General features: G+C 67.7%; 43 protein-coding genes and 1 pseudogene (1 of these 44 running past the window's edge). 14 read left to right on the top strand and 30 right to left on the bottom strand.

What is annotated here, in order from left to right:
• The 6 genes from CRM73_RS02965 to CRM73_RS02940 all read left to right on the top strand — a co-directional run.
• On the top strand, window positions 1-1,061 hold the 3' portion of the coding sequence (locus CRM73_RS02965; RefSeq protein ID WP_229586796.1) for a glycosyltransferase. The gene continues 76 nt to the left of window position 1, outside the view; the window shows 1,061 of its 1,137 coding nt (coding positions 77-1,137); its start codon lies beyond the left edge, outside the window; it ends in the stop codon at window positions 1,059-1,061.
• Window positions 1,058-1,657, top strand: coding sequence for an acyltransferase (locus tag CRM73_RS02960; RefSeq protein ID WP_229586795.1), 600 nt, complete (start codon window positions 1,058-1,060; stop codon window positions 1,655-1,657). Before CRM73_RS02965 ends, CRM73_RS02960 begins: the two co-directional genes overlap by 4 nt.
• Window positions 1,658-1,854: 197 nt before the next feature.
• Entirely contained in the window at window positions 1,855-3,339 is a 1,485-nt protein-coding gene (locus CRM73_RS02955; protein ID WP_229586794.1) for an O-antigen ligase family protein, read from the top strand.
• 64 nt (window positions 3,340-3,403) lie between these two features.
• The gene (locus CRM73_RS02950) at window positions 3,404-4,411 is read left to right on the top strand and encodes a hypothetical protein (protein WP_229586793.1); all 1,008 of its coding nucleotides are present in this window, start codon (window positions 3,404-3,406) and stop codon (window positions 4,409-4,411) included.
• Entirely contained in the window at window positions 4,408-5,799 is a 1,392-nt protein-coding gene (locus tag CRM73_RS02945) for an oligosaccharide flippase family protein (RefSeq protein ID WP_229586791.1), read from the top strand. The genes CRM73_RS02950 and CRM73_RS02945 overlap by 4 nt, the downstream gene beginning before the upstream one ends.
• Window positions 5,799-6,971, top strand: a complete 1,173-nt coding sequence (locus CRM73_RS02940) for a glycosyltransferase family 4 protein (RefSeq protein WP_229586790.1) — start codon at window positions 5,799-5,801, stop codon at window positions 6,969-6,971. The genes CRM73_RS02945 and CRM73_RS02940 overlap by 1 nt, the downstream gene beginning before the upstream one ends.
• Window positions 6,972-7,572: 601 nt before the next feature.
• On the opposite strand, the pseudogene CRM73_RS02935 reads toward CRM73_RS02940, so the two are convergent.
• The 6 genes and pseudogenes from CRM73_RS02935 to CRM73_RS02910 all read right to left on the bottom strand — a co-directional run bounded on the left by CRM73_RS02935 (window position 7,573) and on the right by CRM73_RS02910 (window position 15,403).
• Window positions 7,573-8,802, bottom strand: a pseudogene (locus CRM73_RS02935) (IS110 family transposase).
• A gap of 755 nt (window positions 8,803-9,557) precedes the next feature.
• Window positions 9,558-11,717: an acyltransferase family protein gene (locus CRM73_RS02930; protein ID WP_370658516.1), complete on the bottom strand. Its 2,160-nt coding sequence runs from the start codon at window positions 11,715-11,717 to the stop codon at window positions 9,558-9,560.
• A gap of 148 nt (window positions 11,718-11,865) precedes the next feature.
• The gene (locus CRM73_RS02925) at window positions 11,866-13,401 is read right to left on the bottom strand and encodes a sugar transferase (RefSeq protein ID WP_229586788.1); all 1,536 of its coding nucleotides are present in this window, start codon (window positions 13,399-13,401) and stop codon (window positions 11,866-11,868) included.
• 302 nt (window positions 13,402-13,703) lie between these two features.
• Complete coding sequence (locus CRM73_RS02920) at window positions 13,704-14,165, bottom strand: hypothetical protein (RefSeq protein ID WP_229586787.1); 462 nt, start codon at window positions 14,163-14,165, stop codon at window positions 13,704-13,706.
• A gap of 357 nt (window positions 14,166-14,522) precedes the next feature.
• Window positions 14,523-14,708: a hypothetical protein gene (locus CRM73_RS02915; RefSeq protein WP_370658515.1), complete on the bottom strand. Its 186-nt coding sequence runs from the start codon at window positions 14,706-14,708 to the stop codon at window positions 14,523-14,525.
• Between the two features lie 221 nt (window positions 14,709-14,929).
• Window positions 14,930-15,403, bottom strand: a complete 474-nt coding sequence (locus tag CRM73_RS02910; protein WP_229586786.1) for a hypothetical protein — start codon at window positions 15,401-15,403, stop codon at window positions 14,930-14,932.
• A 613-nt stretch (window positions 15,404-16,016) separates the two neighbouring features.
• Between CRM73_RS02910 and CRM73_RS02905 the strand changes: the two genes are divergently transcribed.
• The gene (locus CRM73_RS02905) at window positions 16,017-16,385 is read left to right on the top strand and encodes a hypothetical protein (protein WP_229586785.1); all 369 of its coding nucleotides are present in this window, start codon (window positions 16,017-16,019) and stop codon (window positions 16,383-16,385) included.
• A 566-nt stretch (window positions 16,386-16,951) separates the two neighbouring features.
• On the opposite strand, the gene CRM73_RS02900 is transcribed toward CRM73_RS02905, so the two are convergent.
• Together CRM73_RS02900 and CRM73_RS02895 are read right to left on the bottom strand one after the other, a co-directional pair.
• A complete protein-coding gene (locus CRM73_RS02900) occupies window positions 16,952-17,380 on the bottom strand; it encodes a hypothetical protein (RefSeq protein WP_229586783.1) in 429 nt (142 codons plus the stop codon).
• A 165-nt stretch (window positions 17,381-17,545) separates the two neighbouring features.
• Window positions 17,546-19,030, bottom strand: a complete 1,485-nt coding sequence (locus CRM73_RS02895; protein ID WP_229586782.1) for a sugar transferase — start codon at window positions 19,028-19,030, stop codon at window positions 17,546-17,548.
• A 351-nt stretch (window positions 19,031-19,381) separates the two neighbouring features.
• Here CRM73_RS02895 and CRM73_RS02890 point away from each other — a divergent pair, with 351 nt between their 5' ends.
• From CRM73_RS02890 to CRM73_RS02865, 6 genes are all read left to right on the top strand, one after another.
• On the top strand, window positions 19,382-20,170 hold the full coding sequence (locus tag CRM73_RS02890) for a WecB/TagA/CpsF family glycosyltransferase (RefSeq protein WP_229586781.1): 789 nt from the start codon (window positions 19,382-19,384) through the stop codon (window positions 20,168-20,170).
• A gap of 255 nt (window positions 20,171-20,425) precedes the next feature.
• Entirely contained in the window at window positions 20,426-21,037 is a 612-nt protein-coding gene (locus tag CRM73_RS02885) for a 50S ribosomal protein L25/general stress protein Ctc (RefSeq protein ID WP_229586780.1), read from the top strand.
• 106 nt (window positions 21,038-21,143) lie between these two features.
• Window positions 21,144-21,722: an aminoacyl-tRNA hydrolase gene (gene pth, locus CRM73_RS02880; protein WP_229586779.1), complete on the top strand. Its 579-nt coding sequence runs from the start codon at window positions 21,144-21,146 to the stop codon at window positions 21,720-21,722.
• Window positions 21,719-22,426 (top strand): hypothetical protein, encoded by a 708-nt coding sequence (locus CRM73_RS02875; protein ID WP_229586778.1) that lies wholly within the window; start codon window positions 21,719-21,721, stop codon window positions 22,424-22,426. Before pth ends, CRM73_RS02875 begins: the two co-directional genes overlap by 4 nt.
• A 307-nt stretch (window positions 22,427-22,733) precedes the next feature.
• Window positions 22,734-25,298: a kelch motif-containing protein gene (locus tag CRM73_RS02870; protein ID WP_229586777.1), complete on the top strand. Its 2,565-nt coding sequence runs from the start codon at window positions 22,734-22,736 to the stop codon at window positions 25,296-25,298.
• Window positions 25,295-26,068: a hypothetical protein gene (locus CRM73_RS02865; RefSeq protein ID WP_229586776.1), complete on the top strand. Its 774-nt coding sequence runs from the start codon at window positions 25,295-25,297 to the stop codon at window positions 26,066-26,068. The genes CRM73_RS02870 and CRM73_RS02865 overlap by 4 nt, the downstream gene beginning before the upstream one ends.
• Window positions 26,069-26,549: 481 nt before the next feature.
• On the opposite strand, the gene CRM73_RS02860 is transcribed toward CRM73_RS02865, so the two are convergent.
• The 12 genes from CRM73_RS02860 to CRM73_RS02805 all read right to left on the bottom strand — a co-directional run bounded on the left by CRM73_RS02860 (window position 26,550) and on the right by CRM73_RS02805 (window position 44,126).
• Window positions 26,550-28,130, bottom strand: coding sequence for a glycosyltransferase family 39 protein (locus CRM73_RS02860; RefSeq protein WP_229586774.1), 1,581 nt, complete (start codon window positions 28,128-28,130; stop codon window positions 26,550-26,552).
• Window positions 28,130-29,332 (bottom strand): glycosyltransferase family 2 protein, encoded by a 1,203-nt coding sequence (locus CRM73_RS02855; RefSeq protein WP_229586772.1) that lies wholly within the window; start codon window positions 29,330-29,332, stop codon window positions 28,130-28,132. Before CRM73_RS02855 ends, CRM73_RS02860 begins: the two co-directional genes overlap by 1 nt.
• A gap of 63 nt (window positions 29,333-29,395) precedes the next feature.
• A complete protein-coding gene (locus tag CRM73_RS02850; RefSeq protein ID WP_229586771.1) occupies window positions 29,396-31,012 on the bottom strand; it encodes a glycosyltransferase family 39 protein in 1,617 nt (538 codons plus the stop codon).
• Window positions 31,009-32,292 carry a glycosyltransferase family 2 protein gene (locus CRM73_RS02845; protein ID WP_229586770.1) on the bottom strand — a complete coding sequence of 428 codons (1,284 nt, stop codon included), beginning with the start codon at window positions 32,290-32,292 and terminating at the stop codon, window positions 31,009-31,011. Before CRM73_RS02845 ends, CRM73_RS02850 begins: the two co-directional genes overlap by 4 nt.
• Window positions 32,293-32,998: 706 nt before the next feature.
• On the bottom strand, window positions 32,999-34,264 hold the full coding sequence (locus CRM73_RS02840; protein WP_229586769.1) for a glycoside hydrolase family 6 protein: 1,266 nt from the start codon (window positions 34,262-34,264) through the stop codon (window positions 32,999-33,001).
• Window positions 34,265-34,427: 163 nt separating this feature from the next.
• The gene (gene nhaA, locus CRM73_RS02835) at window positions 34,428-35,720 is read right to left on the bottom strand and encodes a Na+/H+ antiporter NhaA (protein WP_229586768.1); all 1,293 of its coding nucleotides are present in this window, start codon (window positions 35,718-35,720) and stop codon (window positions 34,428-34,430) included.
• A gap of 123 nt (window positions 35,721-35,843) precedes the next feature.
• Window positions 35,844-36,341: a DUF2505 domain-containing protein gene (locus tag CRM73_RS02830; protein ID WP_229586767.1), complete on the bottom strand. Its 498-nt coding sequence runs from the start codon at window positions 36,339-36,341 to the stop codon at window positions 35,844-35,846.
• Between the two features lie 89 nt (window positions 36,342-36,430).
• Window positions 36,431-37,939: a hypothetical protein gene (locus CRM73_RS02825; protein WP_229586766.1), complete on the bottom strand. Its 1,509-nt coding sequence runs from the start codon at window positions 37,937-37,939 to the stop codon at window positions 36,431-36,433.
• Between the two features lie 192 nt (window positions 37,940-38,131).
• On the bottom strand, window positions 38,132-39,760 hold the full coding sequence (locus tag CRM73_RS02820; protein WP_229586765.1) for a glycosyltransferase family 39 protein: 1,629 nt from the start codon (window positions 39,758-39,760) through the stop codon (window positions 38,132-38,134).
• Window positions 39,757-41,052, bottom strand: a complete 1,296-nt coding sequence (locus CRM73_RS02815) for a glycosyltransferase (protein ID WP_229586764.1) — start codon at window positions 41,050-41,052, stop codon at window positions 39,757-39,759. Before CRM73_RS02815 ends, CRM73_RS02820 begins: the two co-directional genes overlap by 4 nt.
• A gap of 710 nt (window positions 41,053-41,762) precedes the next feature.
• The gene (locus CRM73_RS02810) at window positions 41,763-43,523 is read right to left on the bottom strand and encodes a glycoside hydrolase family 5 protein (protein WP_229586763.1); all 1,761 of its coding nucleotides are present in this window, start codon (window positions 43,521-43,523) and stop codon (window positions 41,763-41,765) included.
• Between the two features lie 105 nt (window positions 43,524-43,628).
• Window positions 43,629-44,126 (bottom strand): DUF2505 domain-containing protein, encoded by a 498-nt coding sequence (locus CRM73_RS02805; RefSeq protein ID WP_229586762.1) that lies wholly within the window; start codon window positions 44,124-44,126, stop codon window positions 43,629-43,631.
• Between the two features lie 157 nt (window positions 44,127-44,283).
• Here CRM73_RS02805 and mfd point away from each other — a divergent pair, with 157 nt between their 5' ends.
• Window positions 44,284-48,012 carry a transcription-repair coupling factor gene (mfd, locus tag CRM73_RS02800; protein ID WP_229586761.1) on the top strand — a complete coding sequence of 1,243 codons (3,729 nt, stop codon included), beginning with the start codon at window positions 44,284-44,286 and terminating at the stop codon, window positions 48,010-48,012.
• Between the two features lie 122 nt (window positions 48,013-48,134).
• On the opposite strand, the gene CRM73_RS02795 is transcribed toward mfd, so the two are convergent.
• From CRM73_RS02795 to cobA, 10 genes are all read right to left on the bottom strand, one after another.
• Entirely contained in the window at window positions 48,135-48,578 is a 444-nt protein-coding gene (locus tag CRM73_RS02795) for a hypothetical protein (RefSeq protein WP_115162485.1), read from the bottom strand.
• A 177-nt stretch (window positions 48,579-48,755) separates the two neighbouring features.
• A complete protein-coding gene (locus CRM73_RS02790) occupies window positions 48,756-49,196 on the bottom strand; it encodes a hypothetical protein (RefSeq protein ID WP_229586760.1) in 441 nt (146 codons plus the stop codon).
• Window positions 49,197-49,312: 116 nt separating this feature from the next.
• Entirely contained in the window at window positions 49,313-49,966 is a 654-nt protein-coding gene (gene deoC, locus CRM73_RS02785) for a deoxyribose-phosphate aldolase (protein ID WP_229586759.1), read from the bottom strand.
• Between the two features lie 70 nt (window positions 49,967-50,036).
• Window positions 50,037-51,818: a polysaccharide deacetylase family protein gene (locus CRM73_RS02780; RefSeq protein ID WP_229586758.1), complete on the bottom strand. Its 1,782-nt coding sequence runs from the start codon at window positions 51,816-51,818 to the stop codon at window positions 50,037-50,039.
• 76 nt (window positions 51,819-51,894) lie between these two features.
• Entirely contained in the window at window positions 51,895-53,091 is a 1,197-nt protein-coding gene (wecB, locus tag CRM73_RS02775) for a non-hydrolyzing UDP-N-acetylglucosamine 2-epimerase (RefSeq protein ID WP_217987556.1), read from the bottom strand.
• A 45-nt stretch (window positions 53,092-53,136) separates the two neighbouring features.
• Window positions 53,137-53,787, bottom strand: a complete 651-nt coding sequence (locus CRM73_RS02770; protein ID WP_141246830.1) for a family 16 glycoside hydrolase — start codon at window positions 53,785-53,787, stop codon at window positions 53,137-53,139.
• A complete protein-coding gene (locus CRM73_RS02765; RefSeq protein WP_229586756.1) occupies window positions 53,784-55,124 on the bottom strand; it encodes a glycosyltransferase family 2 protein in 1,341 nt (446 codons plus the stop codon). Before CRM73_RS02765 ends, CRM73_RS02770 begins: the two co-directional genes overlap by 4 nt.
• Window positions 55,125-55,134: 10 nt before the next feature.
• Window positions 55,135-55,431 carry a hypothetical protein gene (locus CRM73_RS02760; RefSeq protein ID WP_095651450.1) on the bottom strand — a complete coding sequence of 99 codons (297 nt, stop codon included), beginning with the start codon at window positions 55,429-55,431 and terminating at the stop codon, window positions 55,135-55,137.
• A gap of 647 nt (window positions 55,432-56,078) precedes the next feature.
• Window positions 56,079-56,930, bottom strand: a complete 852-nt coding sequence (locus tag CRM73_RS02755; protein WP_229586755.1) for a uroporphyrinogen-III synthase — start codon at window positions 56,928-56,930, stop codon at window positions 56,079-56,081.
• The coding region (gene cobA, locus CRM73_RS02750; protein WP_229586754.1) for a uroporphyrinogen-III C-methyltransferase at window positions 56,920-57,671 on the bottom strand (752 nt) is incomplete at its 5' end. The genes cobA and CRM73_RS02755, both read right to left, overlap by 11 nt.

Here is a 57,671-nt window from a genome sequence, read left to right as displayed (position 1 = left end):
CCGGCATGTATCTCGCAGTGCTTCCTGGGTACAGGCAGAGTTGCATGGAGATCCTCGTGGATACCTTCGACGGTGATCTTCGACTGTTCGTAAGCGACAGGCACCTGGACCGAACGGTGAAATCGGGCGTACGGGTCTCCGGCCTGCGGACGGTTCGCATGGTGCGGCTCTTCGGCGACAGGGCATTTCTGCAGCTCGGCCACTTGCGCGAGGCGCTGGCTCTGGAGACCCTTGTCGTCGATCTGAACCCTCGAAGCATCACAGCCTGGATGCTGCTTGTGGTCAGACGGGCACTGAAACGGCGAACGCTCGTCTGGGGTCACCTCCATCCCCGTGCTGGCTCCGAGACCCGCACTGCCGCGGTCCGCCAGGCCATGCGACGACTGGCGGCGGGCACCATCAGCTACACGTACACGGACCAAGAGCAGGCCCGCCAGGAGTTGCCGAGTCAGCCCGTATGGGTGGCCACCAACGCGCTGTACCGTGCTGAAGACATCCAACCGTGTGCGGCCCGCGAGCCTAGAGAACGTACGGACATCCTCTACGTCGGGCGTTTCGAACTCGCCAAAAAGGTCGATCTGGTCGTCAGAGCCTTTGCCTTGGCTGTCAAGAACCACCCTGAACTGCGTCTGCGACTGGTGGGCGGGGGCAGCCAGCGACAGCAACTGGAGGAGCTGGCGAAACAACTGTCCGTGGCCGACAAGGTGCACTTCGAAGGCTGGATCGACGGCGTTGAGGCGCTCAGGAACTTTTACACGACGGCTATCTGCAGTGTGTCGCCGGGCTTCGCCGGTCTGGGACTCACGCAAAGCCTGGGATTTGGGGTGCCCATGGTGGTGGCCCAGGACGAGCCACACTCGCCGGAGATCGAGCTGGCCACGACCGGTGGTGTGATCTGGGTGGAATCGGACAGCCCCGCAACGATGGCAGAGGGTCTGGAAATCGCGTTCGAGCAGCGCGGCAGGCTGCCGGTCGACGATGTCGCGCAGTTCGTGAGAGAACACTACTCCGCAGAAACAATGGCTCGCGGCCTGCGCGATGCACTGATGGAAGGGAAATGATGGCCACCACTGAGAGGTCTGCTTTGGCGACCGAACCATCAATCGTGCCCGCGCCACTTCGGTGGGTGGTGAGAACGGTGCTGCGGAGGATATCCGTCGGCGCCAACGTGCAACTTGGCTCAAATGTCCGGGTAGGCCGTGGCGCCGTGGTGAGTGCGCCGCATCAGCTGAACATCGGCGACAACGTTTCGGTCGGACCGCACTCGATCGTTCAGGTCGACGGGGAGATTGGCGATTGGGCCCTGATCGGCATGCACGTCCAGATCGTCGGCCGTAACGACCACGCCATCGACGAAGTGGGCGTACCAATCAGGATGGCGACTCGGGTCGCGGACCGGGCAGCCGTACCGACGGATGCCGTCCACATCGGCAAGGATGTGTGGATCGGTGCGTCGTCCGTCATCCTGAGCGGCGTCTCCATCGGCGCGGGATCGATCATCGGCGCCGGCTCGGTGGTCACCAAGGACATTCCGGAATGCTCCATCGCTGTTGGAGGCCCAGCTCGAGTCATTGGACAGCGCTTCAACAGTGAGGCGGAGCGGCAGTCGCATCTGCGGATTCTTGATGGGATTTCCTTGAGCAGCACAAGCCAATAGCCGAGGAAACTCGTACTGGTGAACGTCGATCACGTCGTCCCTCGCACCCACTGTGAAAAACAGCTTCACACTGGACGCACGGTTTTTCAGTCGGATAGCAAATACCAGCGCGTCTTTCCGGCGCATGTCAAGTTGAACGCACGGGAGAAACCACTGTGAGCAGGTCGGTTGTCGGCGGATGGTCCGATCAGGAGACGATGCGCAAGTTGTCACCGATCGCTCTCGTCCTCATCGCTCTCGGAGCCATGGCCGTCGGCGGGCCGGTGATGCTACTGATCCCGATTGCAGCGCTGGGCAGCCTATTTCTTCTGACGACCAGCTTGGGTCGTCTGCTCATGCTGTGCTTTGGCGTCTTGGTGATGTTTGGCTCAAGTGTATTCAGTGCCCCGGTGCGCTCGTTGTTCACCATCATGCTGTTTGTCGGCTTGCCGCTTGCCGGACACTCCATACTTCGACGAGCGCGTAGCACCAGAATCAACCTACGTGGCTATCGGATCCCAATATTTTTTCTTTTCAGTGTTCCCTTCCTCTCCCTATTCGCCGCCGCTTTATATGCCACCGATCTTGTGATGTGGATCCGAGACGGGACGACTTTCATTCTCATACCCGTCAGTGTCGTATACGCACTGGACGCGGGACTGTCCGTGCGCTCCATCACGTTGCAGAGAATTTTCACGCTGGTCGGGCTTGTCGGAGGTCTGGGGTATCTGCTGACCTGGCTGGCATTCCGGGGGCAAGTGCAGATTCCGGGTGGAGTACCGCTGCTGAGCTCGTCCATGCTCGTAGTACCTGTGATCTCCATGTGCTTGGCCCTGTATTTTACTTCCTCCTCGCGGCGTAGGTACATGTGGGCGGCGATTGCCGCGATACTCGTATTGCTACTGGTAGGGGCCGGAGGGCGCTCGGCGCTGCTCTATCTCGGTGCAACCATGCTCGTCGCAGTGGCCGTGGCAACGCGCGCGCGTCGAGGTCTACCGCGGTTGGCAATTTTGCTCGTTATCGCCGCCATCGTGTTGAGCGGCTTCTATAGAATCTACGCGTCTTTTGTCGGGCCACAGTTCCTCTCGGGACGTTTCGAATGGTTCACCGAGGCGTCGTGGGAGGCTATAACGGACGATGCCTCTGGGCAGGATCGTGTCCGGGCTTACAGCATCATGTGGAACTCCTTCTTGGAGAAACCGCTGTTAGGCAATGGGTTCGGCTACAACTACCCATCAGTGTCTGCCACAGGAATTGAGCTTTTCACCTTGGACAGTCCGCTCGTCTATTTAGCGAAGTTCGGCCTCATAGGGGCAGCCGTGGTGCTCTTGTCGCTCGCCGGAATTGTGGCCGCTACCATTAAGCAGTCAAAACACAGCCCGCATCGACTTCGTATCGTACTGATGAATGCCTCCGCCGTTGCCGCCTGGGTGGCAATCTTGCCCTCAGGTGCCCCGACCGAACAGAAGGGCTTCGGTGTCGGTCTTGCCCTTCTGGTGGCGTTGTCCATCGCTTGGAACCGTGAGTCCAGCTGTCAACCTATTGTGAGACGAGAGGCGGGCAGGCGAATCGAGGTTCGCGGCAGATCGCACAGGGCCACCCGCAGGCCAGATCGGGCCCAAACAGACTGTCCTGAAATCACAGACAACTGCACACCCGCATCCCAGTCAGAACCACGAGAAGTGAGAGCCCAGCATGCGTAATGACGACCTCAATACGACCTCCGTGTCAGCGTCTCCCGGACCTGGTTCCAAAGACTCTGACCGCATGTGGCCTATTGCCCATGCCCTCTACAACGCTCTGACTCCGTGGAGGGGACGCAAAGCTTTTGTTGTTCCCATCGCCGACGAATCTGGTCGCCCTCTCGGCAACAATGGCGATGAGTTGATGATGAAGGTGTTCTGGCACATCCTCGCGCAGGCAGACGTGAGTACAGTGGAGGACATACAAGCAGCCGACGTGCTTTTCGTCCCGCCGAATGGCGCTCTTTTGCAAATGTACAAATTTCCGGATCTTTTGCAAAAATACACCTCGGCCAATCTGCGGGCGCCGATGATCATCTTCCCCTCTTCAGCGAACTTTCCTACCAAAGATCCGTCCTTCATTTTCGAGAAGCGCAGTTCAGAAGTCACGTGGATTCTGCGAGAGCAGTACTCTTTCGACCACCTGCGGAAGCAGTGGGGAGATCGGCTGTCGGCCGTGGGCTGTGAACTGGTGCTCGACCACGACGTTGTCGCCTCCCACAGCGACTTCGTGCGCGGCTTGTTTGGACAGGTGAATCATGGACGGACTCTAGTCGGGGCGCGCAAAGACGTGGAGCGGAACTCGACATCCCCTAGGGGCGCTGCGCCGAACAGCACGGACTTCTCCCGATCGCTGACGACACTCAAGTCTGCGCTGATGCACCATGTGGCCACGGCCCTCCCTTACGGGCGGTTCTATACAGGTCTGGTTCGTGCTCTGCGAGCAAAGGCCCAGAAGGAAGCGGGCGCCGCACTGATCCAGCGGTTGCCGGAAGATATACGCCCCAAGTTTCGCTCCGGCGGCGTCATGCACCGGGATGTCAGCTCCAAGCATCAGGTGACCTTTAACCAGTATCTGCGCACGATTGCCAGCGCAGGATTAGTGGCCACGGACCGATTGCATATCGCTCTCCCCGCCGCGATCCTCGGCAAGGACGTGTGGCTCGTGGAGGGCGGTTACCACAAGGCGACGGGGGTAGTGAACCGCTCGGCGAGTGCAGTCCCCAATCTCCGTCTTGTTTGTAATACGTGAGCGGCCAGGTGACGACTACAGCGACCCCGATGCGGGGTGTCCTTTCACTGTCGCTGGGGACGGCGGTAACCAGAGGGCTCGCCCTGTGCACCCAGTTGCTGCTGGTCATCTGGCTGGCACCGGCCGAGTTCGGCTACTGGGCCGCTGCGTCATCAGCGATGTCACTCGTGACAGGACTGGTGAACTTCGGCGAGGTCAACGGATACCTCGCCAATGAGGGATCGATGCTCAAGCGGGCGCGGCGCGCGATCTGGCGGCTGAACACTCTGTTGATCATCGCCGGCCTCGGCATCGCCGGCGCCTACCTATACGCGGGCGAGACAAGAGTGGCTGCTCTTGCTCTCCTCATCGCCGTCTCCATCCCTATTCAGGGAGACAGCGACTTGATGTACGCGGCGGGTGTGCGGTCAGGCCAGTTTTCATTATTGATCTGGTCGCAGAGTTTCGGCGCCGTGCTGAAACTCGTCGTGGCGGTGGCTATCGCCTTATGGAGTGAGTCGGCCTTGGCTTTAGCGGTCTCAACTCTAGCCTATTATGTTGCTCTCGACGCGGTGATTTTGTCGCGCCTGCGCCGCAACGATGCACAGCCTGCCACTCCTGTGTACGAACCTCATCGAAAGCAAAGATTTAGCTGGGCCGTCAATTCACTGATGATGACGATCCCGTTGCAGTCGGCCTATCTGGTGACGCAGTTCTTGGCTGCGCCCGAAGTGCTTGGCGTACTGTATCTCGCCTTCCAAATAACACTCGGAATCAGTGGTGTGATCAGCCAGCCATTGGCGCGGGTGGCTCTGTCGGCTTTTGCCTCTTTACAAGGCGGACGCCGAGCCCAGACCGCTATGTCATTCATGCATGTGTTCGCTTCAGGGATGCTGATCATTGTGGCCTGCGGCATTTTGGTGCTGCCATGGTCAGAGCCGTACATCAGCCCGGATTGGGCTATTGCGGTTCCGGCGACACTGACCCTTTTGGTAAGCCTTACCCCCCGCATTGTCTCGCCCGTAATCGACGGTTTTCAGCAATCTTCAGGACGATGGTGGCAAGCAACCTCATTCAACGCGGTCGATGCTATCGGTACTGGCCTTGCAGCTTGCACGGCAGTGTTTGGTGACGTTGTACTGCTGGCGATGTCCATTTCTGTGTGGAAGGTACTATTCGGCGTGAGCCGTTTTCTCGTCGTGATGCGAGAGGTCGAGCTGGCGTCACGAGCACTTTTCGCTGGATTGCTTCTTCTGACGTCCACGCTGGGATTCGTCTCTGTTACCAGTGAAGACATGACTAGGTCACTACTCTGTGGCCTGCTTATTGTCTTTGGTGCGGGATGGCTGCTCATTGCTCTGAGAAGAACCACCACGCCGGTGGCTGCGCAGAATGTGAAGGTGAATTGATGGTCGAATATCCCGAAAATCAAGACTCAGGGACTGGCGTGAAACATAATCTATTGGTGCTGTCTCCATGGGGCGTGGCAGGGGGATACAGCGGACCCCTCGTCCTGCAACACCGCCTCATGACTGCCCTGGCGACCACGGCCTCGTTCGAAATAACCGCCCTCTACCGGGAGCGCGGACTTGCTCCGTCGCCGGACTGGATTACGGTGCCGGTACCTGTAGTATCGTCTCCTCCTCAAAGCTTCCCGCAGAGGACCCAGATTACTTGGTTGCTGCGGACGAGCTGGTATGTCCTCCGGAACAGGCGCCGCTTTGACGCCGTGTTTCTGCAGGGGGCATATCTGTTGACTTGTCTACCAGCACTGTTGCTCAGTAAGTACACCAAGGTCCTGGCGCTCCCCGTGGTGGACGGCGGAGACCTGCCCAAGGCAGGCTCCACGACGAAAAGCCGGCTGAAACGGCGGTTGCAGAGTCGCCTGTTCCGGCGTCCAACTCTGGGTATCAGTCTTTCGAGCGGCATCAAGAATGACCTGGTAGGGCTGGGAGTACGAGAGGAATCTGCCCCCTTGGCGTACAACCTGGTGAATACAGGTCAGTACCGTCCTCGTCCCCAGGAGCAGTTGGGTGGCGCAGGTATCTTCCGGATGCTCTTCGTAGGTGCTGTCGGTCGGAGAAAGCAACCCCACATCGTGATTGAGGCGTGCGCCGAACTGCGAAACGGTGGTGTGGACGCTCGAGTGACCCTCGTCGGTCCATTTGAGGACCCCGCGTACGAAGGAGAGCTTAGGGCACTGGTGAGCCGCCTGAAGCTTGACTCCTGGGTCAATTTCGCCGGCCTGTCGAAGTCCCCACTGGAGTACTTCCAAGCCGCTTCGGTCTTTGTTCTGCCCTCGATCAGCGAAGGCATGCCCGGAGCCATGTCGGAAGCCATGGCTTGCGGCTTGCCGGTCGTCGTTTCTGGCGTGGGTGCCATGCCAGAAGTGGTCGACGCCGCTCGATGCGGCATCGTGGTACCGGACTTTGAGGTCGGGTCCTGGGTCACTAAGTTGCAGGATCTAAGCAGTTCACCGTCCCGTATGAGGGAGATGTCCGCCAATGGTCGGAAATTTGCTGAAAATCATATGGCACCTGATGCGTTGGCGTCGAAAGTTCGTCGTTTTCTGGAGGGGTAGATCGATGCATATATATTTCATGGCGGCGTGAGAACCAACTGGGACAAGGTTCTTCGGTTGCCGCAGCCTGGGCTGCCTCGTCGTGCATGGGGTCGATGTGGTTTTCATGCGACTGTCCTCTTTTGCCCTATACCCTCCATGCTCGGCTCGGGGCGGAAGCGAACTCTCGGGCTGCCGGGGGCAGGAAAGCCGTCGACCGTCGGTGAGAGCGACGTAGAGCGACAGAAGCAGAAGCGGGCCGAGGATAAGTCGCTGTGCCCTGCATCTTTTCCGGCCGCCCGCGGGACCACCCGTGCTCTCGTCCCTAGCACATCCTCCTCCCTGGTCTCCACCATGTGTTCCTCGCACAGATCGCGACTACGGGGATTGTGCGTTCGGTGAGGTCATCGTCCTCCCGAATCTGCATTTCGACGCCGGGCAGGCGTTGGTAGCGCCATCCGATCTACTGGGCGAACAGGTTGCTTTTCATCGCTGACCGCCCTGTTGTGCACTTTCGGCTACCCACCCCGCTGATGAGGAGGCCGTGGAGCTAAGCCCAGGCCCTGGTAGTTGGAGATGGTTTGAATAGTCCGTCCGGTGGGGGGTGCCTCTATCATTCTCGTCAAGCGGCCAGGGCCACCGGTGACGGGGTCTGAGGCTCGGTCGGGTCTTGGTAGAGGGTACCGTCCCTGAGCATCGCGAACAGGACGTCGCTCCGTCGGCGGGCCAGAGCGATGATCGCCTGGTTGTGGCGTTTGCCCTGGGCGCGTTTCCGGTCGTATTAGGCCCGTGACGGGCCGTGGTGCAGTGAGGCGAAGGCCGAGAGGAACAGTGCCCGCTTCAGGCGTTTGTTGCCGCCCTCCGCGGCGTGCTCGCTGCGGATCGAGGTCCCCGACCTGCGGGTGACGGGGGCGATCCCGGCGTAGGAAGCCAGGTGCCCGGCGTCGGCGAAGTCCTTGCCGACGACCTCGGTTAGGATCCTCGCGGCGGTCCTGACCCCTATCCCGGGCATCGAGGTCAGGACCGGGCAGTAGGGTGGGCCTCCACCAGGGCCTCGACCTGGGCGGCTACCGGGGCGCGCTGGTGGATCAGGGCGGCCAGCTGCCCGGCCAGGATTCGGATCACGGTGGCGGCGGCTTCGGTGCCGGCCACCGCCACGGACTGCTGCCCCAGGGCGGTGAAGATCTCCTCGGTCAACGACTCGGCCAGCCGCGGGGCGTGCTTCTTGAGCCTGGTCCGCACGTGGCCCCTGCCAGCCGCGGCCAGCTTGGCCGGAGTCGGGTAGCGGCTCAGCAGGTCCGCTACCGCCGGGTGCGTCACCCGCGGCCCCAGCACCCGCTCCAAGGCGAGATGGCTCTGCGTGAGCATGCCCCGCAGCCGGTTGCTGGTGGCGGTGATCTGCGCGGCGAGGTCGTCGTCGAAGCCGGCCAGCACAGCGAGCTCGGCGATCTGGGCCTCGTCGACCCGGATGCTGCGCGCGGTGTGCGGCATGGTCCGGGCCGCCTCGGCGATGGTCAGGGCGTCCCGGGCGGGCGTCGGTCTTGGCCGTGCCCGGGTGCAGGTCCGCGATCCTGCGCATCGCGAGGCCCGGCAGATACGCGAGCCGAACCCCGTCGGTGGCTTCGGCGACGGCCACTGGCAACGCCCCGATGGTGACCGTCCGGTCCACGACCATCAGCACCGGCCCGTGCGTGGTGACCAGCTCTTCGAGGATGCTCCGTAGCCGGGTCTCGTCGTTGGGCAGGGCCTTGTCATAGATCGTGTTCCCGGCCGTGTTTACGGCCACGGCGTGATGGTCGGACTTGCCGACGTCGAGTCCGACGAACACCGCCGGCAACGGTAGCTCTGACATAGCCGTATTCCCTTCTCCTGCACTGACGTCTGCGCGCGCTGGCCGGCCGGAAGGTGGTCACGCTCGGCATCCGCGTTACGAAGGTCCCGCATGGGTCTCGCCTCTACTAGCGATCTCTGACCACCTGACCGGTTGCCGGTGACTACCCCCCCCCGGATCATGGGCAACTGTGGGCAAACGGTCATGCCGGCAACCGGCCGGTCAGCTCCTCCATCCTGCGGGACGGAGGAGCTGGGAAGAAGGTAACGTGGCGATCAGCGCACTCCCTTTCTTGCCCAGACTCCGACCGAGTCCAGGCAGGCCGTCGACAAGTTCAACAACCCTTCCTGATTCAGTTGATGAAGTACGGCGTGCTGGAAGCACCGGCTTCTTACCGGGTCCGCAGTCCGCGCCAGCAGGTGGCCCGGACCCGAAGCTCAGCTGTCCGGACAGCAAGTCTGGCGACGATGCTGGGCCCGGTCACGACCAGACTGACCTCCGGGGCGACACGGTCCTTAACCCGTGGCCGCCCGGTTCTCCCATTCTTCGCCGGCGAAAGCTGCGGAATCAACAGTTCAAGCAAGATCCACAACTGGTCGCAGACCAGCCGCTGGGACGGACTCTGCCTCGTTATGGCGGGTCCGATAATCATCGGCCCGACGGGTTGACCACCGCCTATATCGAACTATTGAAACAGTTCTTTAGACGCACTCGATTGCCGACATCGCGTGGCTGTTCGACTCTGTCATGTCGTGAAAGTAGCTGAAATCGAAAAATTAATTCCGGAGCTTTTGCAGAACTTCTGATTTGATGACAGGAGCCAGCTGTTCCGAATACTCGACGGTCAGGTGATTGGTGTCGACGCGCATCAGAGTCTGCCCGGAGAAAATTGGACAGATCTCGTTCGAGCTGCAGAACCAAAGCTTGGTGTCAACATAGGTGGAGCCCGTCTTATTGGCCACCTTCTTTTCGGTTCCAGTGAACGTCTTCCACTGACCGGTGACAGTGGTTTGGCAAGAGGCGGGCTTAGACATGGCCGTGCGGCACTCTTCTAGGGAGTTTCCCATCGGAGGCGTCGACATGATGACGACTTGGTCGGTGTGCGGTTTGATAGATTCGAGTGTTCTGGTGAGGCCATCAGCATATTCTTCCTGAGCTAAATCTCCTTTCGCCTTGGAGGCGAGTCGATACAGGGTAGAAACGGCGGAGCTAGCGAAAACAACATCTGGTTTGATCTCTGCGATCTGGTCCGCAACCCATTCTTGGTGTTTCATGCACTCGGGATATGTGGACCCGTCATTCTTGTTTACCTCAATGTCAGCTGCGGTGCACTGCTGCATTGTGAGCATCTGGAGGTTATAGCCCGACTCCGAAAGAGCCTTCCGTATTCCAGGTGACCACGCAATGGCATGAGAGTCACCGACGAGCACGGCGGTCTTTTTGCTGTTGGGCGAGGCGAAGTAGCAGTCGGTCAAATTGCTTTCCGATACGTCGAGGCACGTGGTGTTCTCCATTTTCTCAATCCACGCACTTACTCCCAATGAGTTCCCTCCCGGAACGAGTTCCGGCCATTTGGTGGTAGCAGTGGCTTTCTTGATGTTGTTTTGAACATCCGTCAGCTCGGGACCATAGGATGGGGCGGCGTCTACCGTCTTCTCCAAATCCCACGAGTACGCCGTGGCGGCTTGAGCTGCGGATGGATTCTGTTGCGGTGGAATGAAGGTCCATATCACTGCGCCAGCGGTCACGACGGCGAGAAAAGCGAGCCATCCGTCACCGTACCGACGGTTCGTGGTCATAGTTTTCTGTGTGCGGTGCGACTTCATCAGCCAATTGGATGATCGAAGCGGATCCTCGATCAGGTGGTACGCGAATATGGCGAAAACCAGCATGGTAGTGACAGACCCGATGTAGAAGCTCGCGTTCCGGCCGGGAAGCAGTGCTGAGAAGAAGATGATCACGGGGAAGTGCCAAAGGTAAAGACTGTAAGATATGTTGCCGATATATCCACTGACCCGATTAGTCAGGGGCGTGATCAATTTTTGGTCACCTCCAGTGCCCGCAATGATCACTAGTGCAACGGATAAGACGGGTAACAATGCGGCGGGTGCAGGAAATGCGGATTCCATGTTCACGATAAGAACAGATACCGTCATTCCCGCAAGCCCTGACCACGCCAGAACAGGGCGCACACCGTAATGAATTCTTTCTAGCGCCGGTGCGATGATGGCAAGCAAAGCTCCGACACCGAGTTCCCACGCGCGGGAAAATGTTGAGAAGTAGGCCGTTGTGGGGTTAGTGGCAGTCTCATGCAGCGCCCAAAGGAATGAAATTAGTGTGACCATCAGAATGGCTGCGCCAGAGATCACTCGAGCGTTCACGGGTGATTTTTTTATCCTGACGGACAGAACCAGTGCGGCCAGCATGAGCCATGGCCAAATGAAGTAAAATTGTTCCTCGACGGCCAGGGACCAGAAATGCTGTAGTGGTGAGACGGGGCCGTCAGCTTGGAAATAATCGGTCTCAGTCGCGGCGAAGCGCCAATTGCCGACGAAGAGTAGGGATGAGGCGGCATCCCAAAAGATGGACCAGGCACGGCTGCCGGTGAACAGAAGAAAGCTCGTGACAGTGGTGACAACGATAACGGTCACCGCCGCGGGAAGGAGTCGTTTCGCCCTGCGTCTATAAAAGTCCACGAAACTGAACCGCTGAGTGCGCTCCCACTCGCGCAGCAGGTGACCGGTAATCAAGAATCCGGAAATGACGAAAAATATGTCAACTCCCACGAATCCTCCGGACGGCCACTGCACGAGGTGATCGAGCACAACGAATGTCACGGCAAACGCTCTAAGTCCTTGGATATCTGCCCTGAACTTTTTCGTCGTGGCCGGTGGGACGGACGTGCCAGTTCTGACATGGGGGATGGTGCTTGTCACTTCTTCTCCGGTCGACGAGGCAATGGTCGGCAACGCCAGTCAGTCGACTGGGGACGAGCCGCTTCAAAAGGGGGCAATGGCATATATCCAGTAGGTTCTTGATTCGGCGCGGAGGCGGGGGTCATGGGAAATCGGATACACCCACTTCTCAGTACGCGCCTTCCTTGGCCACCACGGCCTTGAAGGTTCTTCCCAGAATCAGCAGATCCTGCACCGGCGACCAGTTCTCCACGTAATAGAGGTCAAGGCGCACCGACTGCTCCCAGTCCAGGTTCGACCTTCCCGAGACCTGCCACAGACCCGTTATGCCGGGCTTCACGCGCAGCCGGCGGTGGACGTAGTCCTCGTACTGCTCCACCTCCGCGGGGAGCGGCGGACGGGGGCCCACCAGGGACATCTCGCCCTTGAGGACATTGAAGAACTGGGGGAGCTCGTCGAGGCTGTAGCGGCGCATCCACTTGCCGGGGCCGGTGATGCGAGGGTCGTCCTTCATCTTGAACAACAGGCCGGCGCCCTCGTTCTGCTCCTTGAGACGCTGAAGCACCTGTTCGGCGTCGGTGCGCATGCTGCGGAACTTCAGCATCTTGAAGCGGCTGCCGTCCTGACCAATGCGCTCCTGGGCGAAGAAGGCGGGGCCCTTGTCGTGGGCCTTGACGATCAGGGTCAGGGCGAGCAGAACGGGGGAGAGGACGAGCAGCGCGGCCCCGGAGCCGACGATGTCCATGAGGCGCTTGGTCATGGCGCGGCTGCGGCTCAGCTTCGGTGTGGCCACGTGGATGAGGGGGAGGCCGGCCACCTGCTGCATGTGGATGCGGGGGCCCGCGATGTCGGTGAGGCCGGTGTCCATGACCAGGCGGATGTGGGCGTCGGCGAGCTGCCAGCTGAGGTGGCGGATCTCCCTGGTGCCCAGCGGGACGTTGGAGGACAGGACCACGGTCTCGATGTCGCGCTCGTGGCAGGCGTCGACGATGCCCTCCACGGTGGGGCGCGCACCCGGTGCGAGCGCGTTGGGCGGGAGGCTCATGCGCTGCAGCTCCGCGGGGACCGGCTTGCGGGTCTCGGGGACGTAGATGGCGGCCGCGTCGAGGCCTGAGGTCGGGTGCTGGCGCAGGGACTTGATGAGGTCGCACGTGCCGGCCAGCCGGCCCACCACCATGGTCTTGGACAGTGCCTCACCCTTGTACCGGGCCTTGACCAGCCGGTCCCGCACGAGAAAGCGCCCCAGGATCAAGAATCCCAGCCCGAGGGGGAGGGCCAGCAGAACATAGCTGCGGGCCGTGGGGAGGTCGAAGCCGAAGGAGATGATCGCGATCGCGCCGAACAGGATCAGGCTCGAGTGCACTACCTGCCGGGTCTCCTCGAGGCCGTGGCCGATGAGCCGGACGTCCCGGGCGCCGCGGGCGCCCAGGTGCATCCACCAGGTCAGGGCCAGGGCGATGCCCACGATCCAGTAGGGGACCGACAGGGGGCCGAGGTCGAGTCCGGCGTTCTCCAGCTGGAAGCGGAGCAGGTGGGCGCCGATGAGGGTGACGAGCAGTGCCAGGCCGTCGGCCCAGCGCATGCGGGTGAGGTAGGCGGAGCGCCAGCCGGAGCGGGAGGCGGCGTCGCGAGCGGTGGTGCGGGTGCTGTTGAGCTGCGGACGCCGGTGGTCGTCCGCTCGGCTGATCTCGTTGACCTTGAGCATGGTGGTGCTCCCTCCCCGAAAAAGCACGCGGCCACCTGGGGCATCTCCTCCCAGCCCGTGGGGGAGACGGTGGACCGCGCGCTGCGTTGCACTTGTGGCCAGTTTAGTGGCGCAAATCGATGAGAACGGCTCTATGACGAAAGGTGTTTGCACCTGCACTTGCCTGTGCCGCCAACCTGCGGAACGGCGTCGTGCCTAGTGGTGACGGGGATCACGTCGTCGGGCGGGGAAGTCGACCCGACGGTGACGGTGCCATTTTCTGTCCCCCACTCGGGGGACGGCGGCGTTGTGGTGCCGGCCGCTCAGGCGGCGCGGGCTGCCTGAGCGGTGTGGCCGGCGGTGCGGAGGTGCTCGGCCTTGAGGCGGCGGAGGTTCAGGGCCAGGCAAGTGGGGGCGTAGGCCGGGCGGATCACCACAGGGGTGCCCTCGTGGCCGTGGGCGGTGAGGATCTCGCCCAGGGCGGCCTCGTGGCGCTCGAGGACCACGTGGCCGAAGTAGTGGTCGTTGAAGAGGTCGGCCAGTTCCAGGGCGTAGGCCCAGGTGGGGGTGCCGACCTCCATGGACGCCTTCGGGCAGTCCCAGTCGCTCGGGGTGCCGGCGGTGCGCAGCTGAGTGCGCAGCACGCGGTCGAGGGCCTCGGGGGTGAAGGCCAGGGTGAGCTCGGCGACGTCCTCGACGATGTCGAGCTCCAGGAGGGTGAGACCCGCGGGGGAGCAGGACTCGAGGTAGTGCTGGATGTCAGTGGCAAGGGGGGAGGTGCGCATCGGATTCTCTCTTGTCCGTCGAGGGGTACGGATCTTCGGGTCCTCCGAGCGTATCGGGGCAACGGCCCTAGTGGGGGCCGTTTTTTGTCCCCACATGGTCCCCATCGGACCGGACAAAAGTCTATTGTCAGCCTCTTGTTCCTATGCGGAGAGTGGTTCGGTGTAGACCATTGTCCAGGCGGTGTTTCCGGAGTGTGTCGGGGGCCACACGCGCCGCGCTGTTTGCCGGAGCAAGGCTTCGGCCTGATCTGGTGCACGCCATCGAGGAAGCGCTTGCCGAGGGCTGCGTACTCGAGGCCGCGGTGGTGCGCCGGGTGGCGGCGCGGCCCGGGCGATGCGGTGGAATGTTGTGTGGCGCTACGCGACCAAGATGCAGAACGGGTGCCCGGCGGGATCGGTGAAGTGGTCGTCCGCGGAACCGTCCGCCGGCGGCTCGTCCCCGGATGGGTAGCGCAGTCCCAGCAGCTTCCGGTGGAACTCGGCCAGCGCCCGGACGTCCGTCGCGTCCAGCACGGTGGTCTGCAAGTGCGGGTAATCGCTCATTCGTCATCCCTTTCGCTCGTTCCCACGTCCCACGGTTGGCAATGGGCGACCGTTCTGAGGCCGTGCACCGGGTGGAGCAGGAGCCTCCGCCCGCGTATCACCCGGCCCTGGCTCCAGGACCGCGCCCGGCCGGTGACGCAGGAACACCCCACCCGCGCAACGGGTGGGGTGTTCCTGCGACTCATGAGGGGAACGCTCTGGCTGCCCCTGTCGTCCTGGTCTCAGTGCTTCCAGGCGTGAGCGTGGTGGTGGTCTTTCTTGTCCTCGTCCTCGTCAGCCTTTTCGTCCTTCTTATCGTCTTCGTCCTCATCCTCCTCGTCGTCGGCCTTGTCGTCGTACTCCCAGGTGTACTCGTGGTGGTACTTCTCGTCGTCGTCCTTGTCGCCGTTCTCGTTCTCGTCGTGGAACCAGTGCTTGCCGTCGTACTGCCAGACGTGCTCGTGGTGGTACTTCTCGTCGTCGTCCTTGTCGCCGTTCTCGTTCTCGTCGTGGTACCAGTTCTTGACGTCGTAGTCGTCGTCGTCCTTCTCGTCGTCCTTTTCGTCCTTCTCGTGGTCATCACTGGATTTGCCTTCGTGATCACCCTTAGACTCGTGGTCATAGTCCCCGCCCGCGAACGCGGGCGTGCCCAGTGAGCCTCCGAGGAGGGCGGCCGCGATGGCCGCACCGGCGAGAGTCTTGTGCAGATCGTTCATGGTGTCCCCTAAAAAGGGCATGACGAAGAAGTCGCCATGCGCGCGAAAGAGAATGTGTCCAGGCCTGTGAGATAGGCCTTCCCTGAGAGCCGGGTGACACCACCGTAGAAGGGGATTTGCGCGGGGTACAAGAGTCCGACTAGGGCAAACGACAATATGGCACTGTTTCTTTGTGCCCTCTTCCTCCCTGGACGGGGTGGCGTGGGTGGGTGATCACGCCGACCTGCACCCCAAGGCGCTCGCTGGTTAGTGACCGGTAAGTCACCCGTGTTCCTGCACGTCATCGCGGGATCAGGACCTGCTGGAACCATCGCTGGCCCATCGGAGTCGACCCTTGCCGGTGGTGTGACAGGCGGGCTCCACGAGTCCCACTGAGGACCCCGCCGACCATCAGCACTATGACGGTTCGGCGCTCTTTGTGACGGCGCCACTGGGTCCACCCGCCTTCCCACAAGTACTGATCCATGGGTCTCCAGCCCGACCGCCCGCGCAGGGCGCCGAAGGCACGGGAAGCTGGCAGGTGCGGGACACGCCCCTGTTACTCAGCTCACGGAGGCTGGGAGAGGGCAGGTGCCTCCGCCGGTCCACGCAGCGTCCCGGAAGGAACCCCACGATGACCGTGACCCTCAGCATCCTCACCGCCACCACTTCCGCCGGGGCGGTGGAGTGGGCCCGCCTGTTCTCCTACCAGCTGCCCTCCGGTCACGACCCGGGCCTCGAGGCCGTGCTCGAGTCCATGACCGAGGGCCGGCGCCTCCCCGGGCACACCTACGTGTGGGCGGACTACCGGGTCCCGGTCGAGCTGGTCCCCGCCTGCTTGCTGGACACCGAGCACGAGGCGGAGATCAGCCACGGACGGATCACCGGGTTCCACGGCGTGGATCTCGTGTCCGTGGTGGCCGACCACGAGGTGGCCAGGGCAGTCCTGCTCGAACCCGAGACTCCTGGTGCGGCCGACGGGGCGCTGATCCCGGCCGCCTGAGCAGTCCGCTGGCGGCCCCGACGCGCTGGCATTTGCGATGGTCACCACCTTCGGGGGTGGTGCCCGCCGTTGGAAGAGCCCTGCCGTGGACCCCCCTCGCAGCCCACCCCTCACCGGTCCCGTGGCAGTTCCACGACCTGTCCCTGCGCGGGCGGGTGGTGGTGAGCCAGCTGCCGCAGGCCGTCACCACGTTCCTGCTCTTCCTAGTCCTGGCGGTCGTCCAGGCACCCCTGCTGGCCGACCCGCTGGTGCGGTGGGTCGGCGGGCTGACTCTCGCCCTGACGCTGGCGTGTGCCCTGGTGCCTTGGGACCGGCTGCCCTGCCGGTCCTACCTGGTCATCCCGGTGCTGGACTCGGTGGACGTTGGGGGTGCTGGTCCTGGACGAGGCCGGCCGCCTCCTGCTCACCAACAACGGGCACCTGCAGCCCCACGCCCAGCCGCGCCCGGCGCGCACGTCGTCGGCAGCGCCGCCGTCGGAGCGTGAGTTCGGGACCCGAGTCAGGCCGTGTGGCAGAGATGCCCCGCCGGGGTTCCGGCGGGGCATGTCTCGGGTCTGACCGAGGGATCAGTGCTTGTTGTCGACGTACTGAACCTTGTACCAGGTGTTGTGCTTCTTGTACTGGCAGACCTTGTACCAGTGCTTCACGTTGTGCTTCTCGACGTACTTGGCGTGCTTGTGCGCCCAGTCGTACTTGACGTGGCACTTGTCGGCGGCGTACTTGGCGGCCCAGTCGTGGTGGCTGTGCTTGTAGTGCTCCACGGCGTGCCACTTCTTGTACTTGTGGTCGTACTTCCAGTGGCTGACCTGGATGTACTCGTCATGCTTCTCGTACTTCTTGTTGGCACTCTGGTCGGCGAACGGCAGGCTGGCCGCGGTGCTGACGGATGTGGCTTCCGAAATGTCTGCCGATGCCGAAGCCGGTGCGACGACCGCTCCGGTCATGAGCGCCCCGGCCATCATGGCGGCGGCGATCCTCCCGCGCAGATTTTTCATTTTTCCCCCCGATGAGTGGACACCATCGAGCCTACGCCGCTGGTCAGAGGCCACTTCGAGGTTGCGGTCAAGATCAGGCACCAGGTGCGTCACGAGTCGAAAATACCGGGACGTATGCGGTTCGATTGATGTCTCAGCACGTGCGCACCGGCCTGACGGATGTCGTCAGTGCGCGCCTTCCTTGGCGACCACGGCCTTGACGGTGCGCAGCAGGATCACGAAGTCCTGGACCGGGGACCAGTTCTCCACGTAGTAGAGGTCCAGGCGCACGGCTTTCTCCCAGTCCAGGTCGTCCCGGCCCGAGACCTGCCACAGCCCGGTGATGCCGGGCTTGACCCGCAGCCGGCGGTGGACGTGCTCCTCGTACTGGGCGACCTCCGAGGGCAGCGGCGGGCGCGGGCCCACCAGGGACATCTCGCCCTTGAGGACGTTGAGGAACTGCGGCAGCTCGTCGAGGCTGTACTTGCGCATCCACCGCCCCGGCGTGGTGACCCGGGGGTCGTTCTCCATGAAGAACAGCACCCCGCCCTTGGCGTCGTTGGCGGCCATGAGCTCGGCCTTGCGCTCCTCGGCGTCGGTGTACATAGAGCGGAACTTCAGCATCTTGAAGCTCGTCCCGTCGAGGCCGGTGCGCTCCTGGGCGAAGAGCACGGGCCCGCCGTCGTGCGCCTTGACGATCGCGGCGAGCACGAGCATGACGGGGGACAGGGCCACCAAGGCCGTCACGGCGCCGACGATGTCGACCAGCCGCTTGAGCATCCGCCGGGACCGGCTCAGCCGCGGGGTGGAGACGTGGATCAGGGGCAGGCCGGCCATCTGCTGGGTGTGGATGCGCGGGCCGGCGATGTCGGTGAGCCCGGTGTCGAGGACCAGGCGGATGCGCTCGTCGGCCAGGTACCAGGACAGGTGCCGGACCTCCTCCGAGCTCAGCGGCGCGGACGCGGCCATCACCAGGGTCTCGATCCGGTGGGCCCGGCACGCGGCCACGATCCCCTCCACGCTGGGCGCCTCCCCGGCCGGCAGCATGTTCTGGGGCATCGGCACCCGGGCCAGGTGGTGCGGCAGGACCCGGGACGACGACGGTGCGTAGACCGCCACCGGGTCGAAGCCCGCGGCCGGGTTCTGCTGCAGGGACTTGAGCATCTCCACGACCCCCGGCACGCGCCCGACCACCAGGGTCCGGGACATCGCCTCGCCGGCCAGCCGGCGGCGGGTCAGCCCTCGCCGCACCACGCTGCGCCCCGCGAGCAGCAGGAGCGTGCCCAGCGGCAGGGCGATCACCACGTAGCTGCGGGCCATCGGCACGTTCAGCACGTAGGACAGGATCGCCAGGGCGCCGAAGAGCACCAGCGTGGCGGAGACCACCTGCCGGTTCTCCTCCACGGCGTAGCCGATCAGGCGCACGTCGCGGGCGCCCCGCAGTTCCAGCCAGCCCCACCAGGCGGCGCCGAGCACGGCGCCCACCAGCCAGTAGGGCACGGTGAGCCGGCCGAGCTCCAGGGCCTCCTGGTCGAGGCCGAAGCGCAGCAGCTGCGTCAGCACGAGCGTGGCGGCCAGTGCCGCCGTGTCCACCTGGCGCAGACGTCTGATGTGGGTCTCCCGCCAGGCGGCAGGTCGCACGGACATGTTCTTCTTGAGCACGTTGGTCACTCCCCCCGAGTGTGCGGGGGCCGGAACACTCCTCCTACGCCCCCCGGCGTGGTTCCGGCCCCCATCGATGACTTTACAAGTGCACATCGATGTAAACAGGTGCTTAACAGGGGACAGTCCTGAGGGGTGGATGCTCCGCCGCTTTTGCTAGCGTAAATGCAAGCGCATGTTCGCCGGCCGCCAGGGCTGGTGGTCGCGAGACGTGCGCTGCAGGGGCGCCGGTCCGCCGGCGGGATCCGGGGGGATCCCGCCGCACCACGGACGGCGCTCCCTGTTCGAGAGGCCGGCCCGGTCACCGGGTCCCGGCAGGGGAGCGAGGCGCCGCAGAGGCGCAGCACAGGGGGAGTTCGCATGTTGAAGCACCAGTCCCGTGACCGGAGCACGGACCCGATCGAGATCCCGGTCAGCGGTGTCCGCGTGACGCCGATGGACGCCGAGGAGCTGCACCGGTGGATCTCGGCCACGTGGCAGGAGCGGCGCAAGGCCGCCGTCCTCGCCCACAATCTGCACAGTCTCTACACGTGGGAGGTCAACCCGACGTTCCGCGCCTTCTACGAGAAGGCGGACGTGGTGCTGACGGACGGCTTCCCCGTCCTGAAGCTGGCCAAGTGGCGGTCCGGGCGCGACCTCAGCGCCAAGCGGCACCGCCTCGGCACCCTGGACTGGCTGCCCGGTCTGATGGGCCGCACCCCGGTGCGGCGCGTCGCCGTCGTCGGCGCCACCGCCGCCGGCAACGCCCGCACGGTGGACCTGCTCCGGCGGGACGCGTCCGCCGGGCAGATCGAGGGCTGGCCGGGGGAGGGCTGGAACCCCGTGCTCGAGGACCACATCGTCCGGTCCCTGCAGGAGTTCCGGCCGGACTTCGTGATCGTTGGCCTGGGCATGCCGCTGCAGGAGGAGTTCCTGAGCCGGCGCTGGGAGGAGCTGCCCACGGCGATCTACGCGGCCGTCGGCGGCGGGATCGACGAGTACGCCGGCATCCAGAAGCCGCCGCCGCGCTGGCTCGGCCCGATCGGGCTGGAGTGGGCGTACCGGCTCATGACGCAGCCGAAGCGGCTGGGTCACCGGTACGTCGTCGAGCCGTGGATCCTGGCCTACCTCCTGGCGACCAAGGCCGTCCGGCGGGGTGCGGTCGCCTGAGCCGACTCGTGGCCGGGGCCGCGTTCCATCCGTCCGGGCCCGTCAGGTTCCGTGCGTCGTGCTAGCCTTGTCCGGTTGCCAAGGCGAGGGGACCCCTGCGGGTCCCGTGATCGACGACGGCTGGTTGAACGTTCCCGCCCCCCACCGGTGCGGCGCCCCGCGAGGCGCGTGGCCCGGAGTCCAGACAACGGGGGAGGGTCTGCGGCCGTTATCGCCTGGCCATTCAGACGACAGACCCGACATCGAGGAGTTCCCATGGCTGACACCATCCGCATCCCGGCCACCACGCGCAGCGACTTCGGCAAGGGCTACGCCCGCCGCATCCGCAACAACGACCAGATCCCCGCGGTCGTCTACGGCCACGGCGCCGAGCCGCAGCACGTGATCATCCCCGGCCACGAGACCATGCTCGCCGTGCGCCACTCCAACGCAGTGCTCGAGCTCGACGTCGAGGGCAGCACCCAGCTGGTCATGGTCAAGGACATCCAGCGCCACGCCACCCGCCCGGAGATCCTGCACATCGACCTGCTCGCCGTGCGCCGCGGCGAGCGCGTCGAGGTCGAGATCCCCGTCCACGTCATCGGCGAGGTCGACCCGACCGCCGTGCACAACGTCGAGGAGAACACCCTCACCGTCGAGGCCGACGCCCTGAACGTGCCCGACTCCGTCACCATCAACCTCGACGGCCACAGCGTGGGCGACCACGTCTACGCCGCCGACGTCCGCCTGCCCGAGGGCGTGACCATGGTCTCCGACCCGGAGCTGCTGGTCATCAACGTCTCCGAGCCCCAGGCCCAGGACCTCGGCGACACCGAGGGCGAGACCGAGGCCCCCGAGGGCGACGTCGTCGCCGAGAACGAGGCCTGAGCCTCACCGCTCACCCGATCCACGTGATCCGCGAAGTGCGGGGCGGCTTGCGAGCCGCCCCGCACTTCGCATGACCGCACTCTTCACCACTTCGATGGAGGCACCGATGTCCGACGCATGGCTGGTCGTGGGACTGGGCAACCCCGGGCCCGAGTACGCCCGGACCCGGCACAACGTGGGGCAGATGGTCCTCGACGAGCTCGCCTCCCGGCTCGGCGGCGGCTTCAAGGCGCACAAGGCCCGCGCCCAGGTGCTCGAGACGCGGTTGCGCCCCGGCGGGCCGCGGCTGGTCCTGGCCAAGCCGATGACCTACATGAACACCTCCGGCGGGCCCGTGGCCGGGCTGGCGAAGTTCTACGACATCGCCCCCGAGAAGATCGTCGCCGTGCACGACGAGATCGACATCCCCTTCGCCGCGCTCAAGCTCAAGATCGGCGGGGGAGAGGGCGGGCACAACGGTCTGCGGGACATGTCCAGGGCGTTGAGCACCAAGGACTACCACCGGCTGCGCGTGGGCGTGGGCCGCCCGCCCGGACGGATGGACGCCGCCTCCTACGTGCTCAAGCCGTTCTCCACCGTCGAGGCCAAGGAGCTGCCCTTCCTGCTCGACGACGCAGCCGACGCGGTCGAGCACCTCGTCGAGAACGGGCTGCTCGAGGCGCAGCAGAAGTTCCACGCGCGGTGACTCCCGCCCGCGCGCCGTGGTCGCGGGAACCCGCTGAGTCCTGGCCCGTGCGCATCGCGGCCGTGGCCATGGTGGTCGACGCGCTGCTGCTGATCGCCCACGTCCTGCACCGCAGCGCCTCCGTGCTGGACCCGGACCGCAGCTGGTTCCTCCCCTTCCGCCGCGCCGCGCTGTGGAACGGCGGCCTGGACGGCTCCCTCGTCGAGTTCTGCGGACTCCTGCAGCTCGGGGCCGCGGCCGTCCTGCTCCTGAGGGCAGGTCTGCGCGGCCCGGAGCGCCGCGTGCTCGCCGCGTGGGGCGGCATCCTCCTGCTCCTGCTCGCCGACGACCAGTTCCGGATCCACGAGCGGGTGGGCGCCCGCCTCGCCCTGGACCGGCTGGTGCCCTCGCTGGGCGCGACCACGGCCCAGGAGCTCGGGGGTCTGCTCTTCTGGGCCGTGTCCGGACTCCTGCTGGTGGGCGGGCTTGTCCGGCTGCACCGCCGGAGCGCGCCGGCTGCACAGTCCGCGTCCTGGCGGCTGCTGGTCACCGTGGTGCCGTTCGTGCTCGTCGCCGTGGGCTACGTGCTGCTGGGTGTCGCCCGGCCCGGACTGATCGCCGGCCCCGAGGGCGAGGCGGTCGCGCTGGTGCGAATCGCCGTGAAGCTGCTGACCACGACCCTGCTGCTGGTCCAGGCCCTGCGTCTCACGGCCGCCCGCCCGTAGCCGGGCCGCGCCGGACGTCCTCCCTTGCCGACGACGACGCATGACGGACCGCGCTGGCTCACGTTCCCGGAAGTGAAGTAGCATTCGCACAGGCCATGGTGGCCGTTTCATGATCCTGGGCGCGGGGGCATCCTGTGCACGCCCGGGTCTTGTCGTCAAGGGAATCGGGGGATTCCGGATGCAACGGAAATTCGTACGTCCGTCCGTGGGGCGCGGAGGGGAACCACTCCTCGTGCCGCACGGCGGACGCGCTCAGAACAAGGGCCTGCGGGGCCCGTACCGGAGGAATGCGGGGGCCTCCCGATCCGTGTGGCTCGCCGCCTCGGTGATCTCCGGCTCCGCCGTCGCGCTGACCTCGACAGGGGTCTCCGGGGCGCTGGCCGTCATGCCGCCCGTCATGCCGGCGGCCGAGACCACCGCGGCTGGAACCGAGGAATTGGTGGTGAACGGTTCCCTCGCGGAGGGGACGGGAACTCCCAGCTGCTTCTTCTCGGCCGGCTGGGGCGAGCGGACGGTGCAGGAAGGCCTGTCCACCGACGTGCCGGCGGGTTCTCCCGCGGGTGCCCGCTCCTACTCCCTGCAGGTCAGCGGCCACGTCTCCGGTGACGCCAAGCTGCTGCAGGCCGAGGCGGACGGCTGCGCCCCTGCGGTCACGGCGGGGCAGAGCTACGACCTGTCCATCGACTACAAGTCCACCAGTGACCGCAACTCGGTGACCGTGTTCGTGCACACGGCAACCGGGTGGCAGTACCACACGGACCTGAAGATGCTTCCGGCCGGCGCGGAGTGGACCACCGCCCAGGCCCGGCTCGAGAACCTCCCCGAGGGCGTGGACCGGGTGTCCTTCGGGATCTCCCTCTCCGGCGACGGGGAGCTGAAGACGACCAACTACTCCCTGCAGCCGGTGCCGGTGGAGGCGCCGCCGCCGGCACCCGCCGACGGCGAGCTGGTCGTCAACGGGGCCCTGGCCACGGGCGAGGGCGTCCCGACCTGCTTCCTGCCCGGGGGCTGGGGGGACAGGACGCTCCAGCAGGAGCTCGACACCGACGTGCCGGCGGGTTCCGCCGCGGGCGCCCGCTCCTACTCCCTGCAGGTCAGCGGCTACGCCTCCGGCGACGCCAAGCTGCTGCAGGCCGAGACGGACGGGTGCGCGCCCACCGTGGCCGAGGGGACGGACTACGACCTGTCCATCGACTACAAGTCCACCAGCGACCGCAACTCCGTGACCGTGTTCGTGCACACGGCGGAGGGGTGGAAGTACCACACCGACCTGAAGATGCTCCCGCCCAGCGCGGAGTGGACCACCGCCCAGGCCCGGCTCGAGAACCTGCCCGCGGGTGTGGACCGGGTGTCCTTCGGGATCTCCCTCTCGGGCGACGGCCAGCTGAAGACCACGAACTACTCCCTGCAGCCCGTGGCGACCGAGGCGCAGCCGGCGCCCCAGTCGGCCGAGCTCGCCGGTCAGTGGGACGTCCTCGAGACCGAGCTGCCCATCCGGGCCATCCACACCACCCTGCTGCACGACGGTCGGCTGCTGCTCATCGCCGGGTCCGGCAACGACGGCAACCAGTTCGCCGCCGGCACCTTCCGCGCGGTGGTCTGGGACCCGGACACGAACGCGTTCACCGAGATCCCGGTGCCGTACGACATGTTCTGCGCCGGTCACGTCACGCTCCCCGACGGCAAGGTGCTGCTCGCGGGCGGCACGATGGCCTTCCCGGAGCAGGACGCGGGCCCCAACACGTTCAAGGGGTCCGAGCAGAGCTACTACTTCGACCCCGCGGACAACACGTTCCACAAGACCAGCGACATGGCCGGTGCGCACTGGTACCCGTCGCTGACCAAGCTCGGGAACGGGAACATCTGGGCTGCCGGTGGCCTCGACGAGAAGGCCGAGGGCACCGTGCTCACCGAGATGTTCGACCACTCCTCGATGAGCTGGCTCCCGCAGAACAGCGTTCCCCAGACCTGGAGCTACTGGGGGACCTACCCGCACATGTACCTCCTGGACGACGGGAAGATGTTCTACAGCGGCGGCCACACCTTCGGCAACGGGCTGCCGGGCACGGGTGCCTCCATCTACGACTGGCAGAAGGCTGCGATCTGGGACGTTCCCGGTCTGCGGGAGAAGGACCTGCGGGACCAGGCGGGCTCCGTGTTCATCGGGCCGGCCCAGGACCAACGGGTGATGATCGTCGGCGGCGGGAACACGGACACCAACCTGCCGGCCACGAACCTCGTGGACATCATCGACCTCAACCAGGAGTCCCCGGCGTACGTACCGGGGCCCGACCTGCCCGGTCCGGGCAAGGCGTACGTGAACCTGGTGAACCTGCCCGACCGGACGGTCCTGGCGGCCAACGGGGCCCAGTACAACCGCAGCGGTGACGTGCTCACCGCCGCTCTGTACGACCCGGAGGCCAACAGCTGGACGTCCATCAACCCGGACCCCGTGGGACGCAACTACCACTCGTCCTCCATCCTGCTGCCCGACGGCCGCGTGGCGGTGTTCGGCTCGAACCCTGCTGACAACTCCTTCGACTTCCGGATCTCCGTCTACAGCCCGCCGTACCTGTTCCAGGGCGCCAGGCCGCAGGTCGTGCAGGCTCCGGAGTCGGCCGGGTACGGGGACGTCCTCGAACTCGGCGTGGAGGGCGAGGTGGTCTCCGCGTCCCTGATGGCGCCGATGTCCGCCACGCACCAGACCGATACCAATGCCCGGCTCGTCGACCTGCCCCTGGCAGGAGAAGGGAACACCAGGACGGTGCAGGTGCCGGACAACCCCAACCTGCTGCCCCCCGGTCCCTACATGCTGACGGTGCTCGACGCCAAGGGCGTTCCCAGCGAAGCGAAGTGGGTGTGGATCTCATGAGTGCACAGAAGCGCAGAGGTGGCCGGCTGGCGGTGCTGGCCGGAGCGGCCCTGGTGGTGCCGCTGGCGGTCGGCGCCACGGTGGTCGCCGCGGAACCGGACGGGCCCGGCGGCCTGCCGGCGACCGTGGCCGCGGACCGCAGTCCGAGCCCGGCGCCGGGAGCAGGCCCTGCCGACGCTCCGGGCCGGGGCACGGGTCAGGGCGCGGGGGCGGCGGACGAGGAGGCCGCGGCCCCGGAGGCCGACGCCCGTGCCGACGCCGATGCCGGTGACCGGACGCCGACGTCTCCAGGACCGGGTGCGGCCCGGGAGTCGGCCGGCAGCCTGGCGGCGGTGGCGGCTCGGGAGCCGTCGTCGCCGCGGGCCGAGGAGCCCCCGGCCCACGGTCTGGAACGAGCCGCGGGACAGAAGCCGGAGAACGGCGAGGGGGCACGGGGCCGGTCGGGCGAAGCGCTGGACCGGACGAAGGGCCTGACCCAGCGCGCCGACGTGGCACCCGACAAGGTGCACGACGCGGACACCGCGCCGGGTGGCTGCCTCGCGGAGTACGGCGAGGCGGGCCAGTGCCTGCCCACGGTCCCGCCCAGCCTGGCCAAGCACGTCCGGGACATGGAGAAGGCGGGCCAGGACGTGAGCTCCATGCCGCACCACTGGGACTGCGAGGAGGTGCGCACCTTCTTCCCGGACGGCATCGTGGTCCGGCAGGCCGGGGTGGACCCGCAGGGCCTGGACGTCGACGAGGACGGCACTGCCTGCAGCGCAGGCGACTGACCGCTCCGCAGCACGAGGAAGCCCCGCGAACCGTTCCGGTTCGCGGGGCTTCCTGCTGCGCGGTCCTGCTGCCGGAGGCGTCCCGCCGGCAACCGGACGAGGGGTGCGGCGAGGCGGGCACCGCTGCCGACGGCTGCCTCACCGAGCACCCCGAGGACATGGAGGAGGCGGGCTGGAACGGACAGCTCCGTTGCGCAGCACCGGCACCGTGCCGGGGTGCACCCCCTCCGGCGGACGGCGTCGCGGGCCGGGGCGGGCCCGCCGGGCCTGGACACGGAGGAGGACGGCACCGGGAACCGGCAGGCCGGGGCGACCGACCGCTCCGCAGCACAGGGAAGCCCCGCGAACCGTTCGGATTCGCGGGGCTTCCTGGTGTGTCGTGCGGTGCTGCGCGGTGCTGCGCGGTGCTGTGCGGGCGGGTGGGACGTCCGGGTGCAGTCCGCGGGGCGGGTCGCGCCGCGAGACCCCCCGGGCGTCAGCCCTAGACGCGGTGCACGGTCCAGTCGCCGAAGCTCTTCACCGGCACGGCGTTGTCCAGCGCCCGCTGCGCGGTGTCGAGGCCGAGGTCCTGGACGGTGCGCTCCGTCGCGGGGCCGAGGACGACCCACTCGACGTCCTTCCACCCGCCCGGGTGCTCCACGCGGAACTGCGGGTCGAGGTCGGCCTTCTCGATCGCCACCATCTCCCACGGGTCCTCACGGTCGCCCGCGTTGAGGTCCTGCCACAGGGCGTAGGGGACCAGGGCGGTGTCCTCGGCCGGCACGTTCTCCTGGACCCAGGCGAGGGTCGAGGCCCAGTCGGTGTTCGCCTCCCGGGTGAGCAGGACGCGGTCCTGCGCGATCCACTGCGGCGCGAGTGCCAGCGCCACGGTCCCCACGAGCGCCGCCACGGCGGTGCCCCGCACTGCCGCACCGGCCCGGCACCGCCAGGGGGGCGTCGTGCGCACCAGCGAGCTCCACAGCATCTGGAGGGCGACCCCCACGGACAGCGCCAGGAAGGGCACGATGCCGATGATGTACATCGCCGGAAGATATCCGTCGGGAAGGAGCACGGGCAGGGAGAAGACCACGACGGCCACCGGCAGCCACGCGCTGCTGCGGCGGGTCGCGCACACGAGCCCTGCCAGGACACCGCCGACGAGGAGGTACTGGTCGTAGTGCAACCAGCCCTGCAGGAGGACGGCGCGGTCGGAGCCGTCCGCCCAGACCGCTCCGGAGCCGGTGCGCTCCATCAGCTGGAGGGCCACCGCCTCCTGGAGGGACACGCGGCCCGGGGCGGCCAGCAGCTCCCAGTTGTGCAGGGCCATGAGCGGGTAGAAGGTGAGGACCAGTCCACCGACCACGAGGAAGCCCACTACGGAGAACGCGCGGTTGGACCAGGTGGGCCGGTTGACGAGGGCCACCAGCAGGGCCGGGCCGAAGACGGCCATGGTCTCCTTCGAGAGCACGGCCAGGGCGAAGAAGACGCCGGCGCCGATGTGGTGCCAGAGGGCCTTGCGCTCGTTCAGGGCCAGGTAGAAGGCGAGCAGCAGCCAGGGGAGCGCGATGTTGTCGAGGTAGATCTGCCGCCCCAGGGTCAGCGACAGCGGGGACAGCAGCACCAGGGCGGCCGCCAGCACCGCCAGGGGCGCTTGGACCCGCATCCGCCGGGCGATCAGGTAGGTCAGGACGACCGTGGCCACGAAGAACGGGATCATCGCGAACCGCGTGGCGCCCACGTACGTGCCGTCGCCCAGGCCCAGTGCCTGGGGGATCCAGGCCAGGGCGCCCAGCTGGATCCAGCCCAGCGGAGGATGGTCGTACTGGTAGGTGTACGGTGCCAGATCGCCCCTGAGCACGCTGAAGGCCTGCGCGGTGTAGGTGCCCTCGTCGTCCATGTAGGGCGAGGCGCCCGTCAGGTTCCACGCGCCGAGCACGGCCGCGACCACGCCGAGCACCAGCACGGCGATGCCGTCGGAGCCCGGAAGGGAGCGGTTCACGGGCAGGCGCAGCGGAATCCGCTCGGGCCGGGTGGAGACGAGCGACATGAGCTTTCCGGCGCGGACCGGTGTCTGCGTGGCCATCAGGACGCGGTCCCGTCGAGCAGGAGCGCGGAGCGCCCGCCGCCGGACGGGTGCTCGAAGGCCCCGGGCCGGACGCCCGCACGGCGACGACCGGTCGCCGGGACCCGGACGGACACCGGCTGCGCCGCGGCGGAGACATCGGCGTAGACCACGCGCGAGTGGTAGAGGTACCGCAGGAGGAAGGCCCCCACGAGCGTGCCCGCCTGGGCCAGCAGGCTGGGCACGCCCGCGAACTCCACGAGCAGCCACAAAAGGGGAAGGCGGGCGGCCGCGTCGACGTTGTTGAAGCCCGCGGAGTGCAGGAACCGGCGGCGCAGGCTGCCCGCGCCCTGCCGCTCGGCGCGGAACACCATCCGCTCCTGCATCAGGAAGTTGGTCAGGATGGTGATCTCCGCGGCCACGATCGCCGCGACGACGTAGTGGACGCCGGAGGCCACGAGCGCGCCCATGATCAGGAGGTTGAGCACCGCGCCGATCCCGCCCACCATGCCGAAGCTCGCGATCCTGCCGAACCGCAGGCCGGCCAGCTGGCGCAGGAACCGGAGTCCCTCCGTCAGCGTGGCCTTGGACTCCCCGGCGAAGCGCGCGCCGAAGACGAACGGCACCTCCAGCACGCGGAGCCGGTGGCGGCAGAGGATCTCCAGCAGGATCTTGAAGCCCGTGGGCCGGAGCTGCTCGACCTCCACGGCCGAGCGCCGGAAGCCGAAGAAGCCCGTCATGGGATCGCTGCAGTGCTCGAGGCGGCGCGGGAACAGGGTCCGGGACAGCAGCGTGGCACCGGAGGAGACGAGTCGCCGCGTGCCGTTCGCGAGTCCGCCGGCGTCGCCGCCGTTGCCGCAGTACCGCGAGGCGACGACGACCTCGGCGTCGGACGCCCGGAGGCGGTCCAGGACGACGGGGATCATCTCCGGCGGGTGCTGGAGGTCCCCGTCCATGACCAGGCAGTACACCGCCTGGCTGGAGCGGACGCCCTCGATCACGGCGCCGCCCAGGCCGCCCACGGGGTCGTCGCGGTGGATCAGGCGCACCGGGACGGTGCTCCGGGCGGCGGTGGTCCGGATGACGTCGGGCGTGTGGTCCCGGGAGTCGTCGACGAAGACGATCTCGGCGTCGACGCCCGTGCAGGCCGCTTCGGTCCGGCGGACGAGTTCGGCGATGTTCGGTGCCTCGTTGTACGTGGGCACGATGACGGTCAGTTCCATGGTGGTGTTCTCCCCCGGGACGATGTTGCTGCGTGCGGCGGTCGGTGTGGAGCCGGAGCGGATCTAGTCGTTCAGCACGCGGTGGATGCTCCACCCGCCGAAGGTCTGCACCGGGACGGAGTTCTCGAGTGCTTCCCCGGCCATGGTGAGGCCGAGCTGGTCGATGTTCGACTCGACGAAGGGGCCCACGACGACCCAGTCGATGGCGTCCGCCCCCTCCGGGTGCTGGTTCAGGAACTCGGGGTCCAGGTCCGCCTTCTCGGTGGCCACGACGCTCCAGGCGCCGGACCAGCCACTGGCGCTGAGGTCCTGCCACATCGAGTACGGTGCCAGGACCGTGTCGTCCCGAGGGATGTTCTCCTCGGCCCACGCCAGGGCGGAGGACCAGTCCTGGTTGGTCTGGTGGGTCAGCAGGGTCCTGTTCTGGCCCACCCACTGGGGGGCGACCGTCACCAGGAGGACGAAGGCGAGCGTCACCGCCCCCGCCGCCCGCACGGCACGCCGCACGGACGGTGTCTGCTGGTCCGCGACCCGCTCCAGCCATCCCCAGGCCATGTTGAGGGCGCAGCAGACGGCCAGGGCGAGGAAGGGCAGGACACCGATGATGTACATGGCCGGCAGGTAGCCCTCGCCCGTGACGATGGGCACGGAGAAGAAGGCGATGCCGACCGGGATCCACATGCTCCGGCGCTGCACGAGGCAGAGCACGGCGGCCACCAGACCGACCACGACGAGCGGGCGGTCGTAGAACAGCCAGCCCTGCAGGAGCTCGGCCCTGCTCGAGCCGGCCTCCCAGATCGATCCGGAGCCCGAGCGGGTGAGGAACTGGTACACCAGCGCGTCCTGCAGGGACACGTGCCCGCCTCCGGAGAAGAACTCTCCCCGGAGCAGGGCCATGAGCGGGTACAGCGCCAGTGCTGCGCCCCCGACGATCAGGAAGCCGACGACGGAGAACACGCGGTTGCTCCAGGTGGGACGGTTCAGCAGGGCGACCAGCAGCGAGGGGCCGAAGATGGCGAGGGTCTCCTTGGACAGCACCGCGACGGCGAAGAAGACGCCGGCGCCGATGTGGTGCCACAGGGCGTTGCGCGGGGAGAGCACCAGGTAGTACGCCAGGAGCAACCACGTCACGCCGATGTTGTCCAGATAGACCTGCCGGCCGATCGTCAGCGCCAGGGGGGAGAGCGCGAACAGCGCCGCGGCCACGACGGCCAGCGGGCGGCGCACCTCCATCCGGCGGGCGACCAGGTAGATCAGGGTGGCGGTGGCGACGAAGAACGGGGCGACGACCATGCGGGCCGCGCCGATGTGCGTGTCGCCGCCCAGCCCGAGCAGCTGGGGCAGCCACACCAGGAACCCCAGCTGGATCCAGCCCAGGGGAGGGTGGTCGTACCAGTAGGTGTAGGGGGCCAGCCGTCCGTCCTCCAGCACGCTGAAGGCCTGGGAGGTGTACGTGCCCTCGTCGTCCTGGAAGGCCGAGGACTCGGTGACGTTCCACACGCTCAGCACGGCCAGTGCCACGAGGAGTCCCGCGAGGACCGCGAGGACCGCACGGTCGTGCGGGATGCGGCGCACGCCGTCCCGCATGCGGCCCCACTTCCCGGGGCCCGTCACGTGCTGCGAGAGCACCGAGGGGGCGGTCGCGGGCTCCGCCGCCACGACGGTCATGGTCCGGCTCATGCCCCGACGACCTCTCCGGTGTGCTGCACGTAGGTGAGGTGGGCCCCCGAGTGGGAGGTCTTCTCCCAGCGGAAGTCCCTGCGGTAGAACTTGACCAGCGCGCGGACGGCGGCGAAGGCCAGCACCAGCTGGTAGAAGGGGGTGCTGACCACGAGGCGCACGTAGTCGTAGACGCTGACCCGGAAGCGGTGGTCGCGACCGAACTCGTGGAGCATGCAGACGTCGAAGGCGATGGTGGCGAGCGTCGGGATCAGGGGCAGGAACGCGATGAGGGTCACGGCCATCGGGAAGTCGCCCCACACCGCGACGATGATGGCGATGGGGATCACCAGCCCGGCGAAGGCCATGAAGTGCTGCTGCATCAGTGTCCACCAGGCCAGCGCCCGGCGGCGGCGGGTGGGCAGCCGCTTCCAGTCGCCCTTGGCGTACACCTGCATGAAGCCCAGGGACCAGCGGGTGCGCTGCTTCACCAGGCCCTTGAGGCTGTCCGGGGTCTCCTCACGGGTGACCAGGTCCGGGGAGTAGGCGACGACGATCTGCCGGCCCAGGGTGGAGAGCCGCACCCCGAGGTCGCAGTCCTCCGCGAGGCAGTCAGTGTCCCACCCGCCGACCTGGTTGAGGAGGTGCCGCTTGATGAACACGGTGTTGCCGCCCAACGGGATGAACCCCTTGTTGGCGTGGGCGTGCAGGCGGGAGCGGAACCAGGTGAAGTACTCCAGGCAGTTGCGCAGGGAGTACCAGGTGTCCTTGAAGTTGATGAGCTGGACGGCGCCCTGGACGACGTCCGCGTTGCGGCCCACGAAGCAGCTGTCGATGTTGCGCAGCAGGTCCGGGGCGGCGATGGACTCGGCGTCGAACACGCCCACGATGTCGTTGCGGCACATCATCAGCGCCGCGTTGAGCTGGAGGGGCTTGTTCTTCACGGCGCTGCCCTCCACGCTCACCCGGACGCTGTCCGGGTGCTCCGCGGCGAGACGCTGGGCGATGGCCACGGTCTCCGGGTCGTCGTGACCCACGGAGATGATCACCTCGACCGCCCGGTGCGTCTGGTTCAGCAGCGCCCCCAGCGTCGCCCGCATCACGGGCTCCTCCTCATGGCGGCACGGCATGATGAGCGAGAAGGAGTGCTGCTCCTCGGCCAGCACACCGCCGTAGAAGGTGCGCTCCTGCGTCTTGGGATCCCACCAGGCGTAAGTGTTGAGGTACAGAGTGGACGTGGCAATCGCGAAAAGCACGAGCGCGATCATCACGACCAGTAAGGACAGCAGGACAGCAAGCATGGTTCTCTCCCCCCGGAGGTGCTGATGACATGAATGATCTGGGGAGGGCCGCGCTGCAGCCCTCCGGAGGTCGCCGGTCGGCGACCCTCAGGACTCGTGCGCGGATCCCCCCGAACCCGGGACGCTCGAGCTGATGGAGCGGTTCACGGCAACGGACGAGGCGGCACCCGGAGGGCGGTTCCTCGTCCGATCGATCGATGCATGCACAGCAACTCCCCCTGAGTGACGGATCGACCGCCGCATCGCCCGTCGGCTCACGACGTGGACTCGGTGGTCACGTCGAGAAGATCCGGCGCCGACGGCGCGGTGCGCCGCCGTGCCGAGCCACCGCGCCGGGCAATGCTGTCGATGTCCCGGTTCGCCGCCGGCGCGTTCTGCGCGCCGTTCCCCCGACGATCCGGTGAGCCCAGGTTCTCAAGGAGACCGGTCGATTGCTAATCAAGGCGTTCGCACATATCTGGGGCGTCGTGTGAAAAAGCATGCGCTTGTAGGCCTGTGGTGGCGCGGAAAAGCCGTCATTTCCATAGTGAACGGTTGCTTTGGCCATCGGGCGTGTGGGCCGGTCGGGGGATGGCATCGGCAACGACGTCCCCAGAACAGAGCACAATTTTTCTGTGGTCCACAGATCTTTCGTGACCGTGTGTTGCATTCGCCAACCGAGCGGCCGCGAATTCGCGTCCTCCGTGCCTTCCGAGCTCCTCCCGGGTCAGTGCCGCAGCGGCGGGTCCGCGTTCTCGACGAGATCCAGCGCCTGCTCGGGGAACCAGGCTCCGGCCGGCGGCGCGACCCTGCCCCAGGCGGGATCGGGCACCCCCGGGCCCCGCCCGCGATGGCACTCGCCGTCGGACTCGCCGGGGATCTTGACCCACAGGAAGGCGTCGGCCAGCTCGTGGCCCGTGTCCGTCGAGGGCGGCGAGCCCAGTCCCCGCCCCGGAGGATTGCACCACGGCTGCGGGTCCGGGAAGGACTGCTCCGGTGTCCAGGGGCCCTGCCCGTTGCGGCTGGTGTCGACCACGAAGTGGGCGAGGTCCCCGGGACCCGGAGGGCCGTTCCGCGCGCTGTCGACGTGCTCGGCGTACCAGGCGTCCGTCCGTCCCCAGGTGGACACGTCGTCCGCGGTGGCGGGGTGGTACTGGCTCCCGCACCCGGCGAAGCCGCCCGGGTCGACGGCGGTGCCGTAGTGGATGCACTTCGAGACCCACGTGCCGTACCTGAGCTGCTTCTCGGTGGTCTCGAAGTTGGAGACGTTCAGGGCGAAGCCGTCGGCGCGCTCCACACCGGCCCGCACGAGCCTGTCCGCGGCGTCGCCGACGGCGAGCCAGCCGCTGTTGGTCCCGTCGAGGTACACGCGGGTGCGCGGCAGGTCCTTGAGGACGTCCACGGCGTAGTTGAGCAGCTCGAGCCGGTCCGCCGCCGCGGTGGCGCCGTCGGCGCCGTCGGGCCGGCACGAGTCCGGTTCGCCGGTCACCCCGGTGTACCAGGGGATCTGTCCCAGCCCGTCCGGCTCCAGGACGACCAGGGCCGCCCGGTCCTCGATCCCCGCGGCGAACCCGTCGATCCAGGCCTTGTACTCGGCGGCGCTCGCCGCCCCGCCGGACGAGTACTGGGCGCAGTCGCGGAAGGGCAGGTTGTAGGCGACCAGCACCGGCGGGCGGTCCTCGTCCGCGGTGGACGTCGTGCTCCGGTGCACCTGCTGCCGGACCTGCTCGGGCGTGCCCGAGACCATCCAGTCCGCCTGCGGGGTCGACGCCATCGCGCGCAGGGCCTCCGCGGACGCCCTGTCCCCGGACGCCTCCAGCTGGGCCGCCTGGTCCAGCGCCTCCTCGACGTGGTTCGGCTGCCGGTCGCGCAACGTCATGCCGTTCACGATGCCCGCCGCCGCCGGAAGGCCTGCGAGACCGGCCACGGCGAGCAGGGCCACGGTGACGGCGACCCCCGCTCGGGGCAGGGGGGAAGGGGGTCGTCCGGGCATGGGGGGATCCTCTGAACTGTCACTGGGCGTGGGGGCGCTCCGCAGAGGCACTGGACCGATCCCGGTCCGGTGCCTCCGGTGACAGTGTCTGCGGCGGCGCCCGAGGCGTCAATGGACGAAAGTCTCGAGATCGGCTGCCGCAGTGCAGGGACGGGTGGCCGGGCTACGCGGCGTCGAGCTTGTCGACGGCCACACCCTCCAGGCGCAGCTTCTTGTAGTGGGTGTTGCGCACGGCCAGCAGCGTGCCGCCGAGCGCCGCGGCGATCGCCGAGCCGGTCAGGATGCCGACCTTGGCGTGCTCGTCGTGCGGGCTGCCCAGGCCGAAGCTGAGCTCCGCCACCAGGAGGGAGACGGTGAAGCCGATGCCGGCGACCATGGCGAGGCCGCCGAGGTCCAGCCAGGTGTAGTCGTCGTCCTTCGCGGCCGGGGTGAAGCGGTCCATCAGCCAGGCCGCGCTGAAGATGCCGATCAGCTTGCCGAGCACCAGGCCGGCGACGATGCCGATCGCCACGGGGTCGGACAGGGACGCCAGCACACCGTCCAGCCCGCCCACGGCCACGCCGGCGGCGAAGAACGCGAACACGGGAATGGCCAGGCCGTTGGACAGCGGCCGGAAGCGGTGCTCCAGGGCCGGGGCCAGGCCCAGCTCGGGGTCCTCCTGCCGGATCACCCGCGGGGTGAGCTTCTTCACCGGCACCGCGAAGCCCAGCAGCACCCCGGCGATGGTGGCGTGGATGCCGGCCTCGAGCACGAACAGCCAGGTGACGATGCCGATGGGCAGCAGGACGACCCAGGCTGCCCAGTGGTGCTCCATGAAGAACTCGGGGAACTTCTGGGCCAGGAACGCGAACAGACCCAGCGGGACGAGCGCCAGGAGCAGGTACAGCACGCTGAGGTCGTCGGTGTAGACGAACGCGATGATGACGATCGCGATGAGGTCGTCCACCACCGCGAGCGTCAGCAGGAAGGTGCGCATGGCCACGGGCAGCGACGACCCCACCACGGCGAGCACCGAGACGGCGAAGGCGATGTCGGTGGCCGTGGGGATCGCCCAGCCGTCGATGGTGCTGGGGTCCCCGTTGTCGACCGTGTTGACCACCACGTAGATCAGCGCCGGCGCGATCACGCCGCCGAAGGCCGCGACGACGGGCAGCATCGCCTTGCGGATGTTGCGCAGCTCGCCGTCCACGAACTCGGTCTTGAGCTCCAGGCCCACCAGGAAGAAGAAGATCGCCAGCAGGCCCTCCGAGGCCCACTCGCCCACGGTGTGGTCCAGGCCGGGGAAGTCGATGCCGATGTGCGTGTCCCGCAGACCGAAGTAGCCCTCCCCCAGCGGCGAGTTGGCGATCACGAGCGCCGAGAGCATCGCGACCAGGAGCAGGACACCGCCCACGAGATCCTTGCGCAGGAAGTTGCCCAGCCCCGGCCCGTGCTCGTCCGTCCCGCCTGCGCTCACCGTGGACTCCTGCTCGTCGTCGGAGGAAAAACAGGGGCCAGTCTACGGCTGGGCCGGGATCGCGCTTCCGGGCCGCCCGCCGCCGTGGCTCAGCGAGGCCGGTGGCTCAGCGAGGTCGACGGCTCAGCGGCTGGCGAGCCAGTCCTCCGCCTCCCGGGACTGCAGGGACAGGGCCTTGCTGACGTAGGGCTCGGCGGCGGAGGCGACCTGCTTGCCGACGAACGGGATGTTCGCCTCCACGGTGCAGTCCACGTGCACCTCGGTCTGCTCGCCCTGCGGGCGCAGGCTCTGGTGGGCGCTGCCCGAGACCGGCAGGGACGCGACCTTGATGTCGCTGCGCACCACGCGGGAGCCGTCCGCGGCCGGGGCCTCGTAGGCGTCCGTCTGGGTCACGTGCACGGCGGGCCCGACGAACCGCTGGGCGACGTCCGGCAACCGGTCCGCGGGCATGGCGCGGACCGTGGTGACGGTGAACGCCCCGGTGGTCTCGCCCGAGCGCTCGAAGGACTCCAGGGTGGCGCCGGCCTTGCCGGCCACGTGGCGGACGAAGGCCTCGTCGGCGAAGGTCGCGACGACCTGCTCGACGGTGGCGGGGACGGTGGTGGAGGCGGTGACGGCCATGGGGCTCCTCGGTAGGGGCGGATGCGTGCTCCCATGGTAGGCGGGCCCCGGGGCCGGGGTGGAGGCCGAGCACCTCGTACCGGCTCCCCTCATCCGTCGATCAGGACCGTCGTGACCGTCATTGCGGGGGACGGAAACGCGATCCGCCCGTTCCGGTAGGAGCCGGAGCCGACCCGGACGGGATCCTGCCACTGGGCTCCTGCGCTGTCGGAGGGGTCCATGCCGCGCACGGTCTGCCACACCTCGTAGCTTCCCGAGGCAGGGACGCCGCGGACGGCGAGCACGACGTCGTGGGCCCGGCTCGGCGACTTGTTGACGAGGACGACGTTCTTCTGCCCGGTGGAGGCGAACAGCTCCACCTCCGGCAGGGCAGTGGTGCACGCGGCCATGGACCCGGTGGGCCGGCGGAACAGGTCGCCGCCGGTCCACATCTTGAGGCCGTAGTAGGCAGGGGTCGGCAGCCGGTGGCCGGCGGGCGCGCCGTTGTTCGCGCCGCCGGGGGTGATCAGCCCAAGCGGCCCGTTGTTGTCGGAGTACTGGTAGGCCCGGCCGCCCCGCTCCACGAGGCGGCCGATGGTGCAGGCCCCGGCCACGGTGTTCCGGGAGGTGTGGAACTGGCCGGCTCCGTGGTGGGGCTCCTCGTAGCGCCACATCCAGTTGTACTCACCCAGCTGCACCCCCACCCGTCCGGCCGTGTGGGACCGGGACGCGACGGCCTGCTGGAGCCCCGTGACCGCGTCCGAGTAGCGGGGCAGGTCCGCGCCCTCGTACAGGTGGAAGTCGACGACGTCCACGTCGTGGCCGCAGGCGTCGAGGAAGGCGCCGTAGAGATCCTGGTTCCAGGAGGCGTAGCTGACCAGCGAGGGACCGGCGATCTCCAGCGTCCGGCTCGTGGCGGCGCGCATCGCGCCCACGATGGTGCTGAACCCGGAGCCGCCCTTGCCGCCGTGGATGTAGGCGGGCATGCCGAACGCCGCGTCCCCGCCGTTGTCCGGCTCGTTGCCGATGATCCAGTGGTCGACGGGGCCGCCGTGCCGCCCGCCGTCGTCGTTGAAGTAGCGGACGAGCGCGGCGGCGTCGTCGGCGAGGATGTCGTTGTCCCCCGTGGCGCCGCCGACGACCACCACGGGGGTGCCGCCGATGGACCTGATCGCCGAGACGTAGTCGCCGGCGTCACCGTAGGAGCGCGCGCCCCCGGCGGACGATCCGGGGCTGCCGCCGTGCCAGGCGAGCGGGATGCGCCAGGCCAGCGGGCCCAGCCCGCCCAGCGTGGCGCGCCAGGCGGCGGAGTCGGCGGCGGAGCCCTTGACGATGTTGACGTTCTCGCCGTCCCCGGAGTAGGTGGAGATGCACGAGCCGAAGGAGACCCCGCTCAGCTCGGTGCCGTCGCGGGCAGCCGCGAAGTCCACCGTGGCACCTGCGCCGTCCGTCGCGCAGCCGGCCAGCAGCGCCCCGACGCCCAGATGGGCGGCGGTCGTCAGGACACCACGACGAGTCATGATCGGCTCGGGCAGGCCCGCGGCCGGAGAGGCCCGGCGGGCGGGCTCGACCGGTCCCTGGCCGGTGGGCCGTGGTGTCGGCTGGTGCTCGGCAGGCACGGAGCGCTCCCATCGGTTGCGGCTGGACAGTGCGAAGAGGATCGGAACGCAGGGGGACGGAGGCCGCGGGAAGGGCGGTGAGGGAACCGGACGGTGGACCACGTGCGCACGGTACCGGTGCCCGAGGACGAGGGCGCCGGCCAGTCCACCCGCCCGGGTGGCGGGACCGCTGGTTCCTGCCCGCTCCGGGGCCTAACCGGTGCGCACGCGGTGCACGCTCCACTCGCCGAAGGTCTGCACCGGCACGGAGTTCTCCAGGGCCTCGCCGGCCATGGTGAGGTCGTGGATCTCGATGTTCGTGTCCGTGTCCGGGCCCTGGACGACCCAGTCGATGGCCGTCCAGCCCTCCGGGTGCTCGAGCAGGAACTGGGGGTCGAGGTCGGCCTTCTCGGTCGCCACCACGGTCCAGGGGCTCCTCGTGCCGTCCGGGTTCAGGTCCTTCCACAGGGAGTAGGGCACCAGGACGGTCTCGTCGTGCGGGACGTTCTCCTCGACCCACTCCAGGGCGGACGCCCAGTCGCCGTTGACCTGCTGGGTGAGCAGGGCTCTGCTCTGGGTCCACCACTGCGGAACGGCGGTCTGGAACAGCACGAAGGCGGTGCACGCCACGGCCAGGAGCTTGAACCCCGTGCGCCGGCCCGCCGGGAGCGGTGCGGTGAGCTTCCCCAGCGCGTCCATCAGCGCGTTGAGCGCGGCACCGACGGCCAGGGCCAGGAAGGGCAGGACGCCGATGATGTACATGCCCGGCAGATAACCGCTGCCCATCACCACCGGCACGGAGAAGCTGGCGATCGCGACCGGGATCCACACCGTCCTGCGCCGGGACAGGCAGATCAGCGCGGCGACGAGACCGGCCACGATGAGGTGCTGGTCGTAGTACAGCCAGCCCTCCAGCAGCCCGGCGCGGCTGGAGCCGGCCTCCCAGACGGCACCGGAACCGGAGCGGTCCAGGAACTGGTACGCCAGGCCGTCCTGCAGGGACAGGTGGTCCTCTCCGGACACCAGCTCGGCACGCAGCAGGGCCAGGAGCGGATAGAAGCCGAGCACCAGTCCGCCCACGGTCAGGAACCCCACGAGGGAGAACGTCCGGTTGGACCAGGAGGGCCGGTTGAGCAGGGCGACCATCAGGGCGGGGCCGAAGATCGCCAGCGTCTCCTTGGACAGGACGGCGACGGCGAAGAACGCGCCCGCGCCGACGTGGTGCCACAGGGCGTCCCGGCGGGACAGGGCCAGGTAGAAGGCCAGCAGCAGCCAGGGGAGCCCGATGTTGTCGAGGTACACCTGCCGGCCGATGGTCAGCGTGAGCGGCGAGAGGACGACGAGGACGACGGTCAGCGCGGCGATGGGCCGGCGGATCCGCAGCCGCCGGGCGATCAGGTACACCAGCAGCGCGGTGGCCACGAAGAACGGAGCCATGGCGTAGCGGGCGGCACCGATGAAGGTGTCGCCGCCGAGGCCCAGCAGGTCCGGGATCCAGACCAGCGCACCGAGCAGGACCCAGCCCAGCGGCGGGTGGTCGTACCCGTAGGCGTACGGGGCCAGCTCACCCCCCAGCACGCTGAAGGCCTGGGCGGTGTAGGTGCCCTCGTCGTCCTGGTAGACGGTCGCGCCGTTCACGTTCCACACGCTCAGCACGGCCGCGAGGACGCCCAGCGCGGCCAGGATCACCCGGTCGTACCAGGCTTCGGGAATGCTGCCCAGGAAACCGGGGCGCTCCGGCCCGGCCTGCGAGGAGCCCGTGCCCGGGGACTCCGTGGTCGAGGACTCGATGGTCGAGGTGCTGGACTTCGGTGCACGCGGAGGTGCGGTGATCGTGTTCATGCTGCCACCAGCTTTCCGGCCAGTTGTACGTCGGTCAGGTGTGCGCCCGAGTGGGCGGTCTTCTCCCAGCGGAAGTCACCACGGTGGAACTTCACCAGCGCGCGCACGGCCGCGAAGGCGAGCACCATCTGGTAGAACGGCGTGCCCACCACGAGCCGCACGTAGTCGTAGGCGCTGATCCTGACCCGGTGGTCACGGCCGAACTCGCGCAGCATGCAGACGTCGAAGGCGATGGTGGCGACGGTGGGGATCAGCGGGAGGAAGGCGATCAGCGTGACGGCGACGGGGAACCCGCCCCACAGGGCGGCGATGATCGCGAGGGGGATGACCACCCCGGCGAAGGCCATGAAGTGCTGCTGCATGAGCGTCCACCACGCCATCGCACGGCGGCGGCGGGTGGGGAGCTGCTTCCAGTCGCCCTTGGCCAGGACCTGCATGAACCCCAGGGACCAGCGGGTGCGCTGCTTCACGAGGCCCTTGATGCTGTCCGGGGTCTCCTCCCGGGTGACCAGGTCCGGGGAGTAGGCCACCACGATCTCCCGCCCCAGGGTGGACAACCGCACCCCCAGGTCGCAGTCCTCGGCCAGGCACCCGGCGTCCCAGCCGTCGACCTGCACCAGCAGTTCACGCTTGACGAAGACCGTGTTGCCGCCCAGGGGAATGAAACCCCGGCTGGCGTGGGCGTGCAGGCGGGAGCGGAACCAGGTGAAGTACTCCAGGCAGTTGCGCAGCGAGTACCAGGTGTCCTTGAAGTTCATCAGCTGCACGGCGCCCTGGACCACGTCGGCGTCGCGGGCCACGAAGCAGCTGTCGATGTTGCGCAGCAGGTCCGGGGCGGCGATGGACTCGGCGTCGAAGACCCCCACGATGTCGTTGCGGCACATGGCCAGGGCCGTGTTGAGCTGCCGCGGCTTGTTCTTGGGCGTGTTGTGGTCCACGCTCACCCGGACGCTGTCCGGGTGCTCCGCGGCGAGACGCTGGGCGATGGCCACGGTCTCCGGGTCGTCGTGGCCCACCGAGATGATCACCTCGAGCTCCCGGTGGGACTGCCGGAGCAGTGCTCCGAGGGTGGCCCGCATGACCTGTTCCTGCTCCTGGCGGCAGGGCATGATCAGCGAGAACGAGTACGTCTCCACGGGCTGCAGCCCGCCGTAGAGCGTCCTCCGCTGGGTGTGCGGATCCCACCAGGCGTAGGTGTTCAGGTAGAGCGTGGACGCCGCGATGGCGAACAGCGCCACGGCGACGAAGATGACGAGCACGGAAAACAGGCCTGTGAACAGGACAGCATCCATCGGTTCCCCCCCAAGGGTTGCTGAATGACGTACTTGCGTGATGGGCCGACCGGGCGGTCACCGGGTGACCCTCGAGGTCGGCAGCACTGTGGATGCTGATGCGGCAGGCCCGATGGCTCGGGTGTGACCACGAATGCACGATGGCCCCGTTGCCGCTGCAGCTTTCCCCCGAAAGCTGGTTGATATGCAGAAGATAACCCAGCACGTCACGATGTTTCGACGCCGTCGGGACGGTGGGCGACCTCACAACGGGTGCCGGGAGGATGAGTGCAGGAGCATCGAAATCACCATCGCTCCTAGTCACAGCGGTATATGCAAACACAACGGGGCTTTCCGGTGTCCGGTGGACCCGGTTGTCCCCCTATCTGCGTCCTTGTCCGAGTCGCGGCGCCGTGAGATAGGTGCCGCTCCTCGAGGGTGGTCCTGAGCGGACATGCGGGTGTCACACGCCGTTCACCCGAGGATTTCCCGACGCCGGCTCATCAACCTCGAAAGATTGATTCCGGGCGGCCGGTCTCCGCCGCGGACGCGCGAGGGCCGTGGTGCGACGGAAGTTCGCTCAGCGGCTCCGGCGTGGCGTTCCGTGGTCTTTGCCGTTGTGAAGATCTGTGAAGTTCGTGCGCGGTGGTCCCGACCCGTCGGCGCCGCCGCGACCACGATGTGCTGCGCCCCGGAGACGTCGTCGCCGACCGGGAGCGGAGCCCAGGGGCTCAGCCGCCGTCCTCGTGCAGGTCACGTCGCAGGACCTCCTGCAGGGCGTCGTTGGGCCGGCTCTCCGCACCGTCCAGATCCAGGTAGATGCCCATCACCGAGTCGTGGTACTCCCAGTAGCCGAAACTGAGGTCGTGCTCCCGCAGCAGGGCCAGCACATCGGCCACCCACCGGTCGCCGCCCTTGCCCTCCATCTCGAAGGCGTGCCGGACCGCCCCGAACTCCAGCACGGACATCGGGACCTCGTGCTCGGCGCCGAACGCGAGGTGCTGCGACATGGCGTGGTCGAGGTACTCCTTGTCGCGCGGCAGGAAACCGTCGCCCGCGGCGCCGGCCTGCGCACCGTAGAGCTCCAGCCGGAGACCGATCCGGGGCTCCTCGCCCGCGGCGCCGGTCACCTCGTCGCCGCGCATGTATCCCCGGATGCGGTACCGGTTGCCGGGGACCACGGCGAAGATGTTCTCGCTGCTGCTCCATCCGGCACCGGAGGTCACCGTTCCGCTGATGGACAGGCTTCCGTCGTCCAGGTGTCCCGAGGTCTCCCGCGTGTGCTCCACGTCCGCGTCCCCACCGTCCCGGCCCGTCCAGGGATACCACCTGCCCGTGCTGCCCTCGTCCAGCGGGTCGTGGAGCACCTCGCGGAGCTCGTTCCCGCCGGGCCCGTACTCCGTCACCCTGATGCTGTCGAAGTGGGCGGTCCCCTCCATGCCGCCTCCCACCACGATCTGCGGCGAGGCCGCTGTGGCGTCGGGCGCGTCGACCGTGACCATGCCGCTGTCGTACTCCTGCCAGCCCGACGTGCCGACCGGCAGGAACGGCGTGCCGATGCGGGTCCCGTCCAGCAGCCGCGGTGCGGTGGTCGAGACGAGGCGATCCGGATCCGGGTAGCGGCCGCCGTCCCGGGCGGTCGGCACCCACGGGGCGAACTGGTGGGTGTACCGGTAGGGATCGTAGAAGTGGAAGTCGTACATGGCGTTGTCGTCGTCCACGAGGACGTGCCGCTCCACGCCGTCCGGATCGAAGCCGCCGTCCACGCCGTAGACGGCGCCGATCACCAGCAGGTGGTTCCCGTCCACCGATCGGATCGCGTCCACGATCTCCTGGGCCAGGCTCCGCCACTGCTCGCCGCTCGAATCCGTCGTCACCGGTTCGTTCAGCAGGTCGTACGCCGCGACGGCCGGCTCGTCCCGGTAGCGGGCCGCGATGTCGGCCCACAGGTCGACGTTCTGCTGTCGCAGCTCGTCGTCCGTCCACATCCGGAAGTCGGCCGAGCCGGCGTCGGACCCCAGCCAGTAGCCGCCGATGGGGATGTGCAGGTCGAGGATCAGCCGGACGTCGTGCTCCCCGGCCCACGCCACGTTCCGGTCCAGCCAGGCCCAGAACGCCTCCCGGTCCTGGAGGTACCACTCACCCTTGAAGGCGAAGCGGATGCTGTTGAACCCCAGGTCCCGAACCCGCTCGTAGTCGCGCTCGGAGTGGTGCCCGGACGTGAGGAGTTCGTCCGCCGCGATGTCCGTGTCGTACCCGTTGGTGAAGTTGACGGCCTCGAGCCGTGTGCGGTTCCCGTCGACCGTCAGACCGCGGCCGTCGGCCTGCACGAACTCGGACAGCTCGTCGTTCCACGGTGCCGGAGTGCTGCTGCCGGAACCCGCGGAGCATCCGGACGCCGCCAGGGCCACGACCGCGAGCTGAGCCCACAGGCGTGCGCCCCACGGCGTCGTCGTGCGGACGCGGAGCGGCCTCGAAGGGGGGACGGGCACCTGCTCCTCCTGCTCGGACTGTCGAAGGTTGCGGCTCGAGAGGCGATCTGCCGTGCCGGGCCCGTGCCGGCGAGCGGCGGCGTGCCACCCCTCGAGGCGGTCGGCTCAGCGGTCCGCGAGCCAGGCCTCGGCCTCCTGGGCCTGCAGGGACAGGGCCTTGCCGACGTAGGGCTCCGCGGCGGCGGCCACCTGCTTGCCGACGAACGGGATGTTCGCCTCCACCGTGCAGTCGACGTGCACCTCGGTGGACCCGCCCTGCGGGCGCAGGGTCTGGTCCGCGCTGCCGGACACCGGCAGCGCGGCCATCGTGATGTCGCTGCGCACGGTGCGGGACCCGTCCGCGGCCGGGGCCTCGTAGGCGTCCGTCTGGGTGATGCGGACGGAGGAGCCGACGAACCTCCTGGCGACGTCCGGGAGCCGGTCGGCGCTCAGCGTCCGCACCGCGGTCACGGTGAACGCCCCGGTGGTCGCTCCCGAGACCTCGAAGGACTCCAGGGTGCCGCCCGCTTTCTCGGCCACGTGGCGGACGAAGGCCTCGTCGGAGAAGGTGGCGACGACCTGGTCGACGGGGGCGGGGACGGTGGTGGAGGCGGTGACGGCCATGCGGGCTCCTCGGTAGGGCGGGTGCGTGGTCCCATGGTAGGCGGGCGGCGGTGCCCCGGCCCCCGGGTCCTGTCCGATCCCGGGAGTAAGCTGGATCCCGCGATCGTTCGCCGCCACGGCCCCGCTCTTTCCTCAGCGTCCCAGGAGACTGCTCCCCATGACCTTGTCCGGACTGCTCGCCGCCCTCGGGGCGGAGCGCTCCTTCGCCAATCTGCGCACCCAGGCCGCCCTGCCGCCGGGGGAGCGCAGCGCCGAGACCGTGATCAGCGCCCCGGACGGGATGCGCGCGGTGCTCACGGCCCAGTTGCGCGGGGCCCTCGACGACGCCCCGGCCGGTCCCGGAGCGGCCGACGGCCGGGCACCCGTGGTGCTCGCCGTGACGGCGACCGGCCGCGAGTCCGAGGATCTCGCCGCGGGCCTGTCCGCCTACCTGCCGGCTGGTGAGGTCGCGGAGTTCCCCGCCTGGGAGACGCTGCCGCACGAGCGGCTCTCGCCGCGCTCGGACACCGTGGGCCGGCGCCTGGACGTGCTGCGCCGGCTGGCCGGCAAGGACCCCGAGCGCCCGTTGCGGGTGCTGACCGCCCCGGTCCGCTCCGTGCTCCAGCCCGTCGTCGAGGGCCTGGGGGACATGGCCCCGGTGCGCTTCGCCCGCGGCGAGGAACTCGACTTCGACGCCGCCGTGGCCTCGCTCGCCGAGGCCGCCTACGCCCGGGTGGACATGGTGACCCGGCGCGGGGAGTTCGCCGTGCGCGGCGGGATCATCGACGTCTTCTCGCCGGTCGAGGACCACCCGGTGCGCATCGAGTTCTTCGGCGACGAGGTCGACGAGCTGCGCTGGTTCGCCGTGGCCGACCAGCGCACCCTGACCACCGGGGACCACCCGGAGCGGCTCGTGGCCCCGCCGTGCCGCGAGGTGCTCATCACCCCGTCCGTGATGTCCCGGGCCGCGAAGCTCAAGAACTCCCTGCCCGGCGCGGAGTCCATGCTCGAGCGGATCGCCGGCGGCATCTACGTGGAGGGCATGGAGTCCCTCGCGCCGCTGCTGGTGGACGGCCTGGTGCCCGTGCTCTCCCTGCTCCCGCCCGGCTCGCTCGTGGTGGTCATGGAGCCGGAGAAGGTCCGCACCCGTGCCCACGACCTCGTGGCCACCAACGAGGAGTTCCTCCTCGCCGCGTGGGACTCCGCCTCGGACGGGCAGTCCGCGCCCATCGACATCACCTCCGCCGAGCACGTCGTCCGGAACGACGACGGCGAGGGCCGCACCCTGGCCTCCGGGTCCTTCCAGACCCTCGCCGAGGCCCGGGCCACCGCGCTGGGGACCGGTCTCGGCTGGTGGGCCGTCACCGCGCTCAACGTCAACGCGGTGGCCGGTCAGGACGTGGACGCGGACACCGCGGCGGAGGACATCGCCCTCATCGACTCGGACGCGGACACCCTCACCGTGGCCGCCCGGGACCCGCTGGGCTTCCACGGGGACGTCGAGGCGATGCTCGAGTTCCTGCAGGGGCGGGTGGCGGACGGCTGGCGCGTCGTCGCCGTCACGGAAGGACCCGGCCCGCTGACCCGGATCGCGGAGCTGCTGCACGAGGCCGGGATCCCCGCCGCCCGCCGCGAGACCCTCGCCGAGCAGCCGCAGCCCGGGATCGTGGAGCTCACCACCGCCGTGGCCGGCAAGGGCTTCGCCCTGGACGGGCCGCGGATCGTGCTGCTCACCGAGGCGGACCTGCTGGGCAAGGCCAGCCCCTACACCACCAAGGACATGCGCAAGCTCCCGGTGCGGCGCAAGCGCAACGCCGTGGACCCCCTGGCGCTGAGCCAGGGCGACTTCGTGGTGCACGAGCAGCACGGCATCGGCCAGTTCGTGGAGCTCATCCAGCGGCCCATCGCCGGGGCGATGATCAAGCCCGGCCAGCCCAAGCCCGTGCGCGAGTACCTGGTGCTCGAGTACGCGCCGTCCAAGCGCAACGGCCCGCGGGACCGCCTGTTCGTGCCCACCGATCAGCTGGACCAGGTCACCAACTACGTGGGCGGCGAGACCCCCACCCTGTCCAAGATGGGCGGGACGGACTGGAACAAGACCAAGCGCGCCGCCAAGAAGGCCGTCCGGGACATCGCCAACGAGCTGATCCGCCTGTACTCGGCGCGGATGGCCTCCCGCGGGCACGCCTTCGCGGAGGACACCCCGTGGCAGCGCGAGCTCGAGGAGGCGTTCCCCTACATCGAGACGCCGGACCAGCTGACCACCATCGACGAGGTCAAGGCGGACATGGAGCGGGAAGTCCCCATGGACCGGCTGATCTCCGGAGACGTGGGCTACGGCAAGACCGAGGTGGCGGTGCGCGCGGCGTTCAAGGCCGTGCAGGACGGCAAGCAGGTGGCCGTGCTCGTGCCCACCACGCTGCTGGCCCAGCAGCACGCCGAGACGTTCACCGAGCGCTTCTCCGGCTTCCCGGTGCGCCTGGCCGCGCTCTCCCGGTTCCAGACCGCCAAGGAGACCAAGGAGACGCTCGCCGGGCTGAAGGACGGGTCCGTCGACGTGGTGATCGGCACCCACCGGCTGCTGTCCAAGGAGGTCCAGTTCAAGGACCTCGGCCTCGTGGTCATCGACGAGGAGCAGCGCTTCGGCGTGGAGCACAAGGAGAAGCTCAAGGCGATGCGGACCAACGTGGACGTCCTGGCGATGTCCGCGACCCCCATCCCGCGCACCCTCGAGATGTCGCTGACCGGCATCCGCGAGACCTCCACCCTGGCCACCCCGCCGGAGGAGCGCCACCCCGTGCTCACCTACGTGGGCGCCTACACCGACAAGCAGGTCTCCGCGGCCGTGCGGCGCGAGCTCATGCGCGAGGGCCAGGTGTTCTACATCCACAACCGGGTCTCCTCGATCGAGCGCAAGGCCAAGGAGCTCGCCGAGCTCGTGCCCGAGGCGCGGATCGCCGTGGCGCACGGGCAGATGTCCGAGTCCCGGCTCGAGCAGATCATCGTGGACTTCTGGGAGAAGAAGTTCGACGTCCTGGTGTGCACCACCATCGTGGAGACCGGCCTGGACATCGCCAACGCCAACACCCTGATCGTCGACGGCGCGGACCGCTACGGCCTCTCGCAGCTCCACCAGCTGCGCGGGCGTGTGGGCCGCGGCCGGGAGCGGGCCTACGCCTACTTCCTGTACCAGGCCGAGAAGCCGCTCTCCGAGACGGCGCTGGAGCGGCTCAAGGCCGTCGCCGCCCACAACGAGCTCGGCGCCGGCATGCAGCTGGCCGTGAAGGACCTCGAGATCCGCGGCGCCGGCAACCTGCTGGGCGGGGAGCAGTCCGGGCACATCGCCGGGGTGGGCTTCGACATGTACCTGCGCCTGGTCGGCGAGGCCGTCGCCGAGTACCGCGGCGAGGAGGACGAGCGGCCCACCGAGATGAAGATCGAGCTGCCGGTCAACGCCTACCTGCCGCACGACTACGTCCCGGGGGAGCGGCTGCGCCTGGAGGCCTACCGCAACCTCGCCAACGCCGCCACGGAGGAGGCGATCCAGGAGGTCGCCGACGAGCTCGTGGACCGCTACGGCGAGGTGCCCGAACCCGTGCAGAACCTGCTCGAGGTCGCCCGCTTCCGGGTGACCGCCCGCGCCGCCGGCCTCACCGACGTCGCGGCGCAGGGCAACATGGTCCGCTTCGCCCCGGCCGACCTCCCCGAGTCCCGGCAGATGCGGCTCACCCGCCTCTACCCGGGCGCGCAGGTCAAGGCGGTGCCCGGCACCGACACCTTCCAGGTGCTGATCCCCAAGCCCAAGACCGAGCGGATCGGCGGCAAGGACCTCGTGGACGGCGCGGTGCTCGCCTGGGCCCGCGGCGTGGTCGAGGCCGTCTTCGCGAAGGAGCCGGCCACGGCCTGATCCGTCAGCGCGGCGGCCGCCGTCCGGTCCACCGGGCACGGAAAAGGTCCCCGCCCGCGGTGGGAGGGGACCTTTGCTGTGCGAGCGGTCGTCGGGTCGTCGTCGTCGGACCCGGCGCGGCCCTACTCGACGTTCTTGCCGTACTTGTCGCCGTGGTGGACGGCCGCGGTCCTGGCGTCGCGCTCGCGGGCGTCGCGGGGTCCGTCGTCGAACGCGGCAGCGGTGCGGCCCCGCCCCATCTCGGGTACCTCGGTCGAGGAGGGGACGTCCATGAGGACCGTGCGGCCGCCGAAGGCCTTCTTGGCGGTGCTGTTCTGCAGGATGCCCACCGGGATGAGCAGGGCCAGGGCGTAGAGACCCAGGCCGAGGATCCAGATCAGCGGACTGTTCGGGTAGCTGGCGAAGGCGATGAAGCTGCCGATCATGATGGCCATGCACAGGACGAGGAACACGAAGTTGTTGACCGTGCGTCCCTGGCCGGAGTGCGAGCGCACGGTGGCGCCGCCGCTGCGGCCGGTCGACGCGTCCGCCGAGGCGCTGGTGGAGGACTGGGCTCTGTTGGCCATGGATCTAACCCTTCTGGCGGTGGGAGGCGGCCGGTCACGAGCGGCCGCGAAGCATTCCCGGCCAGTCTAGTCGCACCGACCGACGCCCGGATGCTCCGCGCGACCGCCTCGTCCGCAACGCCGACGGCCCCCTGCCGCGGGTGCGGGAGGGGGCCGTCGGTCGTTGTGCGGGACGGGCTACTGGGTCGCCTTGCCCAGGGTGTCGTTCTGGTGCTCGGCGCGGACCTCGGCGTCCCGGGTGCCGATGTTGCGGGGCGGGTCCGGGAAGGCCGCCGCGGTGGTCGGCTCGCCGGCGACCTCCGTGCTCGGCGGGACGTGCATGAGGATGGTGCGCCCGCCCTCGGCCTTCTTCGCGGTGCTGTTCTGCAGGAGGCTCACGGGGATCAGCAGCGCCAGGGCGTAGAGGCCCAGGCCGACGAACCAGATCAGCGGGCTGTTCGGGTAGCTGGCGAAGGCGATGAAGCTGCCGATCATGATGGCCATGCACAGGACGAGGAAGATCAGGTTGTTGACCGTGCGTCCCTGGCCCGAGTGGGAGCGGACGGTGGCGCCGCCGCTGCGGCCGCTGGGCGTCGCGTCCGCCGCGGTGCTGGTGGACGACTGGGCTCGGTTGGCCATGGATCCAATCCTTCTGACGGTGGGAGCGGCCGGCCACGGCGGCCGCGGGGCGTTCGGGGCCAGTCTAGTCGCTCGGGCACGGCCCGCGGCGGTGCCCGGCGGAGGGCGCGGCGGACTCAGCCGAGGAGGGCGGGACCGCTGCTGGCGCCGATCCGGGAGGCGCCGGCCTCGATCATCGCCAGGGCGTCCTCGCGGGTGCGGATCCCACCGGAGGCCTTGACGCCGATGTCCGGGCCCACGGTGGCCCGCATCAGCCGGACGTCCGCCACGGTGGCCCCGGCGGTCGAGAAGCCCGTGGAGGTCTTCACGTAGTCCGCGCCGGCGGTTACGGCGGCCTCGCAGGCGAGGACCTTCTGCTCGTCGGTCAGCAGGCACGTCTCGATGATCACCTTGAGCCGGGCCCCGCCCTGGTGGGCGGCCTCGGCGACGGCGCGCACATCGGCCTCGACCCGCTCGCGCTCGCCGGCGCGGGCGGCGGCGATGTCGATGACCATGTCGATCTCGTCGGCCCCGGCGGCCACGGCCGTGGCGGTCTCGAACGCCTTGACCTCCGTGGCGGACGCGCCCAGCGGGAAGCCGATCACGGCGCAGGTCAGCACGTCGCTGCCCGCGAGCTGCTCCCGCACGAACGGCGTCCACAGCGGGTTGGTGCACACCGAGGCGAAGCCGTACTGCCTGGCCTCCGCGCACAGGGTGGCGATCTGCTCGCGGGACGCCTCCGGCTTGAGCAGCGTGTGGTCGACGTAGGAGGCGAGCTGGGGGGTGGTCACGGGCGGCCTTTCGACAGGGCGGGCGGGTCGCGCCCAGCCTACCGGCGATCCAACGACGCCTTGAGCTGGCTCACTTGAGTTCGGACACCTGCACGAACTCGAATCCGAGGTCCTTGAGGCCCTGCACCGTCTTCTTCAAGTACTCCAGATCGAGATAGGGGTGGAAGAAGAAGCTGGCCGTTGACTCGCGCACCACCAGGTTCGCTTCGGCACGGGAGACGAGGAACTTCGGATCACGGACGGCGTGGTTGTTCTGCTCGGTCTCGGTGATGTTCCCCAAGTTCTCGGGGTAGACCTTGGCCCCGTAGATGTCATGGACGGTGTAGGGGAAATGCTGGCTGTAGGCCTTCCCGGGCTCGCTGGGCTTCTGCGACAGTATGCCCGCGAAGTAGTCCGACTGCTCGTAGCGGGCATCGTAGACCTCGGATATGGCGGCGTATGCGTTGACTGAGGCGGCGTAGTGCGGAGTTTCGAAGATCACCGGTTCACCCAGACCAGCATCCTTCATGACCTGACGACCCTGCTCAATCCGGGCGACATGCTGCTCCACGCTGTCCTCGGCCACGGGTCCGATCTGGCGGATGTAGGAGTCGTTCTTGCACTTGCCGAATTCATACGGTTCTTGTGCCGTCGTGCTGCAGCCGTATCGATAGAACTCGTAGTCCTCGCCGGTGCGCCCGCTGTAAGGGTTGTCGGCCGCCCCGAACTGATGGGTCGTTCCGTGCTGAATCAACGTCCCTCCCCGTTCCTGCATGTATTTGAGGGCGTCCACCACCTCAGGACGATCCAGCAGGCTCAGCCCGTACCAGTCGTCTCCATCCGGCGTTCGTGCGACGTGGATCGGCATCACTGCAACCTGGAAAGGCACGCCGGCCCCGTGCAGATAATCGGCCACGGCACGGAGGTCCTGCGGGTCCGCCTCCGGGCCGACATCCTCGAGCCGCACTGCGGCCTGCTTCACTTCAGGCGTCTCCGGGGCCAGAAGGTCGTAGAACAAGTCGGAGTAGATGAGGTAGACATCGTTCACGTCGATGTAGTCCAGAGGAATCTCCGCGACATAGGTGAGGTTTCCGGAGCGAATCGCCCACGGGGCTTCACTGGACGGCACACGCTGCTCCGGACTGCACTGCGTCGCTCCGTCGTCGTTCCGGCACTGGGAGGTCGCGAGAACCTCCACGGCCTCGTCAGCCTCGATGACCGGCGCCGCGAGTTCCGCAACACCCTCGGCTGTGCGGGACACCTCACGGTCCTTGTACACGACTGTCCTCACCAGACCGCTGTCCACCGTGAGGGACTTGTGCGGGTCCCAACCGTACTGATCGACGAACGCGGCCGAACTGCCGGCCTCCCACCCTGCGAGGTCGTCGATGTTCTGGTCGACCCACATCACCGGTATCCCGCCTTCACGGACATCGTCGAGGAAACCTCGAGGAGGGGAGGCCGCGAAGTCGGTCCCGATGTAGATGACGGCGTCGAATGACTCCATCGTGTTCGCCGCATAGTCAGCCACCGGCTGGATCTCTGCTTCACCGAAGTGCGTCGCCAGATTGGCCGTTGCCACGGCATACATTTCAGCGTCGTCGGACGTCTCACCGGTGTTGTCGTAGAGGACCAAGGTGGACATCTTTCCGGTCTGCCCGAATCGACGATCGAATACCGCTTCCCCAGCACGAGCATCTGGGCCCTCTTTCGCCTCGGCTGCATACTGCTGCGCCAGAGGAGAGCCTTCCCCCTCAACCAGGGTGTCGTCGGTGAGACCGAAGACAGTTCCGACGGACACGGCCAGCAGGGCGGCCAGACCGACGAACCACTCGACTCGCCCGCGTCTCGTCAGCTGGAAGGGCTTGCTCATGAAATCTCCTCAGCGAGGCTCCCCGGGACCCCAGTGGAACGGCCCGGGGAGCTCGGCGTGCAGTATCTGATATGGATCAGCTGGTGGTTGACGCAGCGAACTGGGGTTCGTAGGTGAACTCCTCTACGAGATCGTCGAACCCAAAGTGTCGAGCCAGGGCGCGCACGGTGCGCTCCGCAGCGCGTCCGTCACCGTAGGGATTGAGAGCCCTGGCCATGCGGCTGTACTCGTCCTGATCCGTGATGAGTGTCGAGACCTCTCGCACGATCACCTCTTCGTCGGTGCCCACGAGCTTGACGGCCCCGGCAACAACGGCTTCCGGACGCTCAGTGGTCTCCCTCATGACGAGAACCGGCTTGCCGAGGGACGGGCCCTCCTCCTGGACGCCTCCGCTGTCGGTGAGGATGATGGACGCCCGTTCGAGCAGGGCGCAGAACTGTGCGTAGGGAAGAGGCTCCGTCATCAGGACGTTCTTCACATCTTGAACGGCTGGCCGGATTGCATCGCGAACCAGAGGATTACGGTGCGCGGGGAAGACGAAGTCGTGATCGGGATGCCGTCGAGCCAGTGCTGCTATCGCTCTGCCGACAGCCTCGAGAGGCTTACCCCACGACTCGCGCCGATGCGCGGTCACGAGGACCATGGGTCGTCCCTCTGCGAGGCGCTCCGCCAGAGCCGGGTCCTCAATCCGGGGCAGTGAAGCCACGGTGATGAGCAGAGCATCGATGACAGAGTTGCCGGTGACCACGATGGTCGACGCATCGATGTTCTCCTTCAGGAGGTTCTCCCGGCTCGCCGCCGTCGGAGCCAGGTGCAGGCTGGCGATCTGCCCGGTCAGCCGGCGGTTGATCTCTTCGGGAAACGGAGAGTACTTGTTGCCCGTCCGCAGTCCTGCCTCCGTGTGAACCACGGGGATCTCCGCGTAGAAGGCGGCCAAGGCGCCTACGAAGGTGGTAGAAGTGTCTCCTTGTACGAGAACGGCATCGGGGCGGTCCTTTTTCAGAACCTCTGTGAGGCCTTCCAGCGTGCGATTGCTGATCTGCGTCAGGCTCTGCCCAGGCGCATGGATGTCGAGGTCGCTGTCGGGGACGATGCCGAAGCTCTGGTTCACCTGGTCGAGCATCTCCCTGTGCTGTCCCGTGACGACTACGCGCACTTCGAAGCGCGGATCGTCGCGGAGCGCGAGGACGAGAGGGGCCATCTTGATGCCCTCTGGACGAGTGCCATAGATCGCCATGATGGTGATGGGCTTGCTGGGGGACGTACTGGACATGGTTGCTCCTGATCCATCAATGGGTCCGCGCTGATGCAGCGGATATCACGCGTTCGTGCTGTCGTTGACTTCCAGGTCCTGGAATCGGACGCGGGCGTCCTCGGTGTACAGGCCGATGGCGCCGCCGCGGTACGGCCGCTCGTCATCGACGATGGTGGTCAGTTCTCGGCCGTCGACGCGCACGGTCATGCGCGGCCAGTCCTGCTCGACCTCGACCCGGTACGCCTGACCGACAGGGAAGGTCCGGTCGTCACCGGTTGCGAGGAATCGCTGACTCCCGGGATAGGCCGGGTCCTGTTTCGAGATCTCCCACCCGTTGGGCTTGAGCGCGACGGCATAGAAGTGGTCGTTGTCCTTGAAGTTCCAGAGGACCCAGCCCACTTCCCACACATTCGGGTCGCCCTGCCGGAGTTGTTCCTCCGTCTTCATCGTGATGGCGAAATCAGCGTCCTCATAGGCCCGCGTGGTGTGCACCAACGATCCATGGGTGATGTCAGGTGATGCAGCGGCGTTCGGTTCCAGGACCACCTGCTTGTCCGAGCCCACAACACGTCCGTAGCCGGTGTAGAGAGCGGCCCACTGGCCATGGGTCTCGCCGTCGGACCACGGTTGTATACGCCACATGTTGTTGACCCCCGCCACGGCGACCAGAGCAAGTATCCCGAGTGCTAGAACGATTCGTACGGGTTTCCTCATGCGCGCACCTCGGTGGTGAGCTCCTTCGCCGACGAGTCGACCTGGGCTTTGTTCTCGACGATACGTTCAGTCTTCGACCAACCGTTGTGCCCACGCGCCGCTCTGTAGGCCGCCTTCCATCCTGCGAGATACCACAGCGTCGCGTAGAGCACGTACGCGTGCATCAGGAGCACGGCAGTCGGCGCTCGCAGGCCGTGGTGCCGTTCTTGGGACCAGTACACGAGACCGAACAGGAGGGCCGGCCCGAATGCGACGAGATAGGCCGAGATCCACCACCGTGAGACGACGGCGTCGCCCACCACGATCCCGAGGATGACGTCGAATGCCCACAGGGCGAAGGCCACACTGAGGAATGACGTGATCAGCAGGAGAAACGGACTGGTCAGGTGGTACACCAGGTCGGCCCGCCGTGTGCCGGTGAGGTCGCGGAGCACCCAGGGGACCAGGCCCCAGGACTGCAGGTGTCCCTGGAACCAGCGCGTCCGCTGCTTCACCCATCGTTTGATGTCCACGAGTCCTTGCTGGTGCACCGACGACGTCGAACAGAACTCCGTCTCCCATCCATCGATGAGGAGCCGCACACCCAGGTCGAGGTCTTCCGTGAGGCTGCGCGACCACGGTGACTCTCCCAGCCCGTTGAGGGCGGAGAGTCGGACGAATTGACCGTTGCCACCGAGTCCGACGCTCTTGAGATGACGTCGCCCACGCTGGAAGACGTGTGTGTAGAGCACGAACTCCAGATCCTGCATACGAGCCAACAGGCTTTGGTGCCGGTTGTTGATACGGACGCCGATCTGGGCCGCACCGAGCCGGTCGTCCAAGAAGAGCGGCATCACGTCACGAAGAGCATGGGAATCTAGTCGCCCGTCTGCGTCCATGACGCAGACGACCACGTCCGAGTGCGGTGTGCCGGCGATCAGATCGCTGGTCCGCAGATGTTGGATCGCGGCGTTCAAGGCCTCCCCCTTGCCTTGGCGTGCCTCGGGCAAGGTTCGCTGGAAGAGGTGTACCCGCGGGTCAGGATGTGATTGGACGATGGCGGCTGTGTCGTCGTCGGAGCCGTCGTCGATCACCAGAATGTGCACACGCGGATGCTCGAGACTCGCGAGACGGTCGAGGCTGGCCCCGAGAACGCGATCCTCGTTCAGGCACGGAACGACGAACACGACGGTCTTGTCGTCCCGCATGTTCGACACCTGACGTCGGCGTGCCCGCGCGTGCCGGGGTTCAAAACGGGAAAGTACGAGAAGCGTCATGCCGTACAGCACGCTGAGTGAGACCAACAGGACGGCGAGAGCCAGGATCAAGTCGATCCGCTCTCCGAAGAGCATGATCATGTCGGAAAGCTCAGGCGCTCATGGCGCGCTCATCGGGGCCCGGAACCAGTCGGTTTCCCCAGCCGTCATCGAGAGGCAGCGGAAGGGACGTCACAGTAGCCCTGGGCTCGGTGGTGAGGGGACGACGCAACGCATTCACCTTGGTGATGGCGCCGGAAATCGTCACCGCACTCAGCATGAACAGCAGATAGGCCAGGAACAGCGCCATGGCGATCATGAGTAAGACACGACTTCCGCTCTGCAGAAACGACTGTGCCGATTCCGCGACGGAAATAGTACTCATAGGCATGACAAAAAAGATCGGCATGAGAAACTCCCCTGAGAAAGGCTGACCCGTCCCCCCGACGCGCCGGTCGATCTCCTTCCCCAAGGCGACCGACCAGAATTAGCCTTTCAGAATCCCGATACCTCCGCAAAGCCGTTGTGGGCGTGAAGCCCACCTCGGGGAGTTACAATCGCAAACACTATTTGGCCAAACGTTGAAAACGCTTCTATTTGCCTGGCCACGATCGGTGGTCGGTCTCTATTTGTGGACCGCTTGGGGGACAGGCCCCGGGGGTACCGAGGCGAAGCCAGATTATTGACATCTGAAGGTTCGTCGACAGATGACGGCTTGTTGCACTCCGTAAAGGCGCCGGGGAGGGCGGCATGGGTGGTGCGTCGACCATCGGTGGCCGGGTGGGTGTACTGCTGGATGCCCGTGGAGGCCGGTGACGTTCGGGCCGTGACCATTCCGACACAATTACATCAGGAAAGTGTTCGCTAATCCGGTGTGATCTGCTACATTCGGTGCACGGCGAACAAAATGTCCGCCTGACCTGCGGCCTTGGCGGTTGCCGAGCGGTCGCAGGGGTGCGTCGGGATACCCCCGGTTCCCCTGACCCCCGTCCTGGCGCGCCCCCGCAATCGTCCCGCGCTCGCCCAGGGGCGGGGTGCGCCCGCGGTCGGTGGCGCCTACCGCCCGTCGCCGTCGGGCTGTCCGCCGGACAGGGCGTCGGTGAGCTGCTTGAGCATCGCGCCCATCCGGAACCGCTCCGGCACGAGCGGCTCGATCCCGAGCTCCAGCAGCGGCGCGGCCGTCACGGGTCCCACGGTCGCGGCGAGCATCCCGCCGCGGAACGCCGCCAGCAGCTCCTCGTGCAGCCCCAGCTCCTCGGCCGTGCTGAACAGCGCGTCCACGGCCGGGGCGGCGGTGAACGTCACGGCGTCCACCCGCCCGGCCGCGGCCTCGCGCACGAGCACCGGCACCTGCCCGGCGTCGTCGGCGGAGGCCCACCGGTAGGGGGTCACGGTGAGCACGCGGGCCCCGGCGTCGGTGAGCCGTCGGCGCTGGACCACGTCGGCGATCCCGTGCAGCTGCAGGCCGATGGTGCGTCCGGTGAGGTCCCCGCCGTGCTCGGCCAGGACGAGGTCCACGAGCCCGGCGGTGGTCTCGTCCGCGGACATCCCGGCGTCCTCCAGGCCCAGGCCGCGCACCGCGCCCCGGCCCTTGGGCCCGCGCACGTAGACGGCGGCCTCGCGCAGGCACAGCAGCAGGTCCGCGTCGAAGCCCTGGGCCACGGCGGCGTCGTGCCAGCGGCGCAGGCCGTAGCCGGTGGTCAGCAGCACGAGGTCCGGGCGGGCCTCGAACATCGCCCGGGAGGCGGCCGCGAGCCCGGCGTCCTCGCCGACCGGCTCCACGCGCAGGGCGGGGGCGTGCAGCACGCGGGCGCCGCGGCGCTCGAGGGCGGCGATCTGGTCCTCGGAGCGGCGGTGCGCGGTCACGCCGACCACCCGGCCGGCCAGGGGCAGGTCCTCAGCAGCCATGGGCGGTGACCTCCGCGAGGAACGCGTCCCGCTCGGCGGTCGCCAGGCGGACCACGGGACCGACGACGACGACGGCGGGCGAGCCGCAGCCCGCCGCCGCGGTGTCCGCGACCGCGGTGGCGAGCGTGGTGATCGTGGAGCGCTGCCGGTCGGTGAACCCACGCTCGACCACGGCCAGCGGGGTCCTGGGATCGGCGCCGTTGCGGACGAGGCCGGCCACGAGGTGGGGGAGGGTGGCCACGCCCATGAGCACCACGAGGGTGCCCCCGCCGGCGCCGAGGCCGGCGAAGTGGGCGAGCTCCGCCTCGGAGAACGGCACGTGCCCGGAGGCGACCGTGAACATCCGGGAGACCTTGCGGAAGGTCACGGGGATCCCGGCCGCGCCCGGCACCGAGACCGCGCTGGTGATCCCCGGGACCACGTCCACGGGGATGCCGTGGGCGGCGCACGCGGCGAGCTCCTCGGCGCCGCGGCCGAACACGTAGGGGTCCCCGCCCTTGAGCCGCACCACCGAGCGGCCGGCCAGGGCGTGCTCCACCATGAGGTCCTGGATCTGCGACTGCGGGACCGGGTGGTGGCCGGGGGTCTTGCCGACCGGGACGATCTCGGCGCCGGGGGCCGCGGCGGCCACCGCGCCCGCGGGGGCGAGCCGGTCGACGAACACCACGTCGGCGTCCTGCAGGGCCGCCACGGCGCGCACGGTGAGCAGGTCGTCCGCGCCGGGGCCGCCGCCGACCAGGG

This window comes from Kocuria sp. CCUG 69068 (assembly GCF_020833785.1).
GTDB lineage: Bacteria > Actinomycetota > Actinomycetes > Actinomycetales > Micrococcaceae > Kocuria > Kocuria rosea.
This window is presented reverse-complemented; position numbering and strand designations above follow the sequence as displayed.

Bases quoted from the DNA above. Each gene is read 5' to 3' on its own strand.
- CRM73_RS02805 (WP_229586762.1), bottom strand. From the start codon at position 44,126: ATGGCCGTCACCGCCTCCACCACCGTCCCCGCCCCCGTCGACCAGGTC.
- CRM73_RS02765 (WP_229586756.1), bottom strand. From the start codon at position 55,124: ATGATCATGCTCTTCGGAGAGCGGATCGACTTGATCCTGGCTCTCGCC.
- CRM73_RS02865 (WP_229586776.1), top strand. From the start codon at position 25,295: ATGAGTGCACAGAAGCGCAGAGGTGGCCGGCTGGCGGTGCTGGCCGGA.
- CRM73_RS02950 (WP_229586793.1), top strand. From the start codon at position 3,404: ATGTGGCCTATTGCCCATGCCCTCTACAACGCTCTGACTCCGTGGAGG.
- wecB (WP_217987556.1), bottom strand. From the start codon at position 53,091: ATGTCCAGTACGTCCCCCAGCAAGCCCATCACCATCATGGCGATCTAT.
- CRM73_RS02780 (WP_229586758.1), bottom strand. From the start codon at position 51,818: ATGAGCAAGCCCTTCCAGCTGACGAGACGCGGGCGAGTCGAGTGGTTC.
- CRM73_RS02770 (WP_141246830.1), bottom strand. From the start codon at position 53,787: ATGAGGAAACCCGTACGAATCGTTCTAGCACTCGGGATACTTGCTCTG.
- CRM73_RS02925 (WP_229586788.1), bottom strand. From the start codon at position 13,401: ATGCTCAAGGTCAACGAGATCAGCCGAGCGGACGACCACCGGCGTCCG.
- CRM73_RS02760 (WP_095651450.1), bottom strand. From the start codon at position 55,431: ATGCCGATCTTTTTTGTCATGCCTATGAGTACTATTTCCGTCGCGGAA.
- CRM73_RS02840 (WP_229586769.1), bottom strand. From the start codon at position 34,264: ATGCCCGGACGACCCCCTTCCCCCCTGCCCCGAGCGGGGGTCGCCGTC.
- CRM73_RS02955 (WP_229586794.1), top strand. From the start codon at position 1,855: ATGCGCAAGTTGTCACCGATCGCTCTCGTCCTCATCGCTCTCGGAGCC.
- CRM73_RS02790 (WP_229586760.1), bottom strand. From the start codon at position 49,196: ATGGCCAACCGAGCCCAGTCGTCCACCAGCACCGCGGCGGACGCGACG.
- CRM73_RS02900 (WP_229586783.1), bottom strand. From the start codon at position 17,380: ATGAAAAATCTGCGCGGGAGGATCGCCGCCGCCATGATGGCCGGGGCG.
- CRM73_RS02905 (WP_229586785.1), top strand. From the start codon at position 16,017: ATGACCGTGACCCTCAGCATCCTCACCGCCACCACTTCCGCCGGGGCG.
- mfd (WP_229586761.1), top strand. From the start codon at position 44,284: ATGACCTTGTCCGGACTGCTCGCCGCCCTCGGGGCGGAGCGCTCCTTC.
- CRM73_RS02830 (WP_229586767.1), bottom strand. From the start codon at position 36,341: ATGGCCGTCACCGCCTCCACCACCGTCCCCGCCACCGTCGAGCAGGTC.
- CRM73_RS02890 (WP_229586781.1), top strand. From the start codon at position 19,382: ATGTTGAAGCACCAGTCCCGTGACCGGAGCACGGACCCGATCGAGATC.
- CRM73_RS02815 (WP_229586764.1), bottom strand. From the start codon at position 41,052: ATGGATGCTGTCCTGTTCACAGGCCTGTTTTCCGTGCTCGTCATCTTC.
- CRM73_RS02755 (WP_229586755.1), bottom strand. From the start codon at position 56,930: ATGGCTGCTGAGGACCTGCCCCTGGCCGGCCGGGTGGTCGGCGTGACC.
- CRM73_RS02795 (WP_115162485.1), bottom strand. From the start codon at position 48,578: ATGGCCAACAGAGCCCAGTCCTCCACCAGCGCCTCGGCGGACGCGTCG.
- CRM73_RS02850 (WP_229586771.1), bottom strand. From the start codon at position 31,012: ATGAGCCGGACCATGACCGTCGTGGCGGCGGAGCCCGCGACCGCCCCC.
- CRM73_RS02960 (WP_229586795.1), top strand. From the start codon at position 1,058: ATGATGGCCACCACTGAGAGGTCTGCTTTGGCGACCGAACCATCAATC.
- CRM73_RS02920 (WP_229586787.1), bottom strand. From the start codon at position 14,165: ATGCGCACCTCCCCCCTTGCCACTGACATCCAGCACTACCTCGAGTCC.
- CRM73_RS02885 (WP_229586780.1), top strand. From the start codon at position 20,426: ATGGCTGACACCATCCGCATCCCGGCCACCACGCGCAGCGACTTCGGC.
- CRM73_RS02820 (WP_229586765.1), bottom strand. From the start codon at position 39,760: ATGAACACGATCACCGCACCTCCGCGTGCACCGAAGTCCAGCACCTCG.
- CRM73_RS02940 (WP_229586790.1), top strand. From the start codon at position 5,799: ATGGTCGAATATCCCGAAAATCAAGACTCAGGGACTGGCGTGAAACAT.
- pth (WP_229586779.1), top strand. From the start codon at position 21,144: ATGTCCGACGCATGGCTGGTCGTGGGACTGGGCAACCCCGGGCCCGAG.
- CRM73_RS02910 (WP_229586786.1), bottom strand. From the start codon at position 15,403: ATGAACGATCTGCACAAGACTCTCGCCGGTGCGGCCATCGCGGCCGCC.
- CRM73_RS02860 (WP_229586774.1), bottom strand. From the start codon at position 28,130: ATGGCCACGCAGACACCGGTCCGCGCCGGAAAGCTCATGTCGCTCGTC.
- CRM73_RS02915 (WP_370658515.1), bottom strand. From the start codon at position 14,708: ATGAGCGATTACCCGCACTTGCAGACCACCGTGCTGGACGCGACGGAC.
- CRM73_RS02855 (WP_229586772.1), bottom strand. From the start codon at position 29,332: ATGGAACTGACCGTCATCGTGCCCACGTACAACGAGGCACCGAACATC.
- CRM73_RS02845 (WP_229586770.1), bottom strand. From the start codon at position 32,292: ATGCTTGCTGTCCTGCTGTCCTTACTGGTCGTGATGATCGCGCTCGTG.